The sequence below is a fragment of the Paenibacillus sp. S02 genome, assembly GCF_019454065.1.
Taxonomy (GTDB): domain Bacteria; phylum Bacillota; class Bacilli; order Paenibacillales; family Paenibacillaceae; genus Paenibacillus; species Paenibacillus polymyxa_B.
Window position 1 is genome coordinate 4509927 of record NZ_CP073682.1, and the last position, 57671, is coordinate 4567597.

The following is a 57671-nucleotide window of genomic DNA, read 5'->3' on the forward strand; positions in this document are numbered from 1 at the left end:
CCTTATAGTTCGTTCGGATTTGCAAGTTGCCTTTGGCGCCTTCGACCATTAAATCCTTCAGATGTGTCAATGGACGCGCCACGAGGCGCACGATCCACAGGCCAATGAACAATGCAATGAGTGCAGCCACTGCGGCAAATATCCAGGTTGTGGTTAGTATCCCCTTAGCGTCTTTCACCAGCTCAGATACAGGTACTACACCCACGAGAATCCACTTGGAAGTTCCCAGCGTATTATGAACCGTAAGCACATTTTGCTCTTTGCCGTCTGCTTCCTGCTCCATAATTTGATTTCCTTCGATCCCTTCAAGCTTGGAAACGTAATCCAGCTTTGTCTTTCCTCCTGCCAAGCTCTCATTATTAGAACCTACAAACTCACCCTTGTCTGTCACAAGGCTAATCATACTGCCTGAGCCCAAATTAACACCTTTCAACTCGTCCTCCACCGCACTGGACTTTAAATCCATAACCAGAACGTAAGTCCCTCCCAACCCGGACATACTGTTCATGGAGCGTGCTAGGCGAAAAGTCTTGCTGCCATTGTCATTCACCTGCGTAGGTAGCCAAACAATTCCCTTGTTTTTCAAAATATCCTTAAACCACGCTTCCTGCCGTACATCCTTTTGTGTTCCGGTGCCCATTGCAGCTAACTTGGTTTCTTCCGGGTACAAGTACAATGAATCGATCGCTTTATTCGTAAAAGCAATATTCGTTAATTTCTTGTTTACTTCGCCCATAGCAACAAAAGATGCAAAAGGGTTTTTATCTTGCTTTACAGCCTTTTGCAACTGATCACTTAATTCAGTATCGAAAAATACCTGTGTCGATGTGTCTTGAAAGCGCTCTAGAATAATATCAAGCTTTTCTGAAGTTTGCTGAACGGTCTGCTGATAAGCCGTAGCTGCATTTTGCTCAATCGTACTTTTAGCCTTGTAGTATGAGAGCATCCCCAAGCTGACCACAAATAACATAATTGCCGCAAAAAAGATCAGAAACAACTTCATTCCAACCGAACGTATCGGATTATAGTTTTTGACCAAATGCATGAAATCTTTACTGTACCTTTCCGGCTTAAGTAAACGCTTTAAATTGTGTGTACCTTTACGAGTCGCCTTAGCTACCCAGGGGGCAACCTTCGAAGACACTGTAACCGTTTGTTCCCCTTTATCCGTTGTCACTTTACTGCCTTTCAAACCCTGCATTTGATCCGTTTTCTTGGGTTGCCTTTTTGATGTATTCCCCTCTTTTTTCCGTAAACCCATTTCTCTCACCTACCACCATATAATTAGTTTCTAATTCCACGTCATCCATTATGTATCTATTATCTATATAACTTCTATCGGAACTATTCGACAAGGAATGTAGCTTTCCTTTGAGTATCAACTAAATTTTGTGAAACTTTTTTCCTAGAAAACTATTCAAAAAAAAGCCCCTCCAACCGATAGGAGAGGCTTTTGTATCTTTTCACCTGTGACTTAAGGCTTATTTACTTCTTTTTACGCATCATATCAAAATACGATACGGGCTGATCTACCTTCATTCTAATTCGTTGAAGCGGGTGACGAGCAGCATCCAATTCGTTGCCTTCCTCATCCCAGATCGTTCCGACCGTTTGTTTAAAGAATGTTCCGTTCGGACCGAAAAATTCGATTTCATGCCCTGGTTTAAAATGGTTCCGTTGTTGAATGGTTGCAATGCCACTCGCGGCATCGTAGTCCATGACCAGTCCGGCAAAATCATAAGGGACTGCTTTTTCTTCCGGCTCATAAATATGATCCTCATGATCCGGTGTATCGTAGAAAAACCCTGTATTCAACGGTCGATTGGCTGCCTTGTTAATTTCTTCAATCCATTCTGGTTTGAGCACATAATTTTCAGGATCAGCCATATAGGAATCAATCGCTTGACGATAGACATTCACGACCGTAGCCACATAGTGGATGGACTTCATACGTCCCTCCACTTTAAAGCTGTCCACACCTACATCAATCAGATCAGGGACATTTTCAATCATGCACAGATCCTTGGAACCCATAGAAAAGGCATTATCGCTCTCTTCGAACAGTGGAAGCTGGTTAACACCGAGCTGGAACTGTTTTAGTGCATTGCTCTCCTGTGCCTCTTCCTCAGATATCCAAACCTCACCTGGGCGGGCATCCTCAAACAAATCGTATTTCCAGCGGCAAGACTGACAACATCCCCCACGATTGGAATCACGGTCTGTAAAGTGATTGGACAACACGCAGCGGCCGGAAAATGAAGAGCACATCGCACCATGGACGAATGCTTCGATTTCGATGTCCACATGCTTTTTAATTTCTTCGATTTCCTCCAGACTGGTCTCACGTCCCAGTACCACACGCGGTAGTCCTTCGTTTTTCCAAAACTTTACCGCTTGCCAGTTCAGCGTGGACTGCTGTGTGCTCAAATGCACTTCCAATCCGGGAACAGCACGCAATGCCACGGATACAATAGCCGGATCAGCGACGATAACGGCATGAATTCCTGCCTCGTACAGATTGCGCAAGTATTCCTCGATTCCGGCAATATCTTCATTGTGGGCATAGATATTGGTGGCTACAAGCACCTTAGCACCGTACTTGTTGGCAAATTCTACACCTTCGCGCATTTCTTCAAAACTGAAATTATCGGCGTTAGAACGCAGACCATATTTTTGTCCACCAATATATACAGCATCCGCGCCATAGTGAACGGCAAACTTCAGCTTTTCCAGATTTCCGGCAGGAGCCAACAGCTCCGGCTTATCCAGACGATTCCGTTTACCTATATATTTTCTCGTTTTGGTTATCGTCCCCATGACGTTCCCCCCTCTGTGAATTCATTTTAAAATTAATAAACCTGCTCTTTATAGAAAAATCCGAAGGAAAGTTCCCGTTCCGGATCTTGAAGACGGCGAACTTCATCCAGCCAGCTTTCATCATAAGCATAAGCATCCGGGTCAGCTGTATAATTATCTATGGCTTTACGATAAGCACGAACAACCGCCTCATTGTAAGCCGTAGGTTTTAATAAGCCCTCGATCTTAAAGCTATGCACGCCCGCCTCCATCAGAATATGCAGGTCCTCCATGATACAAAAATCATCTGAACTCATAATATGTGTCCCATTAATATCCTCGTAGATGGGGAACTTCTCTTCCTTCCGCTCTGCTTCAATCAGAAACAAGCCGCGCCCTCTACCCAAATCGCCTTCTACATTACGTCCCTGGTGCAGCATATAACTTTGAACAAGCTTACGCTTGGAGTGATAAATATTGGTCATGCCATGTACCTGAACCTGTGCTTCTATGTTCAACTTTGGTATCATTTCGGTAATTTCATCCATACTGAGCTCACGAGCCAAAATGACCCGGGAAGCTCCTTTTTCACCCCAATAGTTGGCGGTTGCGAAGTTGGTGGAGATCATCTCACCGTTCCAGAACAGCTTAAGATGCGGGGCGTACTCCTTCACGGCCATGAGCACTGCGGGATCATTAAACTCAATGGCGTCTATGCCGCATCCAGCTAGGGTCTGCACATATTCGGGAAGGAGCGGCAATAGCTCGTTCGTCATCAAATTCGTCATGGATACGTATACCTGCGCCGTATGCTTCCGTGCCTCTTCCACCACTTCACGGATTTGGTCTGGTGTAAAATGTCCCGGCAGCCGCATTCCAAAGCGGTCATCTCCAATAAGTAATGCAGTAGCTCCAGCCTCCAGCATATGGCGGGCATCCTCCGGAGAGCTGGCAGTTGCCAGTAGTTCGGGTTTGTAAGCCATAGGCTCACCTCCTAATTTGTCTTACGGTTACTTACCTGAATGTTATGCAAATGTTCTTTATACGTTTTGGCAAACAAATGTTCATGTGTCCCATCTTTTTTGGTCACATAAAACAAATAATCTGTAGCTTTCGGCTGTAAAGCCGCTATCACTGATTTCAGACTGGGACTTGCAATCGGCCCTGGTGGAAGTCCCTGATGCATATACGTATTATAAGGGCTTTCCACAGCCAAATCCTTGTAATACAGCCGTTCCTTTTGCTTGTCCAGCATATATTGAACTGTAGCATCAATTTCCAGCTTCTTATCCTGTTTGAGTCGGTTATAAATGACGCCAGCTACTACAGACCGCTCATCATCCACAACTACCTCGCGCTCTACTAGAGAAGCAACCGTCAGCAGTTGATGCAGCGTTTCACCCCGTTGTTTTAGCTTGGCATCCAAATTGGAAACAGTCTCCAGCCGTTTTTGCGTCTGTCCTAGCATCGCCTGTATAATATCTTTGGCCGTGCTGCCCTTTTTCAGCTCATAGGTTTCCGGGAAAAGATAGCCCTCCAGCGCATAGCGAAGCCCCGCCTGCTTTGGAATGTCCCGCACCAGCGCGACGTCAAAAGCGGACGGATCGTTGGCCAGCTGCAAAAATTGCTGCCGGTCTGCCAGTCCTTCCTTTTGCAGCTTATCAGCCATCTGTCTAATCGTAAAACCTTCCGGGATTGTAAAACGAATCATTTCCTCTTTGACAACATCTCCAGCCGATAACTTAGTAATCAACTGATCAAAGGTTGCGCCAGGCTTCGCCTCATATTTTCCGGCCTGAAATCCGCTTCCTTGCTGTTTGAATTTTACATAAGCCTTAAACACGAGCGCATTACGTATAAGTCCCTTTTGCTCCAGCGTATCTGCAATTGCCGATGTTCCTGTTCCCTGCACCACCGTAAAAGCAACCGGTTGTGTTTGGGGCTGAACAGGCTGCATGGCATTCCAAATATAGAGGGCTGCCCCTGCTGCTATAATGATAAGCAGTAGAAGCAACGTAAACATCCTCGTCCTTCGTTTCACATTCACCCAACTCCTTCACAGCCAAAAAGGGCGGACTGGTCCGCCCTTTCAGGTTTGATCTCATCGTTATCCAGACTTACAGTTCTTCCGGCAACGTACATTCGTCGTACAGCTCGGAAATATCTTCCCACTCATCATCATCTTCAATGGTGGTGATGGAGATTTCGCCGTCTGTGGATGAGCTTACATGGTAAAGTTCATGTTCGCCAACAGCAGCCCCAGGTCTACGCAATACGGCGTACCGTTGCTCACCTACCTTGAACTCTGCTTCCAATTCCATGCGAATCGCATGGCCCTGTTCATCCTGCAGCTCTACATCGCCGTCGAACGTTTCCTTCAAATCAGAGGTCCAACTCAGGTCTTCACGTGAATAACTCGTCATTTCCCGTCTTCCTCTTCCTCTTCTTCTACAAATGTATTAAAGGTCTCTTCGACGATTTCCCATTCGGCATCGTCTTGGATCACAAACAATTTAATATCATCGCCTTCTTCCTCGTAACGGAAGGCGTACACATCGGACTCATCAGCTTCAGGGTCCACTGGCGCAACCATCATGTACTTCGCTTCGGAACCATCTACCTCAAACTTCATAATGACCTCGAACTCTTCCTCGTTGCCCTCGTCATCGGCAATATAAATAATTTCCGGCTCTTCTTCCATACCCACTTGATTTTCAGCCATTACGAAATCCCCCTCACCTTGTACTGTGTGCGTCCAAATAGTTTTGCAAGATCAGGCTTGCGGCCAGTTTATCTACCACCTGCTTGCGTTTTTTTCGGCTGACGTCGGCCTCCAGAAGCGCACGCTCCGCCGAACGCGTCGTCAGCCGTTCATCCCAAAGGTGAACGGGTAAACCCAGTAACTCCTTGAGTCGGTTCGCAAACTCGATGCAAATCTCACCGCGTGGACCCACGGTTCCGTTCATGTTTTTCGGCAAGCCTACAACAATCTCGCCGACCTCATTGTCACGAACCAAATTTGCAATTTTACCGAACTCGCTGTCGTCACCGCGTCGTTCTATGACTTCCAATCCTTGGGCGGTCCAGCCGAAGGCATCACTTACGGCGACCCCAATTCGGCGATCCCCGTAATCTAATCCCATTACTTTCATGCCTGTCTCCTAACGGTGCTTGGCGAGATAGAAACGAACCAACTCTTCAATCAACTCATCGCGTTCTTTTTTACGTACCAGGCTTCTGGCATTATTATGCCGTGGCACATAAGCCGGATCACCGGATAGCAAATAGCCGACGATTTGATTGATCGGATTGTATTCTTTTTCCACCAGCGCATCATATACGGTCAACAAAATCTCCTGAGCAGAAGCTTCCTTCTCATCTGCCTTGACATTAAATTTGACCGTTTTGTCCATGGAATCCATTGTTGACACCTCGCTTCCACAAAACATGTGTACATGTTTATGCCAGCTTATTCTTTTACATCATACCATAAGCAAAGCCCTACAAGGAAATATCTAAGCCCGTTTTTTCCCAAAAATCCGCAAAAATTATCGAACTTTATCCTTGTGAGGCTGCCGACACCAGTTCATGCGCACGTTGGAGTGCTTCGTCCAGCTTGCTGGCATCCTTACCACCGGCTTGCGCCATGTCAGGTCGTCCGCCACCACCGCCACCGCATACGGCAGCAATTTCTTTCACGAGCTTGCCTGCATGAAGTCCAGCCTTGGTATACTCTGCCGGAACTGCTACGACAAAATTAACTTTGTCGTCCATTGCAGCGCCGAGCACCAGCACAGCAGCCGGAAGTTTTCCTTTCAGTTCATCAGCAATCGCACGCAACGCATCCATGCTGGAAGCCTGCACGCGTGCAGCCAACAGCTGCACCCCGCCTGCTTGCACGACCTGATCGGTCAGCTGGCCCGCCTCAATAACGCTCAGCTTGCTTTGCAGCGATTCATTTTCACGACTAAGGTCTTTAATTTGTTGCTGCAAAGATTCGATACGCTTTGGCACCTCAGACAGCTTGGATTTTACAAGCCCAGCCGACACCTTCAACAGCTCTAATTGACCCTCCATATATTCAAAGCCAAAACGTCCGGTCACCGCTTCGATACGACGTACACCTGATCCAATGCCGCTCTCGCTGACAAGCTTGAACAAGCCAATTTGCGAAGTATTGCTGACATGACAGCCACCGCATAGTTCAATGCTGTAATCGCCTACCTTAACGACCCGTACGATATCTCCATACTTTTCACCGAACAGCGCCATTGCTCCGAGAGCCTTGGCTTCATCAATCGGTTTCAGTTCAATATTAACGTCCAGTTGGCTCCAGATGGCACGGTTTACACGCAGTTCAATATCCGCCAGCTCTTCTGGTGTAATGCTTCCAAAATGGGAGAAGTCAAAACGTAGACGCCCAGGCTCAACCAAAGAGCCCGCCTGATTGACATGGTCACCCAGCACTTCTTTAAGCGCTTTGTGAAGCAAATGTGTAGCCGTATGGTTTTTCTCAATTTCTCCACGTGAAGCTTGATCTACTTCTGCTTTCACCGTATCGCCCACGTTCAGTTCACCGGCTTCTACAACAACCTGATGCACATGCTGACCTTGTGGCGCCTTAAACAGTCCTTCGACCTTCGCGGTTACCGTACCTCCACGCAGCAAGCCATGGTCACTGACTTGTCCTCCGCTTTCGGCATAGAAAGGAGTCACATCCAGCACGACCTGACAAGACTGCCCTTCACTAACACTGTCCACCAGTACATCTTCATATACAATCGCCACAATTTTAGACTCAGTTACGAGGTCATTATATCCAACAAATTCACTTTTAACCGCCAGATCGGACAAAGCTCCGCCCTGAATCTTCATGCTCGCGCTGTCCTGATGAGCATCACGAGCACGTTTGCGTTGCTCCTGCATCGCTTCATCAAAACCCTCACGGTCTACTTTCAAGCCCTGCTCGTCCGCATAATCCTCTGTGAGATCGAATGGGAACCCGTACGTATCATACAGTTTGAAAGCATCTGCTCCGCTAATGACATTGCGACCTTCGGCCTTCGCCTGAGCACTGATATCGGACAAAATTGCCAATCCATCTGTCAGTGTTTCATGGAAGCGTTCCTCTTCCGTTTTGATCACTTTAATGATGAAATCACGCTTGTCCACTACCTCAGGGTAATACACACCCATGACATCCCCAACGGTTTCCACCAGCTCAAACATAAATGGACGGTTCATGCCCAGCATTTTTCCATAGCGCACAGCCCGGCGCAGCAAACGGCGAATCACGTAACCCCGTCCTTCATTAGAAGGCAGCACACCGTCACCAATTGCAAAAGCTACGGTGCGGACATGGTCAGCAATAACTTTAAGAGCTACGTCACTGTCCACATTTTCGTTATATTTTACTCCTGCCATCGCCGCTGTTTTTTGGATTAGTGGCTGGAAGATATCCGTATCAAAGTTGGAATCCACATTTTGCAAAATGGATGCAAAACGCTCTAATCCAGCCCCTGTATCAATATTTTTGTTCGGAAGCGGCGTATAGCTGCCGTCTTTGTTATGGTTGAATTGTGAGAATACGAGGTTCCACACTTCCAGATAACGCTCATTTTCTCCCCCCGGATACATTTCAGGGTCCGTCATGTCGCTGCCGTAGGCTTCGCCACGATCATAAAAGATTTCCGTACAAGGTCCACAAGGGCCTTCACCGATATCCCAGAAGTTATCTTCCAGTTTGATGATACGTTCGGCAGGAAGTCCAACTTTTTCGTTCCACAGCTTGTACGCTTCCTCATCCTCAGGATACACAGTTACAGCCAGACGTTCCGGATCAAAACCAATCCATTTTGGATCCGTCAGAAACTCCCATGCCCATGTAATGACTTCTTCTTTAAAATAGTCACCAATGGAAAAGTTGCCGAGCATTTCAAAAAAGGTGTGATGGCGGCGCGTTTTACCGACATTCTCAATGTCGTTCGTCCGGATACATTTTTGCGAATTGGCAATACGTGGATTTTCTGGCTTCACACGTCCGTCAAAATAAGGCTTAAGCGGTGCCATACCCGCATTAATCCACAGCAGGGAAGGATCTTTATGTGGAACAAGCGGCGCGCTTGGTTCAATCACATGTCCCTTGCTTTCAAAAAACTCCAGCCATTTGGAGCGGATTTCACTAGCTTTCATATAAGTAGCCTCCTAATTATGGTGTCACTGGTTCCTGGCACAGGCCATAAAAAAACAGAAAAACGCCCCTGAACGGATCAGGGACGATTGTATCGCGGTACCACCCTGGTTAACGCCGTCCCCTCTGTACGAAATGCCCATGCGCAAGCTGCACACCAACATTTGCTTAACGGACGATCGATCGCCTTGTTTTCACTGGTAACGGGAGCATCCCGGCGGGTTCAGCCCGCACTTCGAAATGAGCTTTCCCTACTGGATAAACACATTTAAACATACTCAACTCAGTATATCCGTGTCATTTAGCCGTGTCAACGCGATTTCAGACAAGATACATACGGTGTATGGACAAAATCAGTTTGTTTTCCGCTTCACGTAATAAGCAAAAAAATGCTGAAGTCCTACCTTTAAAACTGCCATTACGGGAACCGCTAAAATCAAGCCGGTAATTCCCGCAATTTCCCCACCTACTAGCAGAGCGAAAATAATGGCTATCGGATGCAGATGCAACGTTCGTCCCACCACCTGGGGAGAAATGACATTGCTCTCCAACACTTGAATACAGGTGTTAACAACCACGACCAAAAGCACCATTTTTAAGGAGACCGTAGAAGCCATGACTACTGCCGGAGCGGCTCCCAAAAAGGGGCCCAAATACGGAACGATGTTAAAAACCGCAACCACTCCTGCCAGCAACAGCGCATAAGGCATGCCAATTAGCATATATCCGAGATAAGCCATCACTCCAATAATGACGCATACCAGTAATTGTCCCCTGACATAGTTGCCAAGCGCCTGATCAATTTCCTTAAGTACCGTTACAATCGCCTTGCGACGAGAACGCGGGAGGTAAGACACAATCGTCCGCTCGAACACATCAAAATCCTTCAAAATATAAAAAATGAGGAACGGTACAATGAACACATTGAACAGCATGTTGATCATCCCACCGATGTTATCCATAAAGGTAGAAATCCCTGTTGCCATCCGATTCTCTAGTTGGAAAAACCATTGATTCATACCCGTTCGCACCCCTTGGGGCAAAATCCCGCTATCCATATTCGTCATTAATCCTTGTGCATGCATGGTCAGCTCAGGCAGATGCTCATTCAGCTCATCCAGTTGTTCAATGAACATCGGAATCAGGTTCATCAGAATCACAACGAGACTGGCTAAAAACACAGCATAGATGAGCAGCACAGCTACACTTCGAGGCACCTTGCGACCGCCCAGCATACTGACAACGGGATTAAGTACATAGGAGATGATCATCGCTACCGCAAACGGAGCAATGATTGTTTTCAGAAATTCATACAAATGCAAAAACAAAGGTCGCAGCAGCCAGATAAAATATAGAATGACAAGTCCCAGCAGCGTCCATATTCCGTACCGGAACAGTCTACTTTTCGTTAATTGCTCCATTTCGTGCCCCCTTACCGGACTAGCCTCCTTTAAGTATATGCCTGTACCTCTACTTTAATCCTCCCGCGAGGCTGGAATGCCCCATAGATTACCATTGTAAAAAAATGATGAAAACGGATGAAAACAATTAACAAAGTCATACCATCTGACGATATAAGTACAAAGCACTACTTTAAGCTTTCACATTTCTGAAACATCGGGGGTCGTTACATGAACTTAAAAATCAAACTTATTCTCCTTTTCACTTGCATTGTTATCGTTGCAGCTGGGCCATTGTCGATCATTAGCATGACAAGCGTTAAAAATCAGGCCAACCATGATATCCAAGAGCTTATGAACAGCAAAACCTCCGAAACCGTCAATCAGCTCGACGGATGGATAGGTGGTAATGCCAAAATTATTGAAACATTGGCTGCAGGTCTGGAATCCAGCGATATCTCATCAGATGCCAAAGCCGTATCTCTGAAAGCAGCTTTTCAAAACTATAAAGATCAAAACATTTCCAATATTTACGCAGGCTTTGAAGATGGAACCTACTGGGATGGATCTGGCTGGTTTGAAGCAGGTTATGATCCTCGCGCTCGACCGTGGTACAAGGATGCCAAAACCAAGGGAGAAATGTATTACTCGTCCCCGTACATTGATGCAAATAGTACGAATTTCACCATTTCTATTGCGAAGCCTCTCAAAAATTCGAATGGCTCCGTCACTGGTGTGGTCAGCGAGGATATAATGCTCAACGATATGACAAAAATAATTAAAAGCATAGACTTGAACGGATTGGGCTACGCATTTTTGATTGACCAAAATGGAGCCGTGATCGCGCACCCAGACAACAAGCTGGCTGGCAAAAACCTCAAGGACAATCCCGAGTTGGGTTCATCAACCGCGGCCCTGCTGAGCGCAGCTTCGGGAGAAACAGACTATAGCTATAATGGTAGTGACCGTCAGCTTTATTTTAAAAAGATGCCTAGCACAGGCTGGATTGTAGGGTTGTCTATTTCCAAAGATATTGCTTTTCAAGAGTATTACTCCACTCGTAATATGTTGATTATAACGGTTGCTATCATCTTGGTTGTCGCTATGCTGCTGGCGATCTGGGCGGCAAACAACTTTATTAAGCCGATTCGCAGACTCCAAGCGAATGTCAAACGTATAGCTGAAGGCGATATGACCGCTCGTGTGGATGTTAAGGGTAAAGATGAAATTGCCAGCCTGGGGACAGATTTTAATATCATGTCTGATAATCTCTCTCACCTGTTGCGCAAGGTATCAGATACGGCGGGCGATGTCAGTTCAGCTTCCCATGATATGCATCAGCACGCTAAGGATACTGGAACCATCGCGTCACAAATCTCCAGTGCAGTTCAGGAGCTTGCCCAAGGAGCGAGCGATCAAGCTGAGGCTGTATATTCCGGCTCTGAGAAGCTGACTCACATGACAGGCTCCATCGACCAGATTGGCGAAAGTGTCAAACGGACCCAAACTGCCGTATTCGAAACAGATTCTGCCGTGCTTGCAGGGTATGAAACAGCAGAACGTCAAGCGAAACTGGCCGCCGAGTCCAGACAAACGACAACTGCGGCAGGAGAAGCCGTAGATTCGCTCGCGCTGAAAACTCAGGATATTGAGCGGCTGGCCGGGGCCATCCACGATATCGCCGCACAAACAAACCTGCTAGCCCTCAATGCATCCATCGAAGCGGCACGGGCCGGAGAACACGGACGAGGTTTTGCCGTCGTCGCGGGAGAAGTGAGAAAGTTGGCTGAGCAAGCGGGCAGTTCCAGTGACAGTATCATGAGTAAGCTGGAAGAAATTAAAATTGCAGGAGTACAAAGCGCGGAGGAAATGAAGAAGGCTCTTGCTGTAACCGTAGAACAGGAGCATGCTGCCATTGCAACGAGACAGGCGTTTGAATCCATTCGTGGGGCTTCTCAGCATATGCTTGCCCAAATTGAGGACGTTACCGCCGCCGCAGATCATCTCCGTGTGAATGCCGGGCATATTTCCGACGTCATTTCCAGCGTTGTCGCTGTTTCTGAACAAAGTGCAGCATCTACAGAGGAAGTGGCTTCCTCTGTGCAAGAACAAGGTCATGCCATGAATAATATTGCCGACCTTTCTGCCAAACTCGATTCTCATGCAGATCTTCTATTGGAAGAGGTCAAACGCTTTAAATTGTAGACTAACTATCTTCACAAAAACGGTATACAAAAGAGGGTGCCCCCAGCCAATATGGCCGTTTGGGGCACCCTCTTCGTTGTTTTTTATCAAGCGTTATCCAACCTACTAAGCCGTATGTAGATCACACCTCTTAGTAAGCAGCCTGTCCACTTTCGGAGTCAAGCTTAGGAAGAAGCGTGAATTTGCGGCAAGTCCTGTTGTGCCATCTCATCTCCAAAGAATAGGTCGTCCAGCGAACTGAGCGTTCCATCCTCTTCCACTTGGTAGACAGACATTTTTTCACCATTCACCTGAAGTTCGATAAAGCATCCCCAGCAATAAAATTGATGGGAGCCGATTTTGCCGATATCTTTGGAATTACAATTCGGACATCTCAATAAACTCACCCTATCCATTAACAGAATATATGGCTTTTTCCAGACGCTGCTCGCTTAACGGGGGAACCATAACAGCATTTTCCCCGATGGACATATCTTCGGTGCAGGGCAGCCATTTCCGCCCCTCTATAATATCCGATACAAAACCATCGCTGATTTCCAAGCCTATTATGTTATTGCCCATTTCCTGGTCAAAATAAACATCCGAGATGTGCCCGAGCATGAGCCCTTCCTCTGTTAGCACGGATAGATCCTTCAGTTTACCGGGTCCAAGCAAGTACGTATGTTGTATATCATGGGCCTCCGTTTTACGGACAGCCTGCTGATTGCGAATCATGATCGCATCCTCACCGTAAGCAACGATGTCATCCCAAGCAACCATTTTCACGTGAGAAGAAAAAAGCCCTTTTCCTTCCAACTCGATCCCTGTGATTCGCCAATCAGCAGTCACCATAAAGTCATGTATTTTACCAATCTGCTTCCCGTCCTCCACATCGAAAACGGCAAGTCCGATCATATCTTGAAGCTTCATATATAGGGTACCTCCTCATTCTGCAATCCGAACGAAGGTGCGGTCCTTTTCCTACATGCCTGTCAGACCTTGCTTCCGTTCATGCAATGAAATGGAAAACCGCCCCTCCCTTCTTATTAAAATGCGGAGAAATCCCTAGTACCTAGTACGCAGCCGCTTCCATATGGTTTCAATTTTCTTGGCCGTGTATTCCATTTCTTCCGTAGTATTACCCAAACCGAAGCTAAACCGAATCGCTGAATATAAAACATCTTCAGGAAGATCCATCGCCTGCAATACATGCGATAGCTCTAGAGACCCGGAAGTGCAGGCTGATCCGCTTGCTGCCGCGATTCCTTCCATGTCAAGGTTCATCAGCATGGTCTCTGTACCAATGGCCGGAAAGCTAACATTAAGGACATTAGGTAAAGAATGATCAGGATCACCGTTAATCACAAAATTTTGGCTACCCAGAGTGTCTTCCAACCCTTTAAGCAACGTCTGACGAAGAACCGTATCGTGCGCCCCACGCTCCTCAATGGAAGCATTAGCAAGAGTTGCGGCTTTAGCCAGACCCGCAATACCGGCAATATTTTCTGTTCCGGCACGACGTTTCTTCTCCTGAAGTCCCCCATGCATTAGCGGCTGAATGCGTGTACCTTGGCGGATATATAATGCACCCACCCCTTGCGGTCCGTTAATCTTATGACCCGACACACTCAGTAAGTCAATCGGGAGATTCCGACAGTCGATGGATATATGACCCAAAGCTTGAACCGCATCTACATGGAATACAATGCCATGTTCTCTCGCAATCTGCCCTACTTCTGAGATCGGCTGAATGACGCCCACCTCATTGTTGGCATACATCATGCTGATCAAAAAAGTGTCCGGACGAATGGCCGCCTCGATATCCGCAGGGTTCACGCGTCCAAAACCGTTGACCGGGACATAAGTCACCTCATACCCCGCTTTTTCCAGTTCATCACAAGCATGAAGCACTGCGTGATGTTCAACTTCGGTTGTAATCATATGCCCGGAAGTACGGCCGTCTGCCGTAGCCGTCCCAAACAGGGCCAGATTATCGCTTTCTGTCCCTCCGCTCGTAAATATAATTTCTTCAGGCTTGCAGCCCAAAGAGGCCGCAACGGCATCCCGAGCAGCGCTGACGGTGCGCTTGGCATCGCGGCCAAAGGCATGAACGCTCGAAGCGTTGCCATATTGGCCGGTCATGATGTCCATCATAGTCTGCGCAACCTCAGGATGCATAGGAGTCGATGCGGCATGATCCAGATAAATTCTGTTCATGTTAATCCACCTCAAATGTAGAACATCTTGTTCTTAGTATCGCCGAAATTCAATTATATACTTCATTCCTAATATAATGCACTGTAAAAGTTTTTATAAAAGCATTCCAACCGCAAGTATTCGCGGGTATTCGTCGGAATTGTGATTTTTCATATGATTTTTTGTGATTCAAAAAAACTAAATACCTACACATAAATCGAACTCATCAACAATTTCCTTTCATTGTATATTGATGTATACGAAGTAGCAATAAAATTTTAATATTCTCTAAAGTAGCTTTTCGGCTTACCCACCTTCTAGTCCTTGTCCCAGCCATTAAAAATAATGATATGACGCGTATCTGATTTATCTCCCATACACAAAGATAATTATCCTTTTCAAGAGCCAACAGCCCGGCTTTAATGTCCTCTGTGCGCCTTCCTGTCTTTATCTCCAGATCCTTGGCGGCCTGCTGAAAAGTTGTAGACTGAACGGCGACGTTAAGCTAACGGGCAGTTTAATGGAACTCTCCATGTTTCGAAACGTAATTATTTAATGATTGTACCAGAACTCACCTAAAGTGAGATATGATTAACTCTGAGTATATTCAATAAGTGAGGTGTAACTTTGTCATCAATTTTACTAATGATTTTTTCAATTAATTTTGCTCTCCTACTTTTGCACGAAATGGATGCAATAAGAGCTAAAGAATGGAGAATGTTTATAATCCTAAAAGATATGGAAGATAAACGCGCATTCAAAGTATTTACAATTTTGCATCTACCGCTATATACTTTTTTATTGTTTTCATTTATTAGTCAACAACCTTTATCTTTCGTAATATTAGATCTATTTTTAATTTTTCACTCGATCGCTCATTTTTTCTTTGAGAAGCATCCAAATAATAATTTTACTTATACTCAAGATTAATTATATATCCAATGGGCTTATTGGGTTTGTTACATCTTCTTGGGATAATGTATTTTTAAAGGAGACGTAATCCGTTTCTCACTGGAGTAAATAACCAGTCTTTCGAGTTGGATTTGTGGCAAAAGAAACCTAAATTGTTATCGGTTAAAATTAATTTCATATTACGCTAACGGGAAACGTTAGTTCAATGAAACAGCGACAGTCTAGATCTTTATTTTCCCGTCCTAGCCCACCGTTGATTCTTTTATTGTAGTTAACAAAACTTTATTTTCAACGAACATTTAAAAAGTGAACTCATACCAGTTCCACCTAGAATGTCCGTCTGTAAGCAATTCTTCAACTAAAAAGCTCTGCCGACCAATTAAGGTTAGCAGAGCTTTTTACTATTTAACAATAAACCTCACTTTAGTTCCGACAGCGTATTTATCTAACTGATGATTACCCATGATCCTGCTCCCCTATTATCACTAGGGGTTATGTATCTAATATCAGCACCTGCGCCACCTTCTGCGTAGGATAAGCGCCCAGCGCCTTTCTGTATTACTACAGTAGGTTTCCAAACGCTCTCCTCCGAACCGTACGTACACCTCTCAATGTATACGGCTCTCCACTCATCAATCTAATTTCCCACTATGTAGAGCAGTGTGACACTCTCTACATAGTGCTATGGTTTTCCTTCTTCTTGCTATCATGAAGTATTCCCATTTCTTTTTTCCTTTTAAGTCCTTGAGTTTTTTCACATGATGTATTTCCATTTCATTTGAGCTTTTTGAACAAAACTCACATTGGGCAGCCTTAAGTCTGTCCATCAAGCTTGTTGTTCCCCCAAATTTCAGTGTATTAGGCAGTGTGTCTGCATCATGGATATTGGTTAGTTTCCTCACTCTTTTGAATCCATCTTTGTAGAAGTACATTATTTTTTGACCTTTTTTTGTTTCGTATTTAACGCCTATTTCACCATTAACTTTATATTTTGCCATCATCTTGGCTACTGACATATTGTACTTGGAGCCTAATGTCTTGGCAAAGCTGAACTTCATAAAATGGTAGAATTTATGGAGGTTAGACACGTTGTTTGCGATTTTGTAATAGTTATACAAACCTCGAATTTCAGAGTTAAATATATTTACAATTTCAATATCGTCCAGGTCTTTCAAATAAGTTCTACATTTTAGTTTCCATTTCCCATCCGGTGTAATTTCCAGTGCGCCATATTCCTTCAGCTTTTTTACCCATTTATCCTGAGGTAGATAGAGTTTGCAAATATAATTTCGGGTTCTTTTGGTGAACCCCTTGCCGTCAGTACCGATACTCATGCCCCTTGCCATCATAATATCGTAACCCAGAAATCTCGCTTTTTGTACACTATTTGTGACAAGTGTTTTCTCCTGTGACAAATTGAGTTTTAGCTTGTTTTTCAGAAACATTGTTATATCCTCTTTAATGAACAGACAGTCTTCCTTACTTCCAATGACTCCTATGATGAAATCATCAGCGTATCTCGTATACTTAAGTTTCCTGAAGTCACTGTCCATGGGATTTGTGCTCTGAGTGCTTAGCAAGCGAGCTCTAAGCTCCTTATACTGCTTGAGGCGTTCACCTCTGTGTTCTTGCGATAGTCCCGTCCATTCGTTCTTAAGCTTCTTTCTCATTCTATACGCTTTTATTTCCAGATACCTCTTGATGCTGGTCGTCTTTCTTTTGGTTCCTTTATCGAAGGCCTTAATGTATTCTTTCATGAATACATCCAGTTCATGAAGGTAGATATTTGATAGTATCGGGCTAATAATTCCACCTTGCGGTGTTCCACTAAACGTTTTATGAAATTTCCAGTCATCCACAAATCCTGCTCGAAGGAATTTCCACATTAGCCTAATCCATTTAGAATCATCTATACGTTTCTTTAATATATCAATTAAGACGTGATGATCTATATTATCAAAGAAACCTTCGATATCTCCTTCTATGAACCACCTTACCCCTGTAAATGTTCCTCGCACCTGTTCAAGAGCCGTATGGCAGCTTCGATTCTTTCGGAAGCCATGAGAAGTTTCAAGAAATGTCCTATCGCATATAGCTTCTAATATCATACGGACAACTTCTTGTAAAAGCTTATCGTCGAATGAGGGAATACCTAATGGGCGTTTCTTACCGTTGGCTTTAGGAATGTACACTCTACGGGATGGTTGGGGTTGATAGGTTTCATTTTTGAGTGATTCAATTAATCTTTCAACTCTTTGAGTGTTGAAACCATCCACGGTTTTACCATCTGAACCTTCCGTCATGTTACCCAGCTTTGCGTATATATTTTCATATGCCTGGTAGTAAAATTCAGGATTGTACAAGTTTCTATATAGACGGTCGAACCTATAGTTTCTATCCTTAGACTTGGAAATTAGATTGTCCAATACTACTTCTGGATTTCTCATGAGCCTCTCGCTCCTTCCAGCGTTGTACTGAACTTGACAAGCTGTTCCCCTTTGCCATGTAGCAGGCTTTCCCTGCCTCAGACTACTACGGGAACTCCGTTACCATGTCGGATTTTCAGGTTCTTTCACCATAGCCTTAAAGGCGTTCCGATTTAGGTAATCCCCATTTAGACATATACTGACATAGCTTATTGTAGTATCGGATGTGACTTTCGCCCTTCAACCCTTATTGGGCTTGCTCAGTCTCTGGGTTGCTGGCACTCCAACCTTTGGGTGTTGGGGTGTTTTTCTAATGTATCCAATGTGCACCTGAATACATCCAATAGACTGTATAGCGTTTGTAATTACCTTCCGCTATAATTATGGCTCAAATCGCTCGGACTATCATTCAAGCAGTTTAGCTTTCATCCTTGTCTACAATATTTCATCTTGCCATTCAGTCGTGACGTGGTAATTCGCCAACTTATGGCTTTCCCAACATGCTACACTCCCTGTTCAGTTTCCATTCCAGATCAGTTGGGCGATGACAGGCTTCGCAACCTAACCTGTTGCCTTGCTATCAGCAAATTCAGTTTATGCCCTTATGGGCGCACACACATCGCCATAGGCCACTCATCCCTATCCTTGCCCTTCTTGGTGGGCACACCCTTTAGGGACAACTCACGATTATGGTCGGATCCTTCGCGGTCTATGGTACATACTGGTGACTTTCCGGCTGCTATAGCCTCTTTAATGTGCTGTGCTGTTTCTGGGTACTTGGCTGACGGAAATTTGAGCTTGACCGTATCGGCAGACACCTGTGTTACTGGAACGGCTACAGGGTCGCTCTTAGTGGTCTTTACAACGTCTTGTTGTACGCTGCAGCCAGCTAATAGGATTGTAATTAGTACAGTGAATATCCATCTAAACATATGTATTCCTCCCCCTAAACGTAAAAAACAACCCACCGGCTTTGAACCGCACCCTTTCCTCTTAGATGATTATATCATGTGTCTAAGATTCGGGGTGCGGTTCACGTATACCAGTAGGGTGCCACTATGCTAATATAGTTTCCTTTAGAAAATCATATAACAATATGCTAACTAGGTATTTATCCCTATATAAAATTTACATTTTATTCTTCATAATTACAAATGTAGCTATAATAAAACAGGAGGTGGGATTTCTAATGATGAATTAATGAGCTTAGCTTTAGTAACATTATCAGTAACCGTCGAGACACTGCTTTGCCGCTTCAGACAGTGACGTGGCTTACTACACTCCTTATCTGTTCAGTTACGATGATTTTAGAGTAAATAATAACCCGATTGATAAACAGACATTCCTTTAAAAAAAGGATAAAAAAACAACTAGATATCTAATAGCGGGAACAACTTGAGAGGATGAATATAAATGAGAAATAAATGGTTTTCAATTTTATTAATGGCAATCATTACTGTAGTCACCATTCTTCCTAGTTATCCTGAAACAGTTTCGGCAGATACCTACCATGTAGGCCAAACATGGGAAGTTAAAGATGGAGGTACTTCTTACACCTTTGACCTAGGAGATCCTGGAGTTCCGCGAAATATGTATAGCATAAAGAGTGTTTACAATGCGAAAACAGAAAATACTGGAGCTGATCCCGAATGGGTTTCCCTGTACTATTCTCAGGATGGAGTAAAATGGTACTTAGAGGATTCGACACCGTTGCATTATGATAGATATGATGGTGTTTACACTATTCCTTGGACAATATTCAAGAGTAAACACCCAGAAGTGAGCAATATCCGATACGTTAAAATAGAAGCTGACTCATGGCAAGTGTCTATCAAAAACATTCGCTTAGAAGTAGTCGACAGATCTGTAGCTTACTAGTACATGTTTAATTGTCTGATGACGAAAAGGAGCGTTTAGTGTTTCAAAGTATACTACTAAAAAACGGTTGCTGAGAGGCTATGATACAGGCCAGAGTGGGCTAGTCAACAACATTGAGAAAAAGGCTATTTTGCATAACACCTCTTCAAGTATATACCATCATACCTAAATTCCTTATATCACATTTTAGAGTATAACTTGAACTAAAGTTTTAAAAATAACTCTGCGAGGCATGATCATGGCCATTAAACCTGGTCGTTGCCTGCTGAAGCAAAGGTTGCGCGAAATACGAAAAGATCAGCAATGGTTGAGTGACACTACTGGGATTCAAGTCTCAGATCTCAGAATACGCCAACAATAGGCGGCTGATGTCCCTGACAACTGCTATGAATATTGTTGCAGCAATCGGCTGTCACATTGATGATCTTTATGAGCGAATCGAATTCAGCAGCACTGAGTGACACTATGTCACTCCGACTGGGTGTATGTAAATATGCTATTTGGAAAAACAGGGCTGCCTGATGACATGAAAGACAAAGAATAATAAAATAAATTTCCAAACGCTTAGATCTTTAGTACAATAACATTAATTAAACCATTCATAACTTAAGCCCTTCCGGGCTTTTCTTTTCACCATTAAAGCGAACATTTGTACCTATATAAGGAGATAGAATGTATGGCATCATACACCAAAATTAAAGCAAATACAAACAAGGCTATAAGTGGATTTGTACACTGGAGGGGCCTCCTGATCCGATTACCGGTGTAAGGAGACAGATACCGCGAAGAGGCGATACTAAAAAAGAAGCTTTGGCCAAGGCTCAAGCTGTTTATGACGAAATGAAAAAAGGGATTGATCCGAAAAAAAAATAAAAAAGCAACTCTCGAATCTGTTGCTGAGGAATGGCTTAAAACCTATTCTAAAGGTAAGGTCAAGCGCAGAACAGTCACTCAGCGTGGCGTTCAAATGGCTCCACTCAAGAAATACTTTGTTAATAAGCCTATAATTAAAATAACCCATCAGGATTATCAAAACTTCTTAAATGATTTAGATGATAAAGATTATGCGTATAATACGATATCAGGAATACACAATGTGGCAAATATGATCTTTAAATACGCTCTTAAAAACAAGTATAGAACTGACAACCCCACCATTGAGGCAATTATTCCGGAAAAGCTCATTACGGTGGAGGAGATTGAGAATAAGGATCAACTGATCGAGGAGAAATATCTAAATAGAGCGGAACTGACGGATTTTTTGTCAGCTGCCATGCAAGGTGAACCTTATGATAAAGAAATATTCTACTTATTTGCTTTTTCGGGGTTCCGTTCTGGCGAATTGTGCTCTTTAAAGTGGACAGATGTTGATTTTCAAAACAATACGATTAGAATTACAAAAACCATAGATGCTGACAGTTTTGAGAAGTATGAACTCACTACTCCAAAGACTAAAAAATCGATTAGAGTAGTACCTGTCGATGAATCTATAATTGAGATGCTCAAACAACATCAGATTAATCAGAACGTTCAAATACCGCAACTAAAGAAACTTTTTCCTAACTATCATGATGAAGAATTTGTATTTTGTACAAACAGTGGCTATCCACTCAATCCGCAGCATATACGTGTACGTATGTATAGAATTCTAAAAAGCACGTCAATCAAGAAACACGCCACTCCCCATATATTCAGACATACTTATGTCAGCATGCTCGCTGAAGCTGGAGTCGACTTAAATACCATTATGCAAAGAGTGGGACATGAGGACGAAAAGACAACTCTAAAAATATACACACACGTCACAACAAAAATGCAGCAGAACGCTGACCAGAAGATCAAAACCCACTTTTCCGACGTGCTCAAGCTCAGCGTTTTGCAGGAAACGTGATTTTTAATGTGATTTATAAGCATTAAAGCCCCATAAAGTGGGGCTTTAATGCTTATAACAAGGTTTTTCTTGTTATAAGCAGGATTGAAAACTAAATATAGAACATGTAATTGTCCAATTCATCATGTTCTTGGTATGTGATCAAGTCCTTAAGTGTAGTTGAATCCAACACTTCAGCAATGCTGTCACGAATTCGCAGCCAGAGCTGACGTTTTGCCGGATCGTCTTCTTCCGTGAAATCGACCGGAGAAATCGGACCTTCCAGTACACGAATGATGTCTCCCGCTGTTACTCCTGCCGGTTCATTCGCCAAAATATAACCGCCGTAAGCACCTCGGATACTTTTTACCAAACCTGCATTACGCAAAGGTGCGATGAGCTGTTCCAGATAATGCTCTGACAGCTGATTTTTTTCGGCAATACTTTTCAAAGAAGTTGGACCTTCGCCAAACCTGGCTGCAAGTTCCATCATAATGGTCAGGCCATAACGGCCCTTCGTTGATATTTTCAATTGTGCCACCTCACTTATAGTAACAATTCCGTTAAACACGCGGAATAACTAGTGTTGTAAACCTCTCTATTCCGATCCTAACCCTCAGCTTATGTTAACATATTAGGGCAGGTAAAGGGAAACATTACGATAACAATCTTAAAAAAAGTTGCTTTCGAGCGATTTGGAACAGCTTTAGCCCATTTTATATAGCTTTCTTCCATCGTTCGCCGTGTCGTTTGATCGTCCAAACATCGTATCTTATTATCGTTTATGTTACAATAGGTGGGTTCTACAACAATATTGAAAGAATTGGGTGATGACCATGGCTAAAGCCAATCATGAAACCCGTGTCGTCGTCGGGATGTCCGGTGGCGTCGACTCATCCGTTACCGCGCTGCTGCTGAAGGAGCAGGGCTATGACGTAATCGGCATCTTCATGAAAAACTGGGATGACACGGATGAATTTGGCCGTTGTACGGCTGAGGAGGATGCGGAGGATGTGCGCCGTGTCTGTGAACAGATCGACATTCCTTACTATACCGTCAATTTTGAGAAAGAATACTTCGATAAAGTATTCTCCTATTTTCTTGATGAATATAAAGCTGGACGCACACCCAACCCGGATGTCATGTGTAACCGTGAAATTAAATTCGGCGAGTTTCTAAATAAAGCGCTGGATTTGGGAGCAGATTATGTTGCTACTGGACATTATGCACGGGTTGTGGAAGAAGACGGCCACTTTACTTTGCTGCGAGGTGTGGACAGCAACAAAGATCAGACTTATTTCCTGAATGCATTAAGCCAAACACAGTTGTCCCGAGCCATGTTCCCTATCGGTCATCTGCCGAAACCAGAAGTGCGTAAAATTGCGGAAGCTGCAGGACTGTATACGGCCAAGAAGAAAGACAGCACAGGCGTATGTTTTATCGGCGAACGTAATTTCAAGGAGTTTCTGAGTGGATATCTGCCTGCAAAAGGTGGAGATATGGTGGATATCGCTACTGGTGAAGTCAAAGGACGCCACGATGGTCTGATGTACTATACACTGGGTCAACGACAAGGCTTGGGCATTGGCGGCTCAGGTTCAGGCGAACCGTGGTTCGTAGCGGATAAGGATCTGGAGAAGAATATTCTGTATGTGGTACAAGGTGATCGTCACCACAGTCTGTATTCTACCAGCCTGATTGCAACGGACGTGAACTGGATTGAAGGCGCAGATACTCGTCCGTCCGGCGAATTCCGTTGCACAGCCAAGTTCCGTTATCGCCAACCTGATCAGCAAGTAACTTTACAATGGCTTGCGGATGGAACCGTGCATGTCATATTCGATGTACATCAGAAGGCCATTACGCCTGGACAAGCTGTTGTATTTTACGACGGGGAACGCTGTCTGGGTGGCGGAACCATTGATAAGGTTGAAAAACTTCAGCCTGAAACAGTTTAAATAAAATGACCATTTTGCATTGATATAGCAGGGAATTAAAAAAAGTCGTCTCTCCAGATTTGGGAGGGGCGACTTTTTTTATGAAAGATGTTTTTAGTTAATGGCTTGTAAAGAATTGATAATCTGCTCTTTATGATGTCTGTCATGCTGGACAAACATTTCTTGCAAAAAATTTTCCATGGTGTATGCACGTCTCTTGAATTAACTAGAAAGATCATTAATACATAAGGAACTTTTGATAACATCCTCATTTGGGTATATGATGTAGACAAGATCATACTTCAATTGAAAAGGAGCGTGCCTTTATGTCTGATTCATTAGGAATGCTGACACCGGGTAAAAAAGTTTCTTTGAAAGAATGGGACCCCAAGGATACGAAGAATATCAAAAATAAAGAAGAAATCCGACAGGAAACAGATCAATTGAAGGAACGCTTCACGGAATTACAAAGCAAATTATTTACAGAGAAAAAACAATCCGTTTTGTTTGTATTTCAGGGTATGGATTGCAGCGGCAAAGATGGCGTCATCAGACAGGTATTTTCCAACCTTAACCCTGCGGGGGTGACTGTCCACAGCTTTAAATCACCTACGGCTGAGGAATTAAGTCATGATTTCTTGTGGCGTGCTCATAGCGTTACCCCAGGACGTGGATATATTGCAGCATTTAACCGTTCTTATTATGAGGATGTGCTGATTACACGTGTTCACGGACAGATATCCGATAAGCAGGCCAAACGGAATATTAAGCATATCAAGCATTTTGAACAGTTGTTGCTGGATAATGGTGTAAAGGTGGTTAAAATCTTTTTACATATTTCAAAGCAATTTCAGTTAGAAAAGCTGATTGACCGGATTGAAAAGCCTCACAAAAACTGGAAACTCGATCCAAGTGACTTGCAGGAACGAAAATTTTGGAAGCAATATACCCAGTATTATGAGGATGTATTAGAGCTAAGCGCAACCAAACAGGCTCCTTGGTATATTGTTCCTTCAGACAACCGTTGGTATAGGGATTATACTGTGCTACGGATTGCCGTCCAAACGCTGGAGGAAATGAAGTTGTCTGATCCTGATCCAAGACCTGAACTTGAATCTCTTTTACCTGAATTGTACGAAGAACGAGATAAAAAATAGCTGTATAGGTACAGCACTAAGCTTCCAAAACCGTATCACGGCTGAGAATGCCTTGAGTCGGGATTGGAAGCTTTTTATTGCATTTTTACGTGTTATTTCGAAAATGTATAAAGCTTAACTGACTCTGTACCCGATAGCCGCAGCTACAACTCCTACCACGACAGAGGACAGTACATACGTAGCCATGCGTCGGTATTCTTTACGCTCCATCAGTTGAAGAGATTCATAGCCGAATGTGGAAAAGGTGGTGTAGCCGCCACAAAAACCTGTTCCTAGCAGCATCCAGAGTGCAGGAGACAAATGGTTTTGCGTAAACTCGCCATAGAGCCAGCCTAGCAGCAATGAACCGCTGACGTTAATGATCCACGTCCCCCACGGGAATACGGTACCGAACCTCTTTCCAGCCCACATGCCAAGCCCGTATCTCGCCAGTGTACCCACGATACCGCCTGTCGCTGCCCACCAGATCATAAGCGTTCCTCCTTGGGAGCAGCCTGCGTCATTTTTGTACCTAGGCGGATACCTGTCCATGTCAAAAACAGCCCTCCGCCTACGCTAAGCAGCAGGTACAACACAGCCGTCAGCATACGATCGTGAACCGTGAGGCGGACAGCATCCACTGCAAAGGTGGAAAAGGTGGTAAAACCCCCTGTAAATCCTGTTCCGATGGCAAGTCGCAATCGCGGCTTGATCCGCCATGATCGCAAGGTTACCGTAAAGAACCAACCAAGAAACAGGCAGCCGATCCAATTGATTAGCAGCACACCAAGTGGAAAATCCGCACCCGCCGCAGGCAGCAGCGATTGCAGGCCATAACGGGTAGAGGTTCCAAGCGCTCCGCCCGCAGCAACGTATAGCACGTCTTTCATCTTTTATCCCCTTCTTCGCTCTTGCACAATCATGGTGTAACGTGACGATATCGTACACACTCTGTATATTAAGTCGCACATATATTAAGACTGTGAATCCCGCCAGCGCTGGTTTTGCCTGATTTTTGACTCATTCCCCTGCTCAGTAGCCTGGTAGAAGGTTTGGTCTGCTATCGAATCGGGCAAATATTGCTGCTTCACATAGTGATTCGGATAATTATGTGGATATTGATAGCCAACATGCCCGAGCTTTTCCGAGCCTTTGTAGTGTGCGTCACGCAAATGGAGTGGCACCTCGGCTGATTTGATATCGTCCATAGCCGACATGGCCCGTGAAATCGCCGTATATACGGCATTCGATTTGGGGCTTTCCACGGCGAACAAAATGGCCTGTGCAATGTTCAGCTTGGCCTCGGGCCAGCCGTTATTGCGATAAGCTTCAAGCGCACTCACCGCTTGCACCATTGCCTGCGGATTCGCCAGGCCAATGTCCTCACTGCTCGCCGCGATGAGGCGGCGGATAAAGGTCATCGGGTCCATGCCGAGCTTTTCTACGGCGTACAGGAACCAGAACAGCGCGGCGTCGCTGGAGCCGCGTATGCTTTTGTGAAAGGCCGACAGCACGTCATACTGCGTGGATTCATCTGCTTTGACAATCGGGCGGCGGATGGATTCCTCCGCGACTTCCAGTGTCACGTGAATCGTGCCGTCTGCCAGTGGAGGCGTCGTGAGCGCCGCCAGTTCCAGCGCGTTCAAAGCGCGGCGGATATCACCGTTCGCCATGGACGCGATGTGAGCCAGTGCAGTTTCATCTACCTGAAGCTGCATGTAGCCGAGCCCTTTGTCCGCATCACTCAAGGCGCGGCGCATAGCAGCCAGCGAATGCTCCTGCGTTAGCGCTTCAAGCTGGAACAGCGTAGAACGGCTCATTAAAGCGCCGTTGACGTAGTGAAAGGGATTTTCAGTCGTGGCGCCAATAAACACGATCGTGCCCTTTTCCACCGCAGGCAGCAGTGCATCCTGACGTGAACTGTTAAAACGATGTACCTCATCGAGAAACAAAATAGTTTTTTTGCCATACATCGATTTATTCGTCTGTGCACGGTCAATGACTTCTCTTACGTCTTTCACAGATGCTTCTACAGCATTCAGACGTACAAAATCGCCTTGCGTGTGTTGCGAGATGATATGTGCCAGCGTTGTTTTGCCGCACCCCGGTGGTCCATACAACAAAATAGAAGAAACCTGATCTGCCTCTATAGCTCTTCGCAGCAGCTTACCCGGACCCACAACATGCTCCTGTCCAATATATTCATCCAGCGAAGTCGGACGCAAGCGATCCGCAAGCAACCGATTGCTTGGCGTTGACTCTTGGGAATATGAAAATAAGTCCATTTCATTCACTTCCTTATGGTTTATGAACGAACACTTTCTCTTTTTCTTTGAAAACCTACTATATTATGTTCGCTCATACGGTTGAAAATCATGAAATTTCAAGTCATCTATAATCCTGATACAGTGTAAACCGCCTCTTATTCTACCATATCCGTTAACAAGTTGCAGATAGCATGGTCATGGCACAGCTGTAGATCTCCAAGTCAGTCGCCCACAAAAAAGAAAGAACAGCCTTAGACGAAAGATGAATTTCGTGGCTGTTCTTCGACTGACATGACTTCCTAATTTCCATCACTAAGATAAACAGTAAACAAAAAGGAATACAACAACTCAGGCGATGCTTTACAACGCTTTTCTGTTTACTCCGTCTGTGCCTGTACGTAACTAGGAAGTGAGCCATCATGCAATAGCCACAGCTCATGCAGCGCACGAGTACATCCTACATACAGCAGCTTGGCATCCCATGCCCGTTCCCCATAATGCTCATGGTCGGCATCCGCCACAATAACTGCATCGAACTCCAGACCTTTGGATAGATACACAGGCAGTACCGACAAACCGCCTTCATATTGCTTTTTACCACCGTCAATCAAATTCACATCCAACCCCGCGCTTGTGAAAACCTCATGTAGCTCCACAGCCTCTTTTAAGGTACGGGTCAGCACAGAAACAGTACGATACTCCTTGGAGGACAGCTCTTTTAGAGCGGTGAGCAAACTCTGCTCACGCACCGATGAGTCGTAAGACATAGTGCGCACCGGATCGCCACTACGAAATACCGGAACTGCCGTAATACCGCCGCGAACTCCCTGCTCCAAAATCGTGTTTGCAAATTCTATAATTTCCAAGGTTGATCTATAGCTCCGCGTAAGTGCAAAATACCCTGTATGTTCCGGCGCAAAAAGAGAACTCATTTCCTCCCACGCATGTACGCCACGGTATTCATGAATGCCCTGCGATAAATCGCCCAGTATAGTAAAGGAATGCCCTTTCACGAACAAATCCAGCAAGGCGATATGAAAAGGTGAAAAATCCTGCGCTTCATCAATGACCACATGGTCAAAACGTTGAGATGACTCTACCTCATGAATCAGCACGTGAAGATACACTAACGCAGTCAGATCTTCTTCACGGATAATCTGTTTTCGCAGGTCCGACTGTGTGGTCTTAAAAATAGCAGTCGGCAGAGAAGCCTTCATCTCCGCAGCCGTATCTGCGGGTAACCCTTTAGCTGCCTGAAAAAGCTGCTTATAGAGCGTCAGTGCGTCATATTGTGGCCATTTTTTAGCATATGCCTTTTCCCGTGTCCCTGCCTTTTTCTTGCGTTCCTTGAGCGCTGCCGCCGAAGGCGACTTTTTCAGTTCCATTTCAATCCAGCGGTGCACTCTTGCCAGCACACGCTCCTTCCGCTTCGCGAGCGGATAAGGCTTATATTCCTCATTAAACCAATTCAAAATCTCAGCTTGTGGCAGCACCGCTCCATCCCATGGTGAAAAATCCCCCTCGGGCACGGAGATGGGCTCCAGTCGTTCAACAAAAGCTTGAAGCAACTCCATAAAGTGAACCGAACCCTTGAATCTTCCCGGCGCCTCATCCATGGATTCCTTTCTCAGACTGCCACTCTCAAACCAATAAGATAATGTTTCGGCAGGATCAGCCAAAGGTAAATCCAAACCCAATAAGTCCAGTGCCCAGTCTGCAAATGTACTTTGCTGAATATTCCCGACCCCCAGCTCTGGAAGTACATCTGAAATATAGTCAAGGAACATATGGTTTGGTGCGAAAATTACCATTTTGTCCGCGGATACCTGATCCTTGTATTGATACAGCAAAAATGCGAGACGATGCAGCGCTACCGTCGTCTTGCCACTACCCGCTACCCCCTGAATAACGAGGGCTGTATTTTTGGCCGCGCGGATGATCTGATCCTGCTCCGCCTGAATGGTAGATACGATATCCCGTAAACGGTTATCCTTGTTTTCTCCCAAACGATAAACGAGAAACTCATCGGAAACGGCAGGCTCGTCGCTTTCACGATTATATGTATCGGCTACCCGTTCCAGGATTTTTTTCCGAATGACAACATTACGCTTCAGATAGACCAAGCCCTCAATGGTTCCCTCAGGAGCTTCATAGGACGCGGTTTCTTCACCACCTGTAAACGAATAAAACAAGCTGGCAATCGGTGCACGCCAATCAATCACCAGCGGATACGCTGACGTTTCTTCACGCTCCACTCCAATTTTACCGATATAAAGTGGCTTCCGCTGCCCTCTGCCACGCTCTTCAAAATCCATACGACCAAAATAAGGCTCCTGCGAGCTTTTGGCCAAAGCCTGACGTTTTTCCTCCCGTGCCGATTCCAGCACTTGCTCCGTAAAATCATGCCCGGTGTACACCGGCGTATTGCGAAGCCGTTCCAATCTCCGATCAATTTCCTCCATAGCAAGCGACAGCCTATGCTGTTCTTCTTGATAGGCACTTTGAAACTCATTCTCCATTTCAGTTACCTCCTAAGAATATCAAGTCTCGATTTCTGCATCGCATTCACTTGCTCCGACACAAAAAGGAAAGTAAGCGTAACACATTTAACCATAAAAATCCAACCTTATTTCCTAATACGCCTATTTCCCTACTCTTTCACAAAAGTATGAAGCTTTGAGGCACCAATGGAGCGGGTGATTTGAATCCGAAGAAGCGGAGCGTTCGCCTTTGCCTCTGAATTCCCCCCTCTCCTCATTACAGTGAGAGGAATTCAGAGGCAACAGCGATCGGAGGATCAAATCACACGCGCAGCGGCCTCTAATGCTCCATACTCCTCTCCCCCATCTCCACAAACTGCTTTTGAGCCAGCTCACGGTACACCTGATGGGACTCTAATAACTCAGTATGAGTTCCTGCACCGGTCACCTTGCCCTTGTCCAACACGATAATCTGATCGGAGTGAACCACCGTAGACAAGCGATGAGCAATGACAATCGTCGTGCGTCCTTCCATCAAGTTCGCTAGGGCCTTCTGTACCTCATGCTCAGATGAGCTGTCCAGACTAGATGTAGCCTCATCCAGCATGAGAATGTCAGGGCTACGAAGAAGCGCACGCGCAATAGCGATCCGTTGACGCTGCCCTCCGGACAGCTTCATTCCCCGTTCTCCCACCTCAGTATTGTAGCCTTGAGGTAGATCCATAATAAATGTATCCGCATACGCCATCGTGGCTGCTCGTCTCACTTCTTCCAAGTCAGCTTCGCGTCCCAAGCCATATGTAATATTATCTCTGACCGTTCCGGTCATCATTGAGCTTTCCTGCGATACATAACCAATTTTGGAGCGCCAGGAGGAGAGTGTATATGACGATATCGGTTCGTCTCCATAACGAATTTCCCCTGTATCTGGCACATAAAAGCGTTCCAACAATGAAAACAAGGTGGACTTCCCACTCCCGCTCGGCCCCACGAATGCTGTCGTCCGGTTAGCCGGAATGACCAAGTTCGCATTATGAAGGACCTCTTCACCTTCGGTATAAGAAAAGGCAACATCACGAAGTATAATATCTCTGCTCTCTTTTGCCGCTTCCTGCTTCAACTCGAGCGGTTCCTCTTCATGATCTAAAATAGTCTGAATCCGTTCAGTAGCCCCAACCACCTTTTGTAGACGTGAATACAGGGTCGTGAATTGTGCCATCGGTGTAATCACCTGAAACAGTAGCAAAATAAAAGCCACCAAATCCCCGGCGGTCAGCACACCCGATGCGACACGAACACCACCAACACCCAATATAATGACCAGCACTGCAGTCAACAAGAAGGTAGAAATGGGACCTACAAGAGCCAGGATGCGTGACTCTTGCAAACCGAAGCGGAACATCCGGTAAATACGATCCTCACCGGCCTGAGCCTCTCTGCTTTCGGTTCCGTAGGCCTTAACCAGTCTGATTTCGCCGATAACCTGACTCAACACCGAGGTCAGATCTGCCATCTCATCCTGCTGTTTTTTGGAGATACGGTACATTTTTCTGCCTACCGGAAATAAAATCAGGGCTGTTAGCGGAACAATAGCCATAATAATGAGCGTCATCACCCAATCCAGATAAAATAACAATGCAATACCACCAATAATTGCAATCACATTAGAAATCAGATTGACTAGATACTCCGTAATTAAGTTCATAATCAGGCTTGTATCATTGGTGACACGACTCATCGTATCTCCTGACCGATTTCGATCAAAGTAAGGGATAGGTAGAGATAAGATTTTATGCCATAAGCGTTTGCGCAAATTAGCCACAATCTTATGCCCAGCATAGTTCAACATATAGATAGAAACCGCCGAAGCCACCGCTTGAAGCACAAAAGCGCCAAGCAGACCAACAATGACCATACGATTTAATGAAGAAAAGGTTAAGCCATCAATCAACCCTTTGGTCATCATGGGTACGATTAAACCAGCAATGGTCTGGATCAGGGTCAGAATCAGGGCGATGATCAGAATGGCCTTGGGCGGATGCGCACTCGCAATCAATTTGATAAACCGCCCCATGCCAGCCTTATCCGGTCTTTTACCTGGCTTTTCCTTCATCCGGTCCTCCTGCTCATCTTGGTGTATATGATGTTCTTTTTCCATATACCATCAACCTCGCTTCCTGTCTGACCATTCTTGTTCAAACAACAACACCCGCGCTCTGCGCGGGTATGAACAGTACAATCTATCTTCGAGTTTACTACACCAGAGAATGAAGCACAAAGTTAGCCACAAATAGTACAGAAATGATATATAATGCGACAGGCACTTCCTTGCCCCGTCCTGCTGCCAGCTTGGCTACGGGGTATGCAATAAACCCAAATGCCATCCCGTCTACAATACTGTAAGTAAAGGGCATCATCACCATGATCAGAAATGCAGGAAACGCTTCAGTAAAATCACTGAAATCCATCTCTCGCACATTTTGTACCATTAGACCCCCAATGATGATCAACACGGGCGCAATGGCACTGTCAGGAATATAAGCCAACAGTGGAATAAAGAAAAACGTCGCCCCGAATAAAATAGCAGTTACCAGCGGTGTCATTCCCGAGCGTCCCCCCGCTGCAATACCAGCCGTCGATTCCGCAGCGGCTACCGCCGGACTGCTGCCCAAAATACCGGCAAAGATATTGGTTACAGCCAACACACGCAAGCTGTTTTTAAATAAATCCGGTCTTCCGATCATGTTGGTTTGTGCAGTAATCATACCAATATTCTCGAATAGTACAATGAGTAGGAGCAAAAAGACAGCGATCCAAAAAGCTACCGAGACAATGCCTGAAAAGGAAAGCTCTCCAAACAATTGCCCATACTGTCGCACCGTTTCAGAGGTTCGTACCGTGCTTGTAGGCTCTACAGCTCCCAGTATATAAGCAAGCCCAGTTCCCGCCAAAATGCTAATTAGTAAACCTCCCTGAACGTTACGCACAAACAATACAATAGCGAGCAGCAACGTTACACAAGCCGTAATTACCTTGGGATCATTAAAATGGCCAATAGCCACAAAAGTCGTCTGATGAGCAATCACGATGCCGCTTTTTTGCAATCCGATAAAGGTTAAAAACAAACCAATGCCTACCGTAATTCCGTGCTGCAAATTATGGGGAATCGCTTGGCTAATCAGCTTGTATAATGATGTAAAGGCCACAATGGCGAATAAGATCCCTGTAATGGCAACCACCATCAACGCTTCCTGCCAACTCAGCTTCATAGAATGTACGAGCGTATAAGTGAAAAAGGCATTAATCCCCATCCCTGGTACAACGACCATTGGAGATTTCCCACCAAAAGCCATAAGCAGACAGCCGATCATCGATGTCAGCAGCGTCCCGAGCATCGCCCCTTGGAGGGGAATCCCGGCATCTGCCAAAATAGTTGCATTAACCATAACAATGTATACAACGGAAAAATAAGAAATGGCCCCAGCGGCTAATTCCTTTTTCCAATGATGCTCGGGCTTGAAACCGAGACTTCTGGACCACAGTCCATCCTTCATACCAAAACCCTCCAGCAGTTGTTCAATCTGTTTGCAGTAAACTGCGCTTTTTCAAAACAAAAAAGAGCTGTAGCAACTGTGACACAAAGGATGTGATGCACAGAACTACAGGTCTTAAAGTGAATACATACTGATGTAAATCTACGAATGCACTGCCATGCTATTTTTGCAACTTACACACCAGCATGTTCTAATAAATCCTTCACGGCTACACTAACCATGATCAGTCCTGCTACCGGAGGTACAAATGCATTGCTTGCAGGCGGCTGCTTCGCCTTCCGGATTTCAGGTGCGTTTGCAGGTACAATTTTTTTTGTAATTTCTTCACGTGGCTTCATTGGTTCTTCATCGGAGAATACAACCTTGACGCCTTTGGTAATACCTTCCTTGCGCAACTTGGTGCGGATGACACGGGCAATCGGGTCCATTCTCGTCTGGGAAATATCCGCAACTTGAAAACGACTCGGATCCATTTTGTTCGCAGCACCCATACTGGAGATCATCGGAATCCCCCGTTTCAGGCATTCCTTAATCAAATGAATTTTGTAAATAATCGTATCCGAAGCATCCAGCACATAATCCAGTTCGTACTTGAACAGCTCCTCATATGTTTCTTCCGTATAAAACATGTTCAGTGCAATCGCTTCACATTCAGGATTAATCAGTTTCACACGCTCTACCATCAGATCAGCCTTTTTTTGGCCTACCGTCGTTGTCAACGCATGTATCTGGCGATTAATATTGGTGATATCTACAACATCTTTATCAATCAGAATGATACGTCCAACGCCCGTGCGCGCCAGTGCTTCCACTGCAATCGAACCGACACCGCCGATACCCAGCACGGCCACCGTGCTATTTTTCATAACCTCTAGACCTTCAGTTCCGATAGCCAGTTCCGTTCGTGAAAATTGATGCAACAATATGGTATATCCTCCCTCACTGATTTAAACTCTATGCTTGAACTCCAGCATACAAACCACGAACCCATTATCCATATGAGGGTAACGGGTTCATGGCATTCTATAAGCTAATCACATGCCAATGGATGGCACTTGCAAACGTCTTAAGCTTTAGGAGCAACAGGCTTCGGAGCAATACGGATATGAAGCTGTTCCAATTGAGCTTGATCTACTTCGGCTGGTGCATCCATAAGCAGGTCTGTCGCACTAGCTGTTTTCGGGAATGCAATCGTTTCGCGCAGGTTTGTACGACCTGCAAGCAACATCACAAGGCGGTCAAAACCGAAGGCAATACCACCATGTGGAGGCGTACCATATTCGAACGCATCCAACAGATAGCCGAATTTATCAGTAACTTCTTCCGGCGCCAGGTTGAGAGCTTTGAACATTTTCTCCTGAACATCACGTTTGTAAATCCGCATCGATCCGCCACCCACTTCGTAGCCATTCAGCACGATGTCATAGGCTTGAGCACGAACTTGACCTGGATCGGTATCCAAGAGGCCAAGGTCTTCGTCCTTCGGACGAGTGAACGGATGGTGTTCCGCAACATAACGTTTTTGTTCTTCATCATAGCCGAGAAGCGGGAAGTCTACAACCCAAGCAAATTTGAATTTGTTATCGTCGATCAGTCCCAAATGACGGCCAATTTTCAGACGAAGTGCGCCCAATACATCAGCAACTACCTTTTTATTATCCGCAGAGAAGAGTAACAGATCGCCTTCTTCGGCTCCTGTGCGCTCCTTCAATGCTTCGATTTCTTCCGGTGTGAAGAATTTAACGATAGGCCCCTTGAATTCGCCTTCCTTCACTTGAATCCAAGCCAAGCCTTTAGCTCCATAGCGTGCAGCATAAGGACCCAGGTCATCAATGTCCTTACGGCTCCAAGTGCCACATCCTTTGGCATTGAGGACTTTTACTTCGCCACCCTTTTCAATTACGGAAGCGAATACTTTTACACCACTAGTTGCCACGATATCATTGACTTTAATCAACTCCATGCCAAAACGCAGGTCTGGCTTGTCCGAGCCGTATTTGTCCATCGCATCGGCATGTGTAATCCGTTGGAACGGTGTTTCCAGTTCTACCCCAACGGTTTCTTTGAACAATTTCACCATAAGACGCTCCATCATTGGCAGCAAGTCATCCTGTTGCATGAAGGAGGTCTCGATGTCGACCTGCGTAAATTCAGGCTGACGGTCAGCACGCAAATCTTCATCACGGAAACAACGTGCAATTTGGTAGTAGCGCTCCAGGCCACCCACCATCAGCAATTGCTTGTACAGTTGTGGCGATTGCGGCAAGGCGAAAAACTCACCTTCATGCACCCGGCTAGGTACCAGATAATCACGTGCGCCCTCTGGGGAACTTTTCGTCAAAATTGGTGTTTCCACCTCGACGAACTCTTCTCCGTCCAGGAAGTCACGGAATATTTTTGCTGCTTTGGAGCGCAGTTTCAACGTCTGGTACATTTCCGGACGACGCAGGTCCAAATAACGGTATTTCAAACGCAGAGACTCGTCCACTTCTACACCATTTTCAATGAAGAACGGAGGTGTTTTGGACGCATTCAATACTTCGATTTCAGTGACACGTACTTCAATTTCACCTGTAGGCAGGTTCGGATTAACCGTTTCTGCATCACGCTTAACAATGGTACCGGTAACCTCAAGCACATATTCACTACGAACACGATCCGCAATTTGCAGTGCGTCACCGGAATATGCCGGATTAAACACAATTTGTACAATTCCGCTACGGTCGCGCAGGTCAATAAAAAGCACGCCCCCCAAATCACGACGGGTTTGTACCCAACCGTTCAATGTAACTGTTTCTCCGATATGCGCATGGGTCAATGCGCCGCACTCATGACTCCTTTTCATAATACACACTCCTGTTTATGTTTAGTAGTTAATGCTATATGACAACCAGAAGAAGCTCCACTGATTGATGTTACATCATTTTGTTTATCCTAATTCTTCCACCAGCTGATCCAGCTTAACGGTACGCTGCTCGCCAGTTTCCATGTTTTTCAGTGCAATTTCACCTTGAACCAGCTCATCCTCCCCCAGAATCGCAGTATACCTTGCTTTAAAGCGATCGGCTGATTTCATCTGTGCCTTCATTTTACGCCCCAGATAATCTCGTTCTGCGGAAAATCCGGCTTGACGCAACTTGAATAGTTGTTTGGTTACTTCCGTTTCTGCTGCTTCTCCCAACGCTACCATATAGATATCTAACGGCTTGGCTTCGTTCAGTTTGACACCTTGATGCTCCAGGATCAGCTGAATTCGCTCCAGTCCAATGCCAAATCCAATGCCCGGCTGATCTGGTCCGCCCAGATCTCCAACCAATCCGTTGTAGCGGCCACCTCCACCGATCGTGTCTATGGCACCAATTCCTTCAGCTTTGAATTCGAACGCTGTCAACGTATAATAATCCAGCCCCCGTACCAAACGCGGGTTAACTGTATATTCCACGCCCATGGCATCCAAATTTTGCTTCACTTTCTCAAAGTGTGTGCGAGATTCCTCGTCCAAGCTATCCAAAATCGAAGGTGCACCTCCAAATTTGTCCTGGTCATCTTTGCTATCCAGCACTCGCAGCGGATTACGCTCAATGCGTGCTTGGCTCTCCTTGGTCAACGTATCCTTAATTGGCATCAAGAAGTCCACCAGATGCTGACGATAAGCTGCCCGGCTGGCTGCATTACCGACAGAGTTAATCTCCACCTTTACTCCTTTCAAGCCCAGCTCACGGCAGAATTGATACCCGAAAGCAATAACTTCTGCATCCAGCGCCGGATCGACCGCCCCAAATGCTTCAATTCCAAATTGGTGAAACTGGCGCTGACGCCCAGCCTGTGGACGCTCATACCGGAACATCGGGCCGATATAATACAGCTTAGTTACATCCGGCTCCCCGTATAGTTTGTTCTCCACATAGGAGCGGACAACCCCTGCTGTTCCTTCCGGACGCAAAGTCATGCTGCGCTTCCCTTTATCCTCAAAAGTATACATTTCTTTTTCCACCACATCCGTCGTTTCACCCACACCTCGAACGAACAAATTCGTTTGTTCGAACATTGGCGTACGAATCTCTCGGTAATTAAAGCGGCGGCTAATCTCACGGGCTTTTTCCTCGACAACTTGCCACTTTTCTACACTGCCCGGCAGCAAATCCTGTGTTCCTGTCGGTTTTTGAAAGGCCATTAACGTATCCCCCCATCGTTGTATTTCGTATTGTGCACTTTCTTCTTGCTCCACTTTCAATATAAAACAAAAAATCCCTCGTCCTGTTAACATTAACAGGGACGAGGGATTGTCGTTTACAATCACCCGTGGTACCACCCACATTCCGGAGTTTGCCCAGACAACCAGCATACGAATCACTCATTGCCCGTCAGCATTATACTGACTCCGCTCATACGTATAACGCCCGTAACGCGCAGTACGGCTATTATGCAGGACCATCCACTGTCGGCACAATTGCAATGTACTTTCAGTAGGGTTTCCTCAATTGTTCGCCGCCTGTTCTCGGGGAGGTCATTCATCCGCTCATCAAGGGAATTTTTACAGCCTGGAAATTCCTCTCTGCGCTTGTGGGTTCGGAGTACTTGGTCCCGTCATCAAATCATTTTTCATTATTTTATGATTTTAATGAACCGCTTCGACAAAGTCAAGACATTCTCCCTATAATCGGACAAATAAGGCTTATAAAAAGAAAATAACCTGCGGAAACGGTCCGCAGGTTAAAAAAGATATATCAAAAGGGGGTCATGCTGTTATTATAAACAACGAATATTAAGGAATGATGTTTCGAATATTACAATTGTATTACAGTCACTCTTTTGTGGCTAAATCCCTCAAGTATCGACAATCTTGTGGCGCGCTCCCAGCTTTAATCCAACTGCGATACATATCCACGATTGGAACGTAGCTTATAAATGACCTCATCATAATCGGCATCATTCACCTTTGCTGATAATACATACCGCAATTCATCTTGATCACCGTTAATATACACATCTGTCGCACGGAGCAACCCTCCGTCATGATTCGTTGTTCCGTTCCGATCTTCATCCAGATCCCTTTGGGCTGAGCCAGAGTTAATTTGGTCATCCTTCGCATCTGGTAGAATATTCTCGCCATAAGCACCCGCCGCAGGGATTGCCGCACCTGCAGAGCCTCCTGTGCTCACAGAGCCTGTATTGTTATAGGGGACCAGCGGAATTAAAACTCTCGTCTCCCGGCCGAGCGCATCATCCAAAGCACCTACTTCCAAATGTTCGGTTCTATAAGCTTGAAGCGAAGCTCTGGCACCCTCAGCTTCATCTTCTGTGCGAAAATAAACCTGAATCTGTTTTGCCATATCAAATCCTCCTCGTTTGGGAATTGTACTGGCATTAATCTAAGAAAATATTCGCGTTCTAATTACAATACTTTTAATAACTCACGCACAAAGGCTGGCTCATCCTTAGGGGTCCGAGACGTAATAAAGTTACCGTCCACAACCGCCTCTCGATCCTCAAAATGAGCACCCGCATTAATCAAGTCATCTTTCAATGGAGGATAAGCTGTAATCGTCCGGCCTTGTAACAAATCAGCACTCGCCAAAATTTGTGGCCCGTGACAGATAGCGCCTATCGTTTTTTTGGACTCATTAATTTCAGTCACAAATTTCAGAACATTTGCATCCAGTCGTAGATTTTCCGGGGAGGATCCGCCGGGAATAACAACTGCATCATAATCACTTGATTTCACATCTGCAATGGCTTTTTCAATAGTGTAGCTTGCTTTACCTTGCTTACCGCTCACTTTCTCACCTTGCTTCAGCCCAACAATATCTGCCTCATGTCCAGCCTTTTTTAATTCATCATAAGGTACCTTCATTTCGGAATCTTCAAATTGGTCAGCCAATAAAAATGCAATTTTACTCATTAATGTTCAGATCTCCTTTCCGGTTATCCTCAAAACAAGTTTAAAATTAAGTTTGTTTGTCTACCACGCTTTGTTATTACCCGCTTGATCAGTTTTTATAACAATTCGCAGCGGTGGAAAAGAAAAAGGAGCCTTTCGGCTCCTGCACTAATTCGATGCTACATATGTTATTTTTGACCTCTTTGTGCTGCTTTCGGGTAGCCCCTCATTAACGCTACATTTAACACGATGTTACCTGCGCGGCAAAGCACCGCGTCCCGGCTTGTCGATGGCTGTTGCAACATGCTGTAATAACGTATCAGCATTACGAGAAAGGCTGATTGCCTCCTGCATACTACCGGGAAAAAGCAGCACAGTGCTTCGATGCCCGTCCATTTTTGGGGTTTGACGCATAGCTTCGTCTCTCCTGTCACCCTTAGGCTATCCGCCTGGCTAATCACCAATCGGGATGACATTATGGTCCCTCTGAACAGCTATTTTATTCTACTCAGATCACGCCATGAACGCATAGTTACGAACGTTCGGTATCCAAAATCAGTGTCACTGGGCCCCAGTTCGTCAATGAAACATCCATCATAGCCCCAAAAATTCCCGTTTCTACCTCCAGGCCCTTGGCTCGAAGCTGACTGTTGAAGAAATCATACAGCTTCTCTGCTTCCTCAGGTTTGGCCGCCCCCATAAAGTTAGGCCTTCTTCCTTTACGGCAGTCACCATACAACGTAAATTGAGAGACAGACAAAATGGCTCCACCGACATCCAGAACGCTGTCATTCATTTTACCTTCAGCATCCTCAAATATACGTAATCCCGCTGTTTTATCCGCCAAATAAACGGCATCGGCTGCTGTATCTCCCTGACCAATACCAACCAGCAGCATTAATCCGGTTCCAATCTTGCCGACCACCTTTTGATTCACCGTTACCTGAGCGTCTTTACAGCGCTGAATAATGATCTTCATCGCCTATCCGATATCTCCTTTAACCTTCCCTTTTAAAAGGTGCTCACAGCCGTATTACGGCTCTTTTAGCAGCCTATGGGTCTTTCTACCCAAGATGTGTTACAAAGGCTATAAACCTATCTATACGCTTTAACAAGGTTATTGCATAATCCGATGCACGGTGTATACATCCTTCACCCGTTTAATCCGTTCGACAACAGAATGCAAATGATCCGTGTTGCGAATGAGAATCGTGATGTGAATCATCGCCATTTTATTTTTATCTGTACGACCTGTAACGGCCGAGAAGCTGGTTTTATTCTCAGAAATGGCCTGAAGCACTTCATTCAGCAAACCGTTACGATCATGCCCCGTAATCTCAATATCGACGCTGTAATTGACTTCCGCTGCTTCTTCCCACTCCACTTCAATCACACGCGCCTGGTCTTCGCCCGTACCCGAAGGAATATTCGGGCAATCCGTCCGGTGAACGGATACGCCGCGTCCACGTGTTACATATCCAATGATGTCATCTCCCGGTACGGGATTACAACATCGTGCAAAACGAACGAGCAAATTATCGACGCCTCTGACGCTGACACCGTTAGTGGGTGTTTTTTTCCGCTCGCCCTGCGGCTTGTACTCCTTGACCTCGGTTGTCAATTCGATCAACCGTGCCTCTTCTTGTTCCTTACGCAGCTTCTCTGTCAAACGTGTACAGACCTGCGCTGCAGTTATACCACCAAAACCAATCGCAGACAGCATATCTTCGGAATCGTTAAAAGAGAACTTCTGTGCCACTTCCTGAAGCTTGTCGTCGCTCATCCACACCGATGGCTCGATATCACGTTTTCTTAGCTCACGTTCCAGATTTTCGCGGCCTTTTTCAACATTCTCCTCACGCTTTTCTTTCTTGAACCATTGTTTGATTTTACTGCGCGCGTGAGAGGACTGAGCAATTTTGAGCCAGTCCTGACTAGGTCCATAAGAATGCTTGGACGTCATAATTTCGACAATATCACCGGTTTTAAGTCGATAATCCAAAGGTACGATTCTTCCATTTACCTTAGAGCCAATCGTTCGATTGCCAACTTCGGTATGAATACGGAAAGCAAAGTCCAGGGGAACGGATCCGGCCGGCAACTCAATGACCTCTCCCTTAGGAGTAAACACAAACACAAGGTCTGAGAAAAAGTCCATTTTGAGCGATTCTACAAATTCCGACGCATCCTTCGCTTCATTTTGCAGCTCCAGAATTTCTCGAAAAAAGGTGATTTTATCCTCAAAGTTAGTGTTGTTTGCTCCGTTGCCTTCTTTATAGGCCCAATGGGCCGCAATCCCGAATTCAGCGGTACGGTGCATATCCACTGTGCGAATTTGTACCTCGGTAGGCTCCCCGTTGGGACCTACTACTGTCGTATGAAGGGACTGATACATATTGGCCTTAGGCATAGCGATATAATCTTTAAACCGCCCCGGCATTGGCTTCCACAACGTATGGATAATCCCCAGTGTGGCGTAACAGTCTTTAATGTTATCCACAATAATTCGAATCGCCAGCAAATCATATATTTCATTGAATTGCTTGTTCTTCGTCGTCATTTTTTTAAACACACTGTAAATATGTTTAGGGCGTCCGGACAGGTCAGCCTGAATACCCATTTCTTCCAGCTTTTCTCTGATACGTTGTATGACATTATCAATAAACTGCTCCCGCTCTGCCCGCTTTTTATGCATCAAATTAGCGATGCGATAATACTGCTGAGGATTCAGATAGCGTAAAGCAATATCTTCCATTTCCCATTTAATGGCTGAAATACCCAGTCGGTTTGCAACCGGACAGAAAATCTCTAGTGTTTCATAAGCGATCCGACGCTGGCTTTCCTCTGACTGATATTTCAAGGTACGCATGTTATGCAGACGATCTGCTAACTTAATGACGATGACACGAATGTCCTGCGCCATAGCAATAAACATTTTCCGATAATTTTCGTTCTGTTGTTCTTCCTTGGAACGGAACTGGATACGCTCCAGCTTCGTCAGACCATCGACAAGCATCGCACATGTATCGCCAAAATGCTCGCGAATCTGCGCCAAAGACACCGTCGTATCCTCCACAACGTCATGTAAAAGAGCGGCGATAATGGAGATGGTATCCATCTGCATATTAACGACGATATCAGCAACCGCAAGCGGATGCAGAATATAAGGTTCACCGGACTTACGAGTCTGGCCGGAATGGGCCTGCTCGGCAAAATCATAGGCGTCCCTGATGCGGATAAGATCTGCTTCTCTGGTATAGGCCCCGGCCTTTTTAAGTAATTGCTCTATCCCCATTCTGCTCTATTCCGTGTCCTTTCTATGCAAAATGGAACCCGCCGATCAATGTCGCGCAAAGGTTCCCTTTTAAAAGTGATTTCCTACAATTATGACGGTTAGCACGTCGCACGTCAACTATTACAGGTTTGGCATTGTCGCATTATTCTGTCACACATGGATAAGTAAAATGAGGATTGTTGACGAAATGAAACGAATTATATTGAAAAAATTACGAAAAGTAATTAATGTATATAAGAATAATTGAAAGAACTAAGGAGTGAACTGCGTTGCAACGCGAAATTCAAGTTAATGAAAAGCTACCGGCAGGACCCGGGTTCCTGCTCAGCGTACAGCATTTGTTTGCCATGTTTGGCAGCACTGTGCTGGTGCCGAATATTTTCGGCGTCGATCCTGGCATGATTTTGCTAATGAACGGTATTGGCACATTGTTGTACATATGGATCTGCCGCGGCAAAATTCCCGCCTATCTCGGCTCCAGCTTCGCTTTTATCGCTCCCGTCAGTCTTGTGCTTAAAAACAATCCCGGCGGCAACGGCTATGCTATGGCTCTCGGTGCTTTCATCGTTACAGGTATTATTTTCTGCCTCGTCGCACTGGTGATCAAATATGCCGGAACCCGTTGGCTGGACGTCGTTTTTCCTCCAGCTGTTATGGGCTCCATCGTAGCCTTAATCGGTCTAGAACTGGTTCCGGTTGCAGCAGGCATGGCAGGCATTATCAATGCCGATCCTACTAAAGCCTGGTCTCCAGATCCCAAAACGATTACTCTTTCGCTCGTTACACTCGGGGTCACTGTTCTGGGTGCGGTGTTGTTTCGCGGGTTTGCCAAAATCATTCATATTCTGATCGGTATCGTAGTGGGCTATGTGCTTGCTTATTTTATGGGCATGGTCAATACACAGGCCATTGCAGACGCTCCTTTTTTCGGACATCCTGCAATTACCACTCCAGTTTTTAATACCTCTGCTATGCTGACGATTCTTCCTGTTGCTCTGGTTGTCATCGTAGAGCATATTGGTCACTTACTTGTGACTAGCAACATTGTCGGGCGCGAGTTGTCCAAAGATCCTGGTCTCCATCGCTCACTGCTGGGTAACGGTATTTCCACCGTCATTTCCGGTTTTGTCGGTTCTACACCTAATACGACTTATGGTGAAAATATTGGTGTCATGGCATTAACTAAAGTGTACTCTGTATGGGTCATTGGCGGAGCGGCTGTCATTGCCATCTTGCTGTCCTTCTCAGGCACGTTCTCAGCGATTGTTTCTAATATTCCAGCTCCAGTTATGGGCGGCGTATCCTTACTATTATTCGGCGTCATCGCTGCCTCCGGTCTAAGAATCTTCGTTGAGCAAAAGGTGGATTTCGCCAAGCCAACCAACATGCTGCTTGCGACCATCGTGCTTGTTGTCGGAATCAGCGGTACTACGCTCACTTGGGGCGCTGTAACCTTGAAAGGTATGGCATTGGCTACAATCATCGGCATCATCCTCAGCTTGTTCTTCAAGCTGGTTGACGTGCTCGGCTGGTCCAACGATAAATCGCAGGAACCTCTAACCGAGAAAACACCAGATTGATATCTGTTTTTAAACTTTAAAACGCCGCTCCATGAGTCACGGATCAATACGCTTGAGCTGTTAAGATAAGCGTGTAAGGATCCGTCTCCCATGGTGTCGGCGTTTTTTTATGCACAGCCTTTTTAAAATAGATACCCCTTCATCCATCTCCAGAGCACCCCATCCAAGTTAGTTGCAATAACCGCTTTAACCCTCGATAAGCAACGAGCAGCATTTTTGACTTATTTCCGTATCTAGCTTCTGCTTAGCAAAAAATAAAACAAAAACTGATTGAAATCAGTATGACCACTATGCTCCTTACAACCACCTCTGCTCCTTTTTTTATTGTTCATCGACATTTTTAATTTTTTTTCATACCTATCCCCACAAAGTGGTTGGTGGTTTAGGACTATCAAACAAAGCCCAAACTTAAAACACTTCTAAACAAAATAGTCCGATGGAGCAACTCTTTAGTTAAAGAGATGTTCCATCGGACTATTTAGGCGATCCGCACATAATTATTTCCCGGGAAACCCGGGTTTCAAAATACTTAATACGTAATCAGGGTGAATACATCTACATCAGTCAGTTTCGCCCGACCGTTTAAGTCAGACAGCTCGATAAGAAAAGCAGCCCCTGCCACATTACCACCAAGCTGGCGTACCAAGTTCACGGATGTAGCAATAGTTCCACCTGTAGCAAGCAGGTCATCAGCAATAAGAACATTTTGGCCTGGCTCTATAGCATCCTTATGCATCGCCAGCGTATCTTTACCATACTCCAAACCGTATGCTTCCTCAATGGTTTCCCCAGGGAGCTTGCCACTTTTACGGATGGGAATAAAACCAACACCAAGCGCATAAGCCAAAGGAGCACCAACAACAAACCCACGTGCTTCTGGCCCTGCAATCAAATCAATTTTCAAATCCGATACCAGTTCCTTCATATCGTTGATAGCCTTGCGATACAGTTCACCATTTTTCATCAGGGTCGTAATGTCCTTAAAACTAATCCCTGGTTGTGGAAAATCGGAAATCACCCGAATATATTCTTTGTAGTCCAACTTAGTTCCTCCTACTGTAAACTTCAAATTAGTATATACATTTTACAACATAAATTGCGAAATAGTATCTCAAGACGCACCCTTCATAAGCGACATAATCCAGCTCGTCATCTGGGTAGTGTCCGCATCCAACAAGTACTTCTCCATCTCAGCCATATTATACAATTCCTGATAGCGTGGAGAAGCGGTTAAATCCCGCTTAGGCGGATTGGATACAAAACAGAATTGACCATCTGTACGCGTCATAAACTCAAGTTCTTCGAAGATGTCCAATACTTTGGATAACATACGTACTGAACAGGAACACTGTCGGCTAAGAGCAGGCAGCATTGCCTTTTCATCAATAGGCTGTGTCCCCATTCGGGAAAGCACAACGTAAATACGCTTGAACAGCTCTCTGTCGGGGCTTACGAGTCGACCGCCACGCTCACTGACCGAATGAAGGAGAAATACGTTCTCTACATTCTCAAAGGTAGACCATAATGCCTGAAACTGATCCGGTGTATCCGGCGGCTCCAGTACGAACAGCGACTTCACAGAGTGCTGTGCATCTCTTTGACCATCACTGGGAATAACGCTGCCATCTTTATCGTACAACCATAAGGATTCAGCATCCACGGAGCCCGAGGGACGAAGCCTAGATGACGGGTGGATCAACACCGCAACGTCTTTCTTTCTTTCCTCTATGCGTGGATGAAAGATCTTGAGTCCCCGCTCTAATTCGGCAAAAGGGTCCGACACTCCACGATAATCAAAAATTTGCGGCGCCTGCACTCGAATGTCCTGCATCATTAGCTGGAGAGACCTTTTACCGTTCCATTCGTTAATTGACAATTCACCCAGCAGATCTATCTCCGTTTGTTGCTGTAAAAAATCAGCCAAATCGCCACGACGGAAGGCAATCGCGTCCAGCGATAAACCGTTCTGCTCCAGCAAGAGCTTCACATGATTTTTCTCACGTCCCATTTTACGAGCCTCGCGCAATTGCAGTCCCTGTAATACGAATCGTGGAGAAGGATTCCCCATACCAAAAGGCTGAAGCAACTCCAGTTCTTCAACCACTTGCAAAGATACCTCGTCCAAACGACAGACCATATCAGCTTCAGCTACAGGAATGAGATCTTCTGGTGTCAGAATGGAACCCGCATAGTGGTTCAGCTGCTCTTCAAACAATTCCAGATTGTCACGGGACAGCGTCATACCCGCAGCCGAAGGATGACCCCCAAAATGCTCCATAAGCTCATGGCTGTCCGTAAGGGCACTGTAAATATCCAATGCAGGAATAGAACGGGCAGAACCTTTGCATGTGCCTGTCTCAGCATCTATACCAAGAATAATAGTCGGTCGATAATAACGATCCAATAGCTTGGATGCCACAATTCCGACAACGCCGACATTCCAGCCTTCACCAGCCAACACAATAACTGATGGTAGCTTGCCTCCATTCAGTTTGGATGCCAATTGCTGCTCGGCTTGCTCCACAATACGTTCGACCACCTGTTGACGCTCACGATTGAGCAGGTCCAGCGCATGCGCAAGTTGGTCTGCTTCTTCCTCTTTTTCTGTCGTCAGCAGAGAAACTGCTCGTCCCGCATGATCCAGGCGCCCGCTGGCATTAATCCGCGGAGCCAATGCAAATGCGATGTTGACTGAAGTCACTGTAGATATATCCACGCTCGCTACATGGAGCAACGCACGAATACCCGGAAATGCAGAGTTTCTCATGGATTGAATCCCTCTGCGTACCATCGTCCGATTTTCACCATGTAGTGGCATCAGATCGGCTACCGTGCCGATAGCGGCGATTTCAAACCATTCCTCCGGCACCTCACCCAACAACGCCTGAGCGAGCTTCAGGGCAACACCAACACCTGCAAGACCTTTAAATGGGTATGGGCAACCGGGTAGCTTCGGATTAATCAAAGTATATGCCTCGGGAAGTACAGCAGGCGGCTCATGATGATCCGTCACAATAACATCTATCCCCAAGGAAGTTGCATAAGCAATTTGTTCTACTGCACTAATTCCCGTATCTACCGTAATGACCAGTGTAACTCCCTGCTGATGAGCCCAATCAAGGGCATGGTTATGCAGACCATATCCCTCATTAGAACGATGGGGAATATAAATATCATAAGAAGCCTTCAGAAATCGCATGAGCTGAATCATCAATGATGTACTGGATACGCCGTCTGCATCATAATCGCCATAGATTAATATATGCTCGCCACGTTCCAGAGCCCGGCGAATTCTCGGCACGGCCTCTTTCATACCAAGAAGCAGAAAAGGGTCGTGTACATCGTCCACACTTCCGTACAAAAAGCGGTTTGCTTCCCCGGCGGTAGTGACGCCCCGGTTCACTAAAAGCCGGGACAACAATGGTGAAATCCCCAGTTCTTCTGTCAACAGCTGAGCCGCTTCCAGGTTAGCCTCTGGGGTCTTCCATCTGTACTGCGAATGAAGCAATCCTATTCACCTTTCTTTCATAGTCGTCCTGCCCTATTGAAGCAAAGACGACACATCATTATCTGGCAGTTCATGATTGGATTTGTAAGGATACCCGGCTTGATAAGAAATGAACTGCATTTGTACATGGGTCACCTGTGGAAAACGGGCTAACAGTAAATTTTTTGCTCGATCGGCGATTTCCTGCGCTTCCTGTACCGTAATCCGCGGGTTCACACTTATCGTTACATCCACCGTTATGAAATGGCCTGTTTCCTGGGCATGTAAGTGTTCAACCGTTACAATACCATACACCCGTTGAATCGTCTCCATAAAGCGTCGGGAGTCTTCCTCCTGCAAGGGCTGTGCAGGAACCTGGTAAGCGGTATTCATTACCATCAAATATCCTTTACGCAGCACCAGACAGGCTACCAGCAAAGCTGCGGTTGGATCAAGATATAATAATGCAGGCCATTCCATTGCTTCGCCAGTCATTGCACCGATCATGCCGATCAATGCAATCAACGATGCATACAGCGAGTAACGTTCATGGTTAGCGTAACGATCTGCTTCCGCTTTATGACCATGTTTAATCGAGTAGCGATATTGAAACTGAAATAGCGCTTCTCTCAACACCAACGCAATAAATACGGTAATTAATGCATACAGACCGGGAGCCTGCGGTTCCGAACTGCTTAATGAACGAACCGCCGACATAGCTAGCTGAAGACCGCTCATCAGCACTAAAATGGCCAGCACCACAGATATGACCGTCCGAACTTTTTCACCGTTCCGCAACCGTGCCAGCATTCCGTGCCCTGTAGCACCCTTGGAAAACAGAAGCTCCTGCAAACGGGAAGCACTATCCGCAGCCGTGTGCAGTGCATCCCCCAACAACGCCTTGCTGTTCACCGCATAACCGACGGTTCCCTTTAGAACAGCCAGCGCGAGATTACCTACAATACCGCTCAACGCCGCAGTTTCTAATGATCGGCTGCGTTCGCTATTCACAACGTTTCCCCCTCAATCCTGAACTAACCCTTTCCCAATAAAGCTCCATTCTAAAATAACCGAATTTCTAAAAAACAAAAACCATTCACATTTAAGTGTCCACTACTGTGCCTTACTCAAGGTAAATCTCAAAACCTTAGAAAACCGCGCCCAAGCAGACGCGGCTTTCTCTTTAATTTATACTACTGGTATTTGCGTAACTTAAGACTTTGCAGTTTTGGCCGCGCTCCCGCCAGCTGTCGGAGATTTTTGTTTTCCTTTCAAAGCCACCCACAGCGGACTGGCAATGAAAATGGAAGAATAAGCACCAAACAACAAACCAATGACCATCGCAAGGGAGAACATACGGATCGATTCGCCGCCAAATATGAACAAACATAAGGAGGCAATAAACACCGTAAACACGGTTGCAAGTGAACGAGTCATTGTCTGCGCAATACTGTGATCAACTACCTGTTCTAAGTCGTCTCTGGACTTCTTCTTCGCAAATCGTAGATTTTCCCGAATACGGTCAAAAATAACGACGGTATCATTAATGGAGAAACCGACAATCGTCAGAATTGCCGTAATAAAGGTCAAATCCACCTCAAGACGGAAAATCGAGAAAATACTGATAACGAGGAAGGCATCATGCAACAACGAAACGATGGCTGCAATGGCAAACCGCCATTCAAACCGGATTGAAATATAGACTGCGATGGCTACACATGCTAGCAATATCGCCCATATTGCATTCCGCTCCAGTTCTTGTGCCATTTCCGTATCTACTGTATTGACCTCAAAGGAAGCCTTTGGATCAAGCTCTTTATTAAAGGAAGTCTTAAAGTCATTCACTTGCTGATCCGTCAAAACCTGTGAGAAGCGAATGCCGAAACGCTCTTTCCCCGGTGTATAATCCACCTCTTTACCGATCTTCTGCTTGTCCAGCAAAGTTTGGATCTGTTTCTGTGTAACGACTTTAGTCAAATTGACATCCACATTGGAACCGGAACGAAAGTCTACCCCGTAATTCAAGCCGAATATCGACAAGCTCAGAATACCAAGCAGTGTGATAATAATCGAGAACGTGTAAAACCACTTGCTCATCTTGATATATTTATAGTCCCAATTAAAGCGCACTAATATCACTCTCCTTCACACCAAAATACTTGGGCTTCTTCACAGCATCCGCTTTAACCAGCAGATTGAGCAAGAAGCGGGAGAAGAAGATATTCGTCAAGATACTGGTGACAATATCAACGATGAGCACCAGAGCGAAACCTCTAACGGAGCCTGTTCCGAGACCAAACATAACCGCTGCCGCTATAATTGTCGTAATATTGGCATCCATAACGGTACGGAACGAAGCCTTACTACCTGCGATAACGGAAGAACGAATCGTTTTGCCCGTCTTAATTTCTTCTTTAATCCGTTCATACGTAATAATATTGGCATCGACTGCCATCCCGATCCCGAGCACGAAGGCTGCGATACCTGGGAGTGTGAGTACGAATCCACCCAAGTAGAAGATCGCAAGCACCAGCCAAGTATGAACGATGAGACAGAAACTGGCCACTAATCCCGGTACACGGAACATCGCAATCATAAATACCAGAATAATGATCGAGCCGATCAACCCAGCACGAATCGTCTGATCTAGTGACAATTGACCCAGCGTAGCACCTACACTCTGAGAATATTTTTCCGTCAGTTTGAGCGGAAGGGCACCCAAATTAATCGTATCCGCCAGTTTATTCGCTTCATCACGAGTGTAGCTACCTGTGATTGACGCGCTACCGTCCGTTAATTCCCCACGTACTGTAGGTGCAGACAGCAATTCCTGATCCAGGAAAATAGCTAATTCTTTATTCAGAAGTCGCTTTGTGATTTCTGCAAATTTAGCTTTGTCCTTCACTTTGATACTAATCTCAGGTTGGTTCAGCTGGTCAAAGCCGACAACAGCACCATTCTCCACAAAATCATTACCGCGGAGCTCAATTTTGCTGTATTGGCCTGGCTTTTTAGCATCTGCTGCCGTTGCACTGCGGAACGTTAATTCTGCAGGTTTTTTCAGCATGGAGCGGACTTCTGCCTCATTAGTGACACCAGCAAGCCGCACGCGAATACGGTTGCTCCCCTCTGTTGTTACTTCTGGCTCAGTCGTACCGAGCGCATTAATCCGTCTCTCCAGACTTTGAGCTGTTTGTATAAGAGACTGTCTGGTTACACTCTGCCCGGCTTCCAAAGGCTGGGCTTCATATAAAATTTCAAAGCCTCCCTTTAAATCGAGGCCTAATTTTAAACTGTTCAGTAGGCCCGGGCTTGTCCCGATCATAACACCAGTAGTTATGAGCACGACCACGATGAAACTTAGAATTCTCTTCATTCCGTCCCATGTTCCCCTTTCATTCTCAATATTCCTATTATAGCTACCCCTCAAAAAGCAGTCAATTTGAACGCAAAAAAAGACCCCCTTCTATTCGAAAGTGGAGCCCCGTAATGCGGACATAGTCAAATAGTTCATAAAGCTCGTCGCTTTAAGGGAAAGTATATCGTTAACGAGCTTGTGCAGCGGAGGGATACCCTCCTTTTCATATTTATGACTGACGCAATTCCACACGTCCTTACTTGTGACATGCTCATAGCCTACGAGAATCAACTCGTCCGCCTTACTTTGACAGAGCATCTCAATTGCGTCATCCCAATCCTGCTCATCCAGCTCTTCCATACCCACGATGGCCGTTCCTCCTCCCAGCGACTACCGGTTCCGCAGATCAGCAATTAGCGGGGTTATTGACTGCTTTGTAGAACATTTCTGTCCTGATCCTGGAAAACCCTTCTTTTCGTTGAAAATAGCCTTAAATCAACAATATATGCATTCATTTCGCTCGTCAATAGCAGAATTCACCACTCTCCCTCTTGTTGTCTAAATCACTTTGTTTCTGAACGGAAAAGCTTGTCATGAAGATGGACAGGTCCAGCATATCTTCTAAAGTAATGTATAGACGCAGAATTACATTTTGGGGAAGAGGGAGTTGCGATTGAAAAAGCAGACATTCATCCATGGAGCAATTATTTTATTGGCAGCAGGAATTATCAACCGGATACTAGGTTTTATTCCCCGAATCGCACTCCCGCGTATCATCGGCCCCGAAGGAGTTGGCTTGTACCAACAGGGGTATCCCTTTTTTATCGTTCTGGTGACGCTTATTACAGGGGGTATCCCTCTTGCGGTAGCCAAGCTTGTAGCCGAAGCAGAAACGGCGGGACAGCCCGAAATGTCGCGGCGTATTTTGCACACCAGCCTGCGCTTCACCATCACACTCAGTCTAATCGCCATGGTGCTCTGTCTTGTGTTCGCGCCTTGGATCACAAGCCATCTCCTGACCGACAGCCGCGTGTATTATACATTCGTGAGCATGAGCCCAATGATTGTCATTGTAGCGGTTTCCTCAGCTTATAGGGGCTATTTTCAGGGAAAGCAAAATATGATTCCTTCCGCCACCTCCTCCATTGCGGAGACCGTTATGCGCATTTTTTGTGTCATTTGGTTTGCTTACTTGTTACTTCCCCATGGGGTAGCCTACGCTGCTGCAGGTGCCATGCTCGGTGCTCTGGCGGGCGAATTCATTGGCATGCTTGTGCTGCTATGGCAATACGTGTGTAACCATCGAAAAGATCGCATCCTTCAGCCGAAGTCGCCTATCCCCTCCTCTGAGGTTCAACCCGAGCAATCATCCGTTTTGTCACGTCTTATGTCTATATCCGTTCCCGTTACTGCTGGAAGGCTTGTTGGTTCCTTATCCTATTTGCTCGAATCTATCTTGTGCATGCGTAGCCTCGCCGTAGCAGGCATAGCAACTGGCGTGGCAACCGCACAATATGGAGCCATGCAGGGCATGGTCATTCCTGTATTATTACTACCTGGAGTTCTTACCAGTTCGCTAGCAGTTTCACTCGTTCCTTCGTTATCCGAAGCAGCAGCCAAGGGGCATATTACAGCCATTCACAAACGTCTACATCAATCGCTTCGGCTCGCTTTGGTTGCAGGAGCCCCATTTGCCGTAATCATGTATGTTTTGGCAGAACCTCTGTGTCTGCTACTCTATAATAATGGCGATATTGCAGGCATGCTTAAGCTCATGGCACCTTTTGCTCTTTTTATGTACATTCAGGCCCCGCTTCAGGCAGCACTTCAGGCATTAGACCGTCCTGGAAGTGCCTTATTAAATACCTTTATCGGAGCCGTTATCAAAATTGCGCTAATCGTCTGGCTTGCTTCCCAACCTCAGTACGGTATCTACGGAGCTGTCATCGCCATTTGTATTAACAGTGCCATTGTTACACTCCTTCATGGCTTCAGTGTCAGCAGACTGCTTCGCTTCCGCGTACGTTTGCTCGATTTCTGGAAGACCGGGATAGGTATGATCATCATGGCAGCAGCAGTATTATATACCTACAGACATCTAACGATGTTCAACCAAATGTGGCTTCAGTTTATTTTTGCCGCAGGCTTGGGAATTATACTGTACCTTTTCCTAATGACCTTGATCAAGATGATTGATTGGGACAACCTTACACGTATTCCAATCCTGAGAAGATGGTTTAAAGCATAAGAAATCTAATCCGAAGATTTTCCATAGGCCGGTGGTGTAATATACACATCACCTCTATGGTTAACCGAGCATAAAAAAACATCCTTAAAATCTTTGTGTCCCTTCGCTTGAATCTGATTTTTAAGCCAAAAACGGTTCATATCCATCCGTTCCAAATTTCGATCCAGCACCTTGCCATCCATGATTAATGGAATAGGCAGTCCCTCATATCTAAACTTTCCACCGATTTGTGGAGAAGGATGGACTTTATTCACCTGTTGCTCTTTGTTTATCAAATCTGTTCCGTTTAATTCTTGCTTCATTTTTCCGTGTTCCACTCCATCGTTATCATCCTTACCTATAACCGTTAGCTTACCTGTCGTTTCCAAAATAACATATTCGACTTCGTCCAGACTTTCTATATTTTGTTCACGAAGTTGTAACAGCAAGTCATCTAAATTGTAACGTTGTTTCACCATTTCGTCCTTGTTTAATTGTCCATTGGAGTACAATACACTGGGCCTACCATCAAATAGTAAGCGCAGTCGCCGACTTTTCAGACTGAAAAATGAAATCCCGATTTGCAAAATTAACAGCACTCCTAAAGGAATCAGCCCTTCATAAAGTGGACGTTTTATATCCTCCAGGCTGAATACAGCAATTTCTGCAATCATAATCGATATGACGAGATCGAAAACAGACAATTTGCCGATCTCCCTTTTACCCATCAAGCGCATCACCAGATATACAATAAAATACATGAGCAGCGTCCGAAAAATATGAGCAAAAATATCGTGACTCAATATGTTCGCCTCCTCCCCTGTACTTGCAATAAGACATTAGTCGTTCATTGTACACGTATTCTGACCGTTCCTCACTTGGCTCATACAAAAAACAAAAGGCTAAATTATTGAAATAAAGAGAAAGACTGCTTGCGACTTGGTACTAAGCAGGGAGGCTTGGCCATAGAATGATAATAGTTCAAACCTTGGTACAGGAGGAATTATCAATGGAGCTCATTCGCCGCTGGTGTTCGTTTCGTCTGGCCCATCCCATTTTATCCGGCTTATTTTATGCTTTTGCATGGATGCTGCTTGGCGCATTGATTCTTTCACTACTCTTGTGGCTGACACAGATGCAGGAACAGGACTTATCATTGTATACGTACATCGTCCACGCATTCGCCATGCTATCTGGCGGCTTCGTCGCCGGTAAAAGATCCACAAACAAAGGCTGGTATCAAGGCGGTATTACAGGCATCCTGTATGGACTAATCGTTTTGCTGGTCGGTTTTCTGGCATTGGATGCGGGCATGAACGGCAAGGACCTGTTACACTTAGGTTTCGCGTTTGTCATAGGTGCAGGTGGTGGGATGTTTGGCATTAATCTCAGCAAGTAATCAAAATGTTTGTATCCATGTAATAAAACAACACAAAAAAACCGAGCCTCCTCAAAGGCTCGGTTTTTGCATAACGGTCAGAAGTATTTTACGATTTGGAAACAACTTCCTCAGATGCCGTGTCTTTTGCAATCGCATTACTAATTGCACTGCGGTCAAAGGTCAGCTTCGTGACATCATTCACACGCAAAACTACTACATCATCCGTAATCTCCACAATTGTACCGTGAAGACCTCCGATCGTAATTACTTTATCTCCCTTTTTCAAAGCTTGAAGCATCGTTTGACGCTGCTTTTGTTTTTTCTGATTCGGGCGAATCAGCAAGAAATAGAAGATTACAAACATCAGAGCCAGTGGCCAGATCATTTGAAAAAGTCCGCCAGTTCCACCGGGTGCAGCAGCGGCTGTAGCAAAATGAAACATGTTAAATCCCCCTTTCGTATACTCTCCCTAAAACTTAAAAGCCTTTATCATTATCATGAAGACCGTACTGCTCAAAAAATTCATCTCGGAAATCAAGCAGCCTGTCATCCATAATCGCTTGTCTGACATTACGCATCAATTGTATTAAGAAATGCAAGTTATGATACGTTGTCAGTCGGAGCCCGAAGGTTTCATCCGCTTTAATCAAATGTCGCAAGTAAGCACGTGAATAATTGCGACAGGTATAACAATCACAAGCGGGATCGAGCGGGCCAAAATCGCTTGCATATTGGGCATTGCGAACGACTAGACGACCTTGGCTGGTCATCGTTGTCCCGTTGCGAGCAATTCGCGTTGGAAGTACACAATCAAACATATCCACACCACGGATAGCCCCTTCAATCAAGGCATCTGGAGAACCTACGCCCATCAAATATCTTGGCTTGTTGGTGGGAAGCAGAGGCAGCGTGTAATCTAGCACTTCATACATCAAATGTTTCGGTTCACCTACGCTCAGTCCACCAATAGCATACCCCGGGAAATCCATGGAAGTCAAATCCGCAGCGCTTTGCTTACGCAGATCTTCATGCATGCCTCCTTGTACAATGGCAAACAGCCCTTGATCATGAGGACGCGCGTGTGCCTCCAAACAACGCTCAGCCCAACGGCTGGTACGTTCCAGTGACTTTTTCACATACTCATATTCAGCCGGAAATGGCGGGCATTCATCGAAGGCCATCATAATATCTGAGCCAAGCGAGTTTTGTATTTCCATCGCCACTTCAGGCGAAAGAAACTTCTTATCTCCATTTAAATGAGAGCGAAAATGAACACCCTCCTCTGAAATCTTGCGCATTTCACTTAAGGAAAACACCTGGAATCCACCGCTGTCCGTTAAAATAGGGCGATCCCAATTCATAAACTTGTGCAGTCCACCCGCTTCACGAATAATATCGTGGCCGGGACGAAGAAACAAATGGTACGTGTTACTCAAAATAATTTGAGCATCCATCGCTTTCAGTTCCTCAGGACTCATCGTTTTAACAGTAGCTTGAGTTCCCACAGGCATAAAGGTTGGTGTCTCAATAACTCCATGAGGTGTGTGTACACGCCCAAGACGGGCTCCCGATTGCTTGCAGGTTTTAATATGTTCGTATCTTATTGCTGGTGCCATATTTTCTCTACCATCCTTAATTAATAAATGAACATTGCGTCCCCGAAGCTGAAAAACCGATATTGTCGGTCAATCGCCTCCTGGTAAGCATGCATAATATTCTCCCTGCGCGCCAGTGCACTGACCAGCATAACCAAGGTGGATTTAGGCAAATGAAAATTCGTAATCATCGCATCCACCACACGGAATTCATAGCCTGGATAAATAAAAATCTGTGTCCAGCCACTACTGGCCTCTAATACTCCATCTAGGAATTTATTGCCCACCGTTTCCAGCGTCCGGCAACTGGTCGTCCCCACCGCCACGACTCTTCCGCCTCGCGCCTTGGTTTCATTGAGTACATCCGCTGTTTCCTGTGACAATGAATAGTATTCTTCATGCATCACATGTTCTTCAATCGTATCCACAGACATCGGTCTGAACGTCCCTAAGCCAACATGAAGTGTGATAAAGGCAACGGTAACGCCCTTCTTTTTAATCTGGTCCAGCAATTCTTCTGTAAAGTGCAGCCCTGCCGTTGGAGCCGCAGCAGAACCTTCATGCCGAGCATAAACTGTCTGATAACGCTCGCGGTCATCCAGTTGTTCCTTGATATACGGCGGAAGCGGCATCTGCCCCAGACGGTCCAAGATCTCCTGGAAAATACCGTCATATGAAAATGAAAGTACCCTTCCGCCCATATCTCCTTCTTCCTCAATTACTGCTTTAAGCTCATCACCGAAAACGATAACAGCACCCTTTTTCAGCTTTTTACCGGGTTTCACCAATGCTTCCCATCGGTCCCCTTGCAGTTGCTTAAGCAGTAAAACCTCAGCCTTAGCTCCCGTGTCTTCCTTGATGCCGAACAAGCGTGCAGGAATCACTCTCGTATCGTTTAACACCAGCGTATCCCCTGGTTGAAGATACTGCACAATATCCGAAAACGTATGATGACCCACTTCACCGTTATTTTTGTTTAACGTCAGTAATCTGGAAGCACTCCGATCAAGCAAAGGTGTCTGTGCAATTAATGTTTCAGGCAGTTCAAAATCATAGTCGTTTACGTTCATATATTGGTCAGTCCTTAACTATATCCACATTTTTGTAATAGTGTTGCAAAATTTTCTTGTAATCATACCCCTGCTCGGCCAAACCGTTGGCACCCCATTGGGATAAGCCCAAACCATGACCATTTCCTTTACCTGTAAAAATAAAGCTTTGTGTTTTGTCAATGACTCGTGCATGACGATCTTCATTCATGACGATCACCCCGTTACCACTTGAAGTACTGCTGCCAGATGCGGACAGAATTTGAGTGCCTTGTGTACCACTTACATGAGAAGTAGCCCCATCAGCGCCTAATACAGTATAACTTCCGGTACTCGCAATATCAAACAGTGTGCTCGGGAGTCCGCCCATCGCTGAGCGAAACATATCCGGATATTTCACTTTCAAAGGGGATCCGTTCGCTTCAACCTCCAACACTCGCCCTGATGGACCACGTTTGGTGACATCGAGGTGATTAATAGAGGAAGGCACTGTGCCCGTGACTTTCCCTTGCAGGGATTTAGCAAGCTGAGCTGACGTAAAGGGCCCCCGCACCCATGCATAGTCTCCGGACTGAGGCACCTTTTCCAATAC

The 57671-nt window shown here is 45.5% G+C and carries 49 protein-coding genes and 2 pseudogenes (2 of these 51 cut by a window edge); 9 read left to right on the plus strand and 42 right to left on the minus strand.

Features of this window, described 5'->3' with window-relative positions:
* From KAI36_RS19945 to KAI36_RS19990, 10 genes are all read right to left on the minus strand, one after another.
* A protein-coding gene (locus tag KAI36_RS19945; RefSeq protein ID WP_220025823.1) for a methyl-accepting chemotaxis protein crosses the window boundary here: on the minus strand, positions 1-1261 show its 5' portion. It extends 989 nt beyond the left edge of the window; the window shows 1261 of its 2250 coding nt (coding positions 1-1261); it begins with the start codon at positions 1259-1261; its stop codon lies beyond the left edge, outside the window.
* A 224-nt stretch (positions 1262-1485) separates the two neighbouring features.
* A complete protein-coding gene (locus KAI36_RS19950; RefSeq protein ID WP_013311519.1) occupies positions 1486-2817 on the minus strand; it encodes a peptidase U32 family protein in 1332 nt (443 codons plus the stop codon).
* Positions 2818-2849: 32 nt separating this feature from the next.
* Complete coding sequence (locus KAI36_RS19955) at positions 2850-3779, minus strand: peptidase U32 family protein (RefSeq protein ID WP_023989901.1); 930 nt, start codon at positions 3777-3779, stop codon at positions 2850-2852.
* An 11-nt stretch (positions 3780-3790) separates the two neighbouring features.
* Complete coding sequence (mltG, locus tag KAI36_RS19960) at positions 3791-4819, minus strand: endolytic transglycosylase MltG (protein WP_220028175.1); 1029 nt, start codon at positions 4817-4819, stop codon at positions 3791-3793.
* 94 nt (positions 4820-4913) lie between these two features.
* Positions 4914-5219: a DUF1292 domain-containing protein gene (locus tag KAI36_RS19965; protein WP_013311522.1), complete on the minus strand. Its 306-nt coding sequence runs from the start codon at positions 5217-5219 to the stop codon at positions 4914-4916.
* Positions 5216-5518, minus strand: a complete 303-nt coding sequence (locus KAI36_RS19970) for a DUF1292 domain-containing protein (RefSeq protein ID WP_013311523.1) — start codon at positions 5516-5518, stop codon at positions 5216-5218. Before KAI36_RS19970 ends, KAI36_RS19965 begins: the two co-directional genes overlap by 4 nt.
* A gap of 13 nt (positions 5519-5531) precedes the next feature.
* Entirely contained in the window at positions 5532-5948 is a 417-nt protein-coding gene (gene ruvX, locus KAI36_RS19975; protein ID WP_013311524.1) for a Holliday junction resolvase RuvX, read from the minus strand.
* Positions 5949-5957: 9 nt separating this feature from the next.
* Complete coding sequence (locus tag KAI36_RS19980; protein ID WP_007431624.1) at positions 5958-6218, minus strand: IreB family regulatory phosphoprotein; 261 nt, start codon at positions 6216-6218, stop codon at positions 5958-5960.
* A gap of 136 nt (positions 6219-6354) precedes the next feature.
* Positions 6355-8988: an alanine--tRNA ligase gene (gene alaS / locus KAI36_RS19985; protein WP_220025824.1), complete on the minus strand. Its 2634-nt coding sequence runs from the start codon at positions 8986-8988 to the stop codon at positions 6355-6357.
* Positions 8989-9339: 351 nt separating this feature from the next.
* Positions 9340-10407: an AI-2E family transporter gene (locus KAI36_RS19990; RefSeq protein WP_220025825.1), complete on the minus strand. Its 1068-nt coding sequence runs from the start codon at positions 10405-10407 to the stop codon at positions 9340-9342.
* Between the two features lie 210 nt (positions 10408-10617).
* On the opposite strand from KAI36_RS19990, the gene KAI36_RS19995 reads away from it, so the two are divergent.
* Entirely contained in the window at positions 10618-12591 is a 1974-nt protein-coding gene (locus tag KAI36_RS19995) for a methyl-accepting chemotaxis protein (protein ID WP_220025826.1), read from the plus strand.
* Positions 12592-12755: 164 nt separating this feature from the next.
* On the opposite strand, the gene KAI36_RS20000 is transcribed toward KAI36_RS19995, so the two are convergent.
* The 3 genes from KAI36_RS20000 to KAI36_RS20010 all read right to left on the minus strand — a co-directional run bounded on the left by KAI36_RS20000 (position 12756) and on the right by KAI36_RS20010 (position 14787).
* The gene (locus KAI36_RS20000; RefSeq protein ID WP_013311529.1) at positions 12756-12968 is read right to left on the minus strand and encodes a hypothetical protein; all 213 of its coding nucleotides are present in this window, start codon (positions 12966-12968) and stop codon (positions 12756-12758) included.
* A 10-nt stretch (positions 12969-12978) separates the two neighbouring features.
* Positions 12979-13500 carry a PRC-barrel domain-containing protein gene (locus KAI36_RS20005; protein WP_013311530.1) on the minus strand — a complete coding sequence of 174 codons (522 nt, stop codon included), beginning with the start codon at positions 13498-13500 and terminating at the stop codon, positions 12979-12981.
* 135 nt (positions 13501-13635) lie between these two features.
* The gene (locus KAI36_RS20010) at positions 13636-14787 is read right to left on the minus strand and encodes a cysteine desulfurase family protein (protein WP_220025827.1); all 1152 of its coding nucleotides are present in this window, start codon (positions 14785-14787) and stop codon (positions 13636-13638) included.
* 666 nt (positions 14788-15453) lie between these two features.
* On the opposite strand from KAI36_RS20010, the gene KAI36_RS27625 reads away from it, so the two are divergent.
* Entirely contained in the window at positions 15454-15696 is a 243-nt protein-coding gene (locus KAI36_RS27625; RefSeq protein WP_346730212.1) for a DUF6713 family protein, read from the plus strand.
* 383 nt (positions 15697-16079) lie between these two features.
* Here the strand turns inward: KAI36_RS27625 and KAI36_RS27445 are convergent.
* The 3 genes and pseudogenes from KAI36_RS27445 to KAI36_RS20025 form a co-directional block, all read right to left on the minus strand.
* Positions 16080-16204: pseudogene (locus tag KAI36_RS27445) on the minus strand (NucA/NucB deoxyribonuclease domain-containing protein); the annotation flags it as partial.
* A gap of 106 nt (positions 16205-16310) precedes the next feature.
* Entirely contained in the window at positions 16311-18125 is a 1815-nt protein-coding gene (locus KAI36_RS20020; RefSeq protein WP_220025828.1) for a reverse transcriptase/maturase family protein, read from the minus strand.
* Between the two features lie 593 nt (positions 18126-18718).
* Positions 18719-19036, minus strand: a pseudogene (locus KAI36_RS20025) (NucA/NucB deoxyribonuclease domain-containing protein); the annotation flags it as partial.
* 481 nt (positions 19037-19517) lie between these two features.
* Between KAI36_RS20025 and KAI36_RS20030 the strand changes: the two are divergent.
* Entirely contained in the window at positions 19518-19982 is a 465-nt protein-coding gene (locus tag KAI36_RS20030) for a hypothetical protein (RefSeq protein ID WP_220025829.1), read from the plus strand.
* Positions 19983-20835: 853 nt separating this feature from the next.
* Positions 20836-21873 (plus strand): tyrosine-type recombinase/integrase, encoded by a 1038-nt coding sequence (locus KAI36_RS20035; protein ID WP_258382205.1) that lies wholly within the window; start codon positions 20836-20838, stop codon positions 21871-21873.
* A 91-nt stretch (positions 21874-21964) separates the two neighbouring features.
* Here the strand turns inward: KAI36_RS20035 and cymR are convergent, their stop codons facing one another.
* Positions 21965-22384 (minus strand): cysteine metabolism transcriptional regulator CymR, encoded by a 420-nt coding sequence (gene cymR / locus KAI36_RS20040; protein ID WP_013311532.1) that lies wholly within the window; start codon positions 22382-22384, stop codon positions 21965-21967.
* Positions 22385-22688: 304 nt separating this feature from the next.
* Between cymR and mnmA the strand changes: the two genes are divergently transcribed.
* Both mnmA and KAI36_RS20050 read left to right on the plus strand, forming a co-directional pair.
* On the plus strand, positions 22689-23810 hold the full coding sequence (mnmA, locus tag KAI36_RS20045; RefSeq protein ID WP_165178721.1) for a tRNA 2-thiouridine(34) synthase MnmA: 1122 nt from the start codon (positions 22689-22691) through the stop codon (positions 23808-23810).
* 305 nt (positions 23811-24115) lie between these two features.
* On the plus strand, positions 24116-24946 hold the full coding sequence (locus KAI36_RS20050; RefSeq protein WP_220025830.1) for a PPK2 family polyphosphate kinase: 831 nt from the start codon (positions 24116-24118) through the stop codon (positions 24944-24946).
* Positions 24947-25060: 114 nt separating this feature from the next.
* Here the strand turns inward: KAI36_RS20050 and crcB (KAI36_RS20055) are convergent, their stop codons facing one another.
* The 14 genes from crcB (KAI36_RS20055) to KAI36_RS20120 all read right to left on the minus strand — a co-directional run bounded on the left by crcB (KAI36_RS20055) (position 25061) and on the right by KAI36_RS20120 (position 42402).
* Positions 25061-25417: a fluoride efflux transporter CrcB gene (gene crcB, locus KAI36_RS20055; protein ID WP_220025831.1), complete on the minus strand. Its 357-nt coding sequence runs from the start codon at positions 25415-25417 to the stop codon at positions 25061-25063.
* On the minus strand, positions 25414-25815 hold the full coding sequence (crcB, locus tag KAI36_RS20060) for a fluoride efflux transporter CrcB (RefSeq protein WP_220025832.1): 402 nt from the start codon (positions 25813-25815) through the stop codon (positions 25414-25416). The genes crcB (KAI36_RS20055) and crcB (KAI36_RS20060) overlap by 4 nt, the downstream gene beginning before the upstream one ends.
* Before the next feature lie 84 nt (positions 25816-25899).
* A complete protein-coding gene (locus KAI36_RS20065; protein ID WP_220025833.1) occupies positions 25900-27210 on the minus strand; it encodes a replication-associated recombination protein A in 1311 nt (436 codons plus the stop codon).
* Between the two features lie 359 nt (positions 27211-27569).
* Positions 27570-29711, minus strand: coding sequence for a HelD family protein (locus KAI36_RS20070; RefSeq protein WP_220025834.1), 2142 nt, complete (start codon positions 29709-29711; stop codon positions 27570-27572).
* A gap of 301 nt (positions 29712-30012) precedes the next feature.
* Positions 30013-31830 (minus strand): ABC transporter ATP-binding protein, encoded by a 1818-nt coding sequence (locus tag KAI36_RS20075; RefSeq protein WP_071642536.1) that lies wholly within the window; start codon positions 31828-31830, stop codon positions 30013-30015.
* Positions 31831-31927: 97 nt separating this feature from the next.
* Entirely contained in the window at positions 31928-33226 is a 1299-nt protein-coding gene (locus KAI36_RS20080; protein WP_023989918.1) for an NCS2 family permease, read from the minus strand.
* 173 nt (positions 33227-33399) lie between these two features.
* Positions 33400-34149 carry a tRNA threonylcarbamoyladenosine dehydratase gene (locus KAI36_RS20085; RefSeq protein ID WP_013311554.1) on the minus strand — a complete coding sequence of 250 codons (750 nt, stop codon included), beginning with the start codon at positions 34147-34149 and terminating at the stop codon, positions 33400-33402.
* Positions 34150-34292: 143 nt separating this feature from the next.
* Complete coding sequence (gene aspS / locus KAI36_RS20090) at positions 34293-36071, minus strand: aspartate--tRNA ligase (protein WP_220025835.1); 1779 nt, start codon at positions 36069-36071, stop codon at positions 34293-34295.
* An 84-nt stretch (positions 36072-36155) separates the two neighbouring features.
* Entirely contained in the window at positions 36156-37400 is a 1245-nt protein-coding gene (gene hisS / locus KAI36_RS20095; RefSeq protein WP_220025836.1) for a histidine--tRNA ligase, read from the minus strand.
* Between the two features lie 688 nt (positions 37401-38088).
* Positions 38089-38559 carry a hypothetical protein gene (locus KAI36_RS20100; RefSeq protein ID WP_220025837.1) on the minus strand — a complete coding sequence of 157 codons (471 nt, stop codon included), beginning with the start codon at positions 38557-38559 and terminating at the stop codon, positions 38089-38091.
* Positions 38560-38621: 62 nt separating this feature from the next.
* Positions 38622-39128, minus strand: coding sequence for a type 1 glutamine amidotransferase domain-containing protein (locus KAI36_RS20105; protein WP_013311559.1), 507 nt, complete (start codon positions 39126-39128; stop codon positions 38622-38624).
* 231 nt (positions 39129-39359) lie between these two features.
* Positions 39360-39521: a hypothetical protein gene (locus tag KAI36_RS20110; RefSeq protein WP_220025838.1), complete on the minus strand. Its 162-nt coding sequence runs from the start codon at positions 39519-39521 to the stop codon at positions 39360-39362.
* A gap of 118 nt (positions 39522-39639) precedes the next feature.
* Positions 39640-40086, minus strand: coding sequence for a D-aminoacyl-tRNA deacylase (gene dtd / locus KAI36_RS20115; RefSeq protein WP_023989923.1), 447 nt, complete (start codon positions 40084-40086; stop codon positions 39640-39642).
* Positions 40087-40224: 138 nt separating this feature from the next.
* Positions 40225-42402 carry a RelA/SpoT family protein gene (locus KAI36_RS20120; RefSeq protein ID WP_025720225.1) on the minus strand — a complete coding sequence of 726 codons (2178 nt, stop codon included), beginning with the start codon at positions 42400-42402 and terminating at the stop codon, positions 40225-40227.
* A gap of 269 nt (positions 42403-42671) precedes the next feature.
* On the opposite strand from KAI36_RS20120, the gene uraA reads away from it, so the two are divergent.
* Positions 42672-43982: a uracil permease gene (uraA, locus tag KAI36_RS20125; protein ID WP_025720227.1), complete on the plus strand. Its 1311-nt coding sequence runs from the start codon at positions 42672-42674 to the stop codon at positions 43980-43982.
* Positions 43983-44511: 529 nt separating this feature from the next.
* Here uraA and KAI36_RS20130 read toward each other — a convergent pair.
* From KAI36_RS20130 to KAI36_RS20155, 6 genes are all read right to left on the minus strand, one after another.
* The gene (locus KAI36_RS20130; protein ID WP_028542428.1) at positions 44512-45024 is read right to left on the minus strand and encodes an adenine phosphoribosyltransferase; all 513 of its coding nucleotides are present in this window, start codon (positions 45022-45024) and stop codon (positions 44512-44514) included.
* Positions 45025-45093: 69 nt separating this feature from the next.
* Entirely contained in the window at positions 45094-47490 is a 2397-nt protein-coding gene (recJ, locus tag KAI36_RS20135) for a single-stranded-DNA-specific exonuclease RecJ (RefSeq protein ID WP_220025839.1), read from the minus strand.
* Positions 47491-47523: 33 nt separating this feature from the next.
* Positions 47524-48480 (minus strand): cation diffusion facilitator family transporter, encoded by a 957-nt coding sequence (locus KAI36_RS20140; RefSeq protein WP_220025840.1) that lies wholly within the window; start codon positions 48478-48480, stop codon positions 47524-47526.
* Positions 48481-48681: 201 nt separating this feature from the next.
* Entirely contained in the window at positions 48682-49599 is a 918-nt protein-coding gene (gene secF, locus KAI36_RS20145; RefSeq protein ID WP_220025841.1) for a protein translocase subunit SecF, read from the minus strand.
* A complete protein-coding gene (gene secD / locus KAI36_RS20150; protein ID WP_071642546.1) occupies positions 49589-50845 on the minus strand; it encodes a protein translocase subunit SecD in 1257 nt (418 codons plus the stop codon). The genes secF and secD overlap by 11 nt, the downstream gene beginning before the upstream one ends.
* 90 nt (positions 50846-50935) lie before the next feature.
* Positions 50936-51193 (minus strand): post-transcriptional regulator, encoded by a 258-nt coding sequence (locus tag KAI36_RS20155; RefSeq protein ID WP_013311570.1) that lies wholly within the window; start codon positions 51191-51193, stop codon positions 50936-50938.
* A gap of 307 nt (positions 51194-51500) precedes the next feature.
* Here KAI36_RS20155 and spoVB point away from each other — a divergent pair, with 307 nt between their 5' ends.
* Positions 51501-53075: a stage V sporulation protein B gene (spoVB, locus tag KAI36_RS20160; RefSeq protein WP_220025842.1), complete on the plus strand. Its 1575-nt coding sequence runs from the start codon at positions 51501-51503 to the stop codon at positions 53073-53075.
* A 5-nt stretch (positions 53076-53080) separates the two neighbouring features.
* On the opposite strand, the gene KAI36_RS20165 is transcribed toward spoVB, so the two are convergent.
* A complete protein-coding gene (locus KAI36_RS20165; protein ID WP_025720234.1) occupies positions 53081-53857 on the minus strand; it encodes a YetF domain-containing protein in 777 nt (258 codons plus the stop codon).
* Positions 53858-54063: 206 nt separating this feature from the next.
* On the opposite strand from KAI36_RS20165, the gene KAI36_RS20170 reads away from it, so the two are divergent.
* Complete coding sequence (locus KAI36_RS20170; protein ID WP_075154640.1) at positions 54064-54453, plus strand: TIGR04086 family membrane protein; 390 nt, start codon at positions 54064-54066, stop codon at positions 54451-54453.
* An 88-nt stretch (positions 54454-54541) separates the two neighbouring features.
* Here the strand turns inward: KAI36_RS20170 and yajC are convergent, their stop codons facing one another.
* The 4 genes in view from yajC to KAI36_RS20190 are tightly spaced (at most 34 nt apart) and all read right to left on the minus strand, a layout consistent with a single transcriptional unit that may run on beyond the window.
* Complete coding sequence (yajC, locus tag KAI36_RS20175; RefSeq protein WP_013311574.1) at positions 54542-54877, minus strand: preprotein translocase subunit YajC; 336 nt, start codon at positions 54875-54877, stop codon at positions 54542-54544.
* 34 nt (positions 54878-54911) lie between these two features.
* On the minus strand, positions 54912-56051 hold the full coding sequence (gene tgt / locus KAI36_RS20180) for a tRNA guanosine(34) transglycosylase Tgt (RefSeq protein WP_013311575.1): 1140 nt from the start codon (positions 56049-56051) through the stop codon (positions 54912-54914).
* 20 nt (positions 56052-56071) lie between these two features.
* Positions 56072-57100 carry a tRNA preQ1(34) S-adenosylmethionine ribosyltransferase-isomerase QueA gene (gene queA, locus KAI36_RS20185; RefSeq protein WP_220025843.1) on the minus strand — a complete coding sequence of 343 codons (1029 nt, stop codon included), beginning with the start codon at positions 57098-57100 and terminating at the stop codon, positions 56072-56074.
* Between the two features lie 7 nt (positions 57101-57107).
* A protein-coding gene (locus KAI36_RS20190; protein WP_220025844.1) for a SpoIID/LytB domain-containing protein crosses the window boundary here: on the minus strand, positions 57108-57671 show its 3' portion. Its footprint extends 1530 nt past the window's final position; 564 of the gene's 2094 nt are visible here — the last part of the coding sequence; the start codon falls outside the window, past its right edge — the gene reads right to left on this strand; its stop codon occupies positions 57108-57110.

Coding starts and splice junctions, on each gene's coding strand:
- aspS (WP_220025835.1), bottom strand. CDS start 36,071: ATGAAAAGGAGTCATGAGTGCGGCGCATTGACCCATGCGCATATCGGA.
- KAI36_RS19990 (WP_220025825.1), bottom strand. CDS start 10,407: ATGGAGCAATTAACGAAAAGTAGACTGTTCCGGTACGGAATATGGACG.
- KAI36_RS20075 (WP_071642536.1), bottom strand. CDS start 31,830: ATGGAAAAAGAACATCATATACACCAAGATGAGCAGGAGGACCGGATG.
- KAI36_RS19950 (WP_013311519.1), bottom strand. CDS start 2,817: ATGGGGACGATAACCAAAACGAGAAAATATATAGGTAAACGGAATCGT.
- KAI36_RS20010 (WP_220025827.1), bottom strand. CDS start 14,787: ATGAACAGAATTTATCTGGATCATGCCGCATCGACTCCTATGCATCCT.
- mltG (WP_220028175.1), bottom strand. CDS start 4,819: ATGTTTACGTTGCTTCTACTGCTTATCATTATAGCAGCAGGGGCAGCC.
- tgt (WP_013311575.1), bottom strand. CDS start 56,051: ATGGCACCAGCAATAAGATACGAACATATTAAAACCTGCAAGCAATCG.
- KAI36_RS20005 (WP_013311530.1), bottom strand. CDS start 13,500: ATGAAGCTTCAAGATATGATCGGACTTGCCGTTTTCGATGTGGAGGAC.
- KAI36_RS20065 (WP_220025833.1), bottom strand. CDS start 27,210: ATGGACTTATTTTCATATTCCCAAGAGTCAACGCCAAGCAATCGGTTG.
- dtd (WP_023989923.1), bottom strand. CDS start 40,086: ATGAAGATCATTATTCAGCGCTGTAAAGACGCTCAGGTAACGGTGAAT.
- KAI36_RS20170 (WP_075154640.1), top strand. CDS start 54,064: ATGGAGCTCATTCGCCGCTGGTGTTCGTTTCGTCTGGCCCATCCCATT.
- KAI36_RS20070 (WP_220025834.1), bottom strand. CDS start 29,711: ATGGAGAATGAGTTTCAAAGTGCCTATCAAGAAGAACAGCATAGGCTG.
- KAI36_RS27625 (WP_346730212.1), top strand. CDS start 15,454: ATGGATGCAATAAGAGCTAAAGAATGGAGAATGTTTATAATCCTAAAA.
- KAI36_RS19995 (WP_220025826.1), top strand. CDS start 10,618: ATGAACTTAAAAATCAAACTTATTCTCCTTTTCACTTGCATTGTTATC.
- alaS (WP_220025824.1), bottom strand. CDS start 8,988: ATGAAAGCTAGTGAAATCCGCTCCAAATGGCTGGAGTTTTTTGAAAGC.
- KAI36_RS19965 (WP_013311522.1), bottom strand. CDS start 5,219: ATGACGAGTTATTCACGTGAAGACCTGAGTTGGACCTCTGATTTGAAG.
- secD (WP_071642546.1), bottom strand. CDS start 50,845: ATGAAGAGAATTCTAAGTTTCATCGTGGTCGTGCTCATAACTACTGGT.
- queA (WP_220025843.1), bottom strand. CDS start 57,100: ATGAACGTAAACGACTATGATTTTGAACTGCCTGAAACATTAATTGCA.
- ruvX (WP_013311524.1), bottom strand. CDS start 5,948: ATGAAAGTAATGGGATTAGATTACGGGGATCGCCGAATTGGGGTCGCC.
- KAI36_RS20080 (WP_023989918.1), bottom strand. CDS start 33,226: ATGAAGGATGGACTGTGGTCCAGAAGTCTCGGTTTCAAGCCCGAGCAT.
- KAI36_RS20020 (WP_220025828.1), bottom strand. CDS start 18,125: ATGAGAAATCCAGAAGTAGTATTGGACAATCTAATTTCCAAGTCTAAG.
- KAI36_RS19970 (WP_013311523.1), bottom strand. CDS start 5,518: ATGGCTGAAAATCAAGTGGGTATGGAAGAAGAGCCGGAAATTATTTAT.
- crcB (WP_220025831.1), bottom strand. CDS start 25,417: ATGATCTGGTGGGCAGCGACAGGCGGTATCGTGGGTACACTGGCGAGA.
- yajC (WP_013311574.1), bottom strand. CDS start 54,877: ATGTTTCATTTTGCTACAGCCGCTGCTGCACCCGGTGGAACTGGCGGA.
- KAI36_RS20105 (WP_013311559.1), bottom strand. CDS start 39,128: ATGAGTAAAATTGCATTTTTATTGGCTGACCAATTTGAAGATTCCGAA.
- crcB (WP_220025832.1), bottom strand. CDS start 25,815: ATGAAAGACGTGCTATACGTTGCTGCGGGCGGAGCGCTTGGAACCTCT.
- hisS (WP_220025836.1), bottom strand. CDS start 37,400: ATGGCCTTTCAAAAACCGACAGGAACACAGGATTTGCTGCCGGGCAGT.
- KAI36_RS20050 (WP_220025830.1), top strand. CDS start 24,116: ATGTCTGATTCATTAGGAATGCTGACACCGGGTAAAAAAGTTTCTTTG.
- KAI36_RS19980 (WP_007431624.1), bottom strand. CDS start 6,218: ATGGATTCCATGGACAAAACGGTCAAATTTAATGTCAAGGCAGATGAG.
- KAI36_RS20030 (WP_220025829.1), top strand. CDS start 19,518: ATGAGAAATAAATGGTTTTCAATTTTATTAATGGCAATCATTACTGTA.
- KAI36_RS20120 (WP_025720225.1), bottom strand. CDS start 42,402: ATGGGGATAGAGCAATTACTTAAAAAGGCCGGGGCCTATACCAGAGAA.
- mnmA (WP_165178721.1), top strand. CDS start 22,689: ATGGCTAAAGCCAATCATGAAACCCGTGTCGTCGTCGGGATGTCCGGT.
- KAI36_RS20110 (WP_220025838.1), bottom strand. CDS start 39,521: ATGCGTCAAACCCCAAAAATGGACGGGCATCGAAGCACTGTGCTGCTT.
- KAI36_RS20100 (WP_220025837.1), bottom strand. CDS start 38,559: ATGGCAAAACAGATTCAGGTTTATTTTCGCACAGAAGATGAAGCTGAG.
- KAI36_RS19955 (WP_023989901.1), bottom strand. CDS start 3,779: ATGGCTTACAAACCCGAACTACTGGCAACTGCCAGCTCTCCGGAGGAT.